General features: G+C 59.8%; 53 protein-coding genes and 1 pseudogene (1 of these 54 only partly in view). 24 read left to right on the top strand and 30 right to left on the bottom strand.

Annotated features, from left to right (window positions below; genetic code table 11):
- Positions 1–702, top strand: the 3' portion of a protein-coding gene (locus tag BZL43_RS18500) for a hypothetical protein (RefSeq protein ID WP_143517876.1). Its footprint begins 18 nt before the window's first position; only the last 702 of its 720 coding nucleotides appear in the window; its start codon lies off the left edge, out of view; its stop codon occupies positions 700–702.
- On the top strand, positions 699–1,139 hold the full coding sequence (locus BZL43_RS18495; RefSeq protein ID WP_095633631.1) for a hypothetical protein: 441 nt from the start codon (positions 699–701) through the stop codon (positions 1,137–1,139). The genes BZL43_RS18500 and BZL43_RS18495 overlap by 4 nt, the downstream gene beginning before the upstream one ends.
- 52 nt (positions 1,140–1,191) lie before the next feature.
- Here the strand turns inward: BZL43_RS18495 and BZL43_RS18490 are convergent, their stop codons facing one another.
- The gene (locus BZL43_RS18490; RefSeq protein ID WP_095633630.1) at positions 1,192–1,572 is read right to left on the bottom strand and encodes a DUF6124 family protein; all 381 of its coding nucleotides are present in this window, start codon (positions 1,570–1,572) and stop codon (positions 1,192–1,194) included.
- Positions 1,573–2,160: 588 nt separating this feature from the next.
- Between BZL43_RS18490 and BZL43_RS18485 the strand changes: the two genes are divergently transcribed.
- Complete coding sequence (locus tag BZL43_RS18485; protein ID WP_095633629.1) at positions 2,161–2,538, top strand: SCP2 sterol-binding domain-containing protein; 378 nt, start codon at positions 2,161–2,163, stop codon at positions 2,536–2,538.
- Between the two features lie 262 nt (positions 2,539–2,800).
- On the opposite strand, the gene BZL43_RS18480 is transcribed toward BZL43_RS18485, so the two are convergent.
- The 6 genes from BZL43_RS18480 to exbB all read right to left on the bottom strand — a co-directional run bounded on the left by BZL43_RS18480 (position 2,801) and on the right by exbB (position 9,713).
- Positions 2,801–4,201 (bottom strand): aminoacyl-tRNA deacylase and HDOD domain-containing protein, encoded by a 1,401-nt coding sequence (locus BZL43_RS18480; RefSeq protein ID WP_095633628.1) that lies wholly within the window; start codon positions 4,199–4,201, stop codon positions 2,801–2,803.
- A 78-nt stretch (positions 4,202–4,279) separates the two neighbouring features.
- Entirely contained in the window at positions 4,280–6,355 is a 2,076-nt protein-coding gene (recG, locus tag BZL43_RS18475; RefSeq protein ID WP_095633627.1) for an ATP-dependent DNA helicase RecG, read from the bottom strand.
- A 9-nt stretch (positions 6,356–6,364) separates the two neighbouring features.
- Entirely contained in the window at positions 6,365–7,294 is a 930-nt protein-coding gene (locus BZL43_RS18470; RefSeq protein ID WP_008073417.1) for a hydrogen peroxide-inducible genes activator, read from the bottom strand.
- Between the two features lie 284 nt (positions 7,295–7,578).
- Positions 7,579–8,325: an energy transducer TonB gene (locus tag BZL43_RS18465; RefSeq protein ID WP_095633626.1), complete on the bottom strand. Its 747-nt coding sequence runs from the start codon at positions 8,323–8,325 to the stop codon at positions 7,579–7,581.
- Positions 8,322–8,750: a TonB system transport protein ExbD gene (gene exbD / locus BZL43_RS18460; protein WP_007894651.1), complete on the bottom strand. Its 429-nt coding sequence runs from the start codon at positions 8,748–8,750 to the stop codon at positions 8,322–8,324. Before exbD ends, BZL43_RS18465 begins: the two co-directional genes overlap by 4 nt.
- 6 nt (positions 8,751–8,756) lie before the next feature.
- On the bottom strand, positions 8,757–9,713 hold the full coding sequence (exbB, locus tag BZL43_RS18455; RefSeq protein ID WP_095633625.1) for a tonB-system energizer ExbB: 957 nt from the start codon (positions 9,711–9,713) through the stop codon (positions 8,757–8,759).
- A 190-nt stretch (positions 9,714–9,903) separates the two neighbouring features.
- Here exbB and BZL43_RS18450 point away from each other — a divergent pair, with 190 nt between their 5' ends.
- Entirely contained in the window at positions 9,904–10,761 is an 858-nt protein-coding gene (locus tag BZL43_RS18450) for an SDR family oxidoreductase (RefSeq protein WP_095633624.1), read from the top strand.
- 140 nt (positions 10,762–10,901) lie between these two features.
- Here BZL43_RS18450 and BZL43_RS18445 read toward each other — a convergent pair whose 3' ends face one another.
- The 6 genes from BZL43_RS18445 to BZL43_RS18420 form a co-directional block, all read right to left on the bottom strand.
- On the bottom strand, positions 10,902–11,642 hold the full coding sequence (locus tag BZL43_RS18445; RefSeq protein ID WP_095633623.1) for a hypothetical protein: 741 nt from the start codon (positions 11,640–11,642) through the stop codon (positions 10,902–10,904).
- A 57-nt stretch (positions 11,643–11,699) separates the two neighbouring features.
- A complete protein-coding gene (locus BZL43_RS18440; RefSeq protein ID WP_095633622.1) occupies positions 11,700–12,080 on the bottom strand; it encodes a RidA family protein in 381 nt (126 codons plus the stop codon).
- Positions 12,081–12,104: 24 nt separating this feature from the next.
- Positions 12,105–14,210: a bifunctional GTP diphosphokinase/guanosine-3',5'-bis pyrophosphate 3'-pyrophosphohydrolase gene (gene spoT, locus BZL43_RS18435; protein WP_007894658.1), complete on the bottom strand. Its 2,106-nt coding sequence runs from the start codon at positions 14,208–14,210 to the stop codon at positions 12,105–12,107.
- A 57-nt stretch (positions 14,211–14,267) separates the two neighbouring features.
- Positions 14,268–14,531, bottom strand: coding sequence for a DNA-directed RNA polymerase subunit omega (rpoZ, locus tag BZL43_RS18430; RefSeq protein ID WP_003177259.1), 264 nt, complete (start codon positions 14,529–14,531; stop codon positions 14,268–14,270).
- A gap of 167 nt (positions 14,532–14,698) precedes the next feature.
- A complete protein-coding gene (gene gmk, locus BZL43_RS18425; RefSeq protein ID WP_095633621.1) occupies positions 14,699–15,319 on the bottom strand; it encodes a guanylate kinase in 621 nt (206 codons plus the stop codon).
- A 12-nt stretch (positions 15,320–15,331) separates the two neighbouring features.
- On the bottom strand, positions 15,332–16,195 hold the full coding sequence (locus tag BZL43_RS18420) for a YicC/YloC family endoribonuclease (protein ID WP_095633620.1): 864 nt from the start codon (positions 16,193–16,195) through the stop codon (positions 15,332–15,334).
- 269 nt (positions 16,196–16,464) lie between these two features.
- Here BZL43_RS18420 and rph point away from each other — a divergent pair, with 269 nt between their 5' ends.
- Entirely contained in the window at positions 16,465–17,187 is a 723-nt protein-coding gene (rph, locus tag BZL43_RS18415; protein WP_095633619.1) for a ribonuclease PH, read from the top strand.
- 29 nt (positions 17,188–17,216) lie between these two features.
- Positions 17,217–17,585 (top strand): DUF4870 domain-containing protein, encoded by a 369-nt coding sequence (locus BZL43_RS18410; RefSeq protein ID WP_008073410.1) that lies wholly within the window; start codon positions 17,217–17,219, stop codon positions 17,583–17,585.
- Positions 17,586–17,753: 168 nt separating this feature from the next.
- Here the strand turns inward: BZL43_RS18410 and BZL43_RS18405 are convergent, their stop codons facing one another.
- Complete coding sequence (locus BZL43_RS18405; protein WP_007934608.1) at positions 17,754–18,533, bottom strand: exodeoxyribonuclease III; 780 nt, start codon at positions 18,531–18,533, stop codon at positions 17,754–17,756.
- Positions 18,534–18,614: 81 nt separating this feature from the next.
- On the opposite strand from BZL43_RS18405, the gene pyrE reads away from it, so the two are divergent.
- Positions 18,615–19,259 carry an orotate phosphoribosyltransferase gene (gene pyrE / locus BZL43_RS18400; RefSeq protein WP_095633618.1) on the top strand — a complete coding sequence of 215 codons (645 nt, stop codon included), beginning with the start codon at positions 18,615–18,617 and terminating at the stop codon, positions 19,257–19,259.
- Between the two features lie 206 nt (positions 19,260–19,465).
- On the opposite strand, the gene BZL43_RS18395 is transcribed toward pyrE, so the two are convergent.
- The 6 genes and pseudogenes from BZL43_RS18395 to coaBC all read right to left on the bottom strand — a co-directional run bounded on the left by BZL43_RS18395 (position 19,466) and on the right by coaBC (position 24,187).
- Entirely contained in the window at positions 19,466–19,726 is a 261-nt protein-coding gene (locus BZL43_RS18395) for a hypothetical protein (RefSeq protein WP_095633617.1), read from the bottom strand.
- Between the two features lie 201 nt (positions 19,727–19,927).
- Positions 19,928–20,833, bottom strand: a complete 906-nt coding sequence (gene argB, locus BZL43_RS18390) for an acetylglutamate kinase (RefSeq protein WP_007894690.1) — start codon at positions 20,831–20,833, stop codon at positions 19,928–19,930.
- A 25-nt stretch (positions 20,834–20,858) separates the two neighbouring features.
- Positions 20,859–22,262 (bottom strand): annotated as a pseudogene (locus BZL43_RS18385) (phosphomannomutase/phosphoglucomutase); the annotation flags it as partial.
- Positions 22,253–22,453, bottom strand: a complete 201-nt coding sequence (locus tag BZL43_RS18380; RefSeq protein ID WP_095633615.1) for a hypothetical protein — start codon at positions 22,451–22,453, stop codon at positions 22,253–22,255. The pseudogene BZL43_RS18385 and the gene BZL43_RS18380, both read right to left, overlap by 10 nt.
- A gap of 64 nt (positions 22,454–22,517) precedes the next feature.
- Positions 22,518–22,973: a dUTP diphosphatase gene (gene dut / locus BZL43_RS18375; protein ID WP_007894692.1), complete on the bottom strand. Its 456-nt coding sequence runs from the start codon at positions 22,971–22,973 to the stop codon at positions 22,518–22,520.
- Between the two features lie 5 nt (positions 22,974–22,978).
- Positions 22,979–24,187, bottom strand: a complete 1,209-nt coding sequence (coaBC, locus tag BZL43_RS18370) for a bifunctional phosphopantothenoylcysteine decarboxylase/phosphopantothenate--cysteine ligase CoaBC (RefSeq protein ID WP_095633614.1) — start codon at positions 24,185–24,187, stop codon at positions 22,979–22,981.
- Between the two features lie 135 nt (positions 24,188–24,322).
- Here coaBC and radC point away from each other — a divergent pair, with 135 nt between their 5' ends.
- A complete protein-coding gene (gene radC / locus BZL43_RS18365) occupies positions 24,323–24,997 on the top strand; it encodes a DNA repair protein RadC (protein ID WP_095633613.1) in 675 nt (224 codons plus the stop codon).
- A 78-nt stretch (positions 24,998–25,075) separates the two neighbouring features.
- Here radC and BZL43_RS18360 read toward each other — a convergent pair whose 3' ends face one another.
- Positions 25,076–26,665, bottom strand: coding sequence for an ABC transporter substrate-binding protein (locus BZL43_RS18360; RefSeq protein WP_095633612.1), 1,590 nt, complete (start codon positions 26,663–26,665; stop codon positions 25,076–25,078).
- Positions 26,666–27,112: 447 nt separating this feature from the next.
- On the opposite strand from BZL43_RS18360, the gene rpmB reads away from it, so the two are divergent.
- Together rpmB and rpmG are read left to right on the top strand one after the other, a co-directional pair.
- A complete protein-coding gene (gene rpmB, locus BZL43_RS18355) occupies positions 27,113–27,346 on the top strand; it encodes a 50S ribosomal protein L28 (RefSeq protein WP_007894701.1) in 234 nt (77 codons plus the stop codon).
- Between the two features lie 11 nt (positions 27,347–27,357).
- Positions 27,358–27,513 (top strand): 50S ribosomal protein L33, encoded by a 156-nt coding sequence (gene rpmG / locus BZL43_RS18350; RefSeq protein WP_007894709.1) that lies wholly within the window; start codon positions 27,358–27,360, stop codon positions 27,511–27,513.
- 186 nt (positions 27,514–27,699) lie between these two features.
- Here rpmG and BZL43_RS18345 read toward each other — a convergent pair whose 3' ends face one another.
- Positions 27,700–28,062: a cupin domain-containing protein gene (locus BZL43_RS18345; protein ID WP_095633611.1), complete on the bottom strand. Its 363-nt coding sequence runs from the start codon at positions 28,060–28,062 to the stop codon at positions 27,700–27,702.
- A gap of 229 nt (positions 28,063–28,291) precedes the next feature.
- On the opposite strand from BZL43_RS18345, the gene BZL43_RS18340 reads away from it, so the two are divergent.
- Positions 28,292–29,785: an aldehyde dehydrogenase gene (locus BZL43_RS18340; protein WP_095633610.1), complete on the top strand. Its 1,494-nt coding sequence runs from the start codon at positions 28,292–28,294 to the stop codon at positions 29,783–29,785.
- Positions 29,786–29,967: 182 nt separating this feature from the next.
- Positions 29,968–31,113 (top strand): MFS transporter, encoded by a 1,146-nt coding sequence (locus tag BZL43_RS18335; protein WP_095633609.1) that lies wholly within the window; start codon positions 29,968–29,970, stop codon positions 31,111–31,113.
- 18 nt (positions 31,114–31,131) lie between these two features.
- Here BZL43_RS18335 and BZL43_RS18330 read toward each other — a convergent pair whose 3' ends face one another.
- The gene (locus BZL43_RS18330; protein WP_095633608.1) at positions 31,132–32,712 is read right to left on the bottom strand and encodes a phospholipase D family protein; all 1,581 of its coding nucleotides are present in this window, start codon (positions 32,710–32,712) and stop codon (positions 31,132–31,134) included.
- 56 nt (positions 32,713–32,768) lie between these two features.
- Entirely contained in the window at positions 32,769–34,190 is a 1,422-nt protein-coding gene (locus BZL43_RS18325; protein WP_095633607.1) for a PLP-dependent aminotransferase family protein, read from the bottom strand.
- Between the two features lie 179 nt (positions 34,191–34,369).
- Here BZL43_RS18325 and BZL43_RS18320 point away from each other — a divergent pair, with 179 nt between their 5' ends.
- Positions 34,370–34,615: a DUF1127 domain-containing protein gene (locus BZL43_RS18320; RefSeq protein ID WP_095633606.1), complete on the top strand. Its 246-nt coding sequence runs from the start codon at positions 34,370–34,372 to the stop codon at positions 34,613–34,615.
- Between the two features lie 118 nt (positions 34,616–34,733).
- Here BZL43_RS18320 and BZL43_RS18315 read toward each other — a convergent pair whose 3' ends face one another.
- Positions 34,734–36,047, bottom strand: a complete 1,314-nt coding sequence (locus BZL43_RS18315; protein WP_095633605.1) for an FAD-binding oxidoreductase — start codon at positions 36,045–36,047, stop codon at positions 34,734–34,736.
- Positions 36,048–36,194: 147 nt separating this feature from the next.
- On the opposite strand from BZL43_RS18315, the gene BZL43_RS18310 reads away from it, so the two are divergent.
- Positions 36,195–36,548: a YkgJ family cysteine cluster protein gene (locus tag BZL43_RS18310; RefSeq protein WP_095633604.1), complete on the top strand. Its 354-nt coding sequence runs from the start codon at positions 36,195–36,197 to the stop codon at positions 36,546–36,548.
- 67 nt (positions 36,549–36,615) lie between these two features.
- Here BZL43_RS18310 and BZL43_RS18305 read toward each other — a convergent pair whose 3' ends face one another.
- A complete protein-coding gene (locus tag BZL43_RS18305; RefSeq protein ID WP_003206849.1) occupies positions 36,616–37,104 on the bottom strand; it encodes an Lrp/AsnC ligand binding domain-containing protein in 489 nt (162 codons plus the stop codon).
- 156 nt (positions 37,105–37,260) lie between these two features.
- Between BZL43_RS18305 and dadA the strand changes: the two genes are divergently transcribed.
- The 6 genes from dadA (at position 37,261) to BZL43_RS18275 (ending at position 43,391) form a co-directional block, all read left to right on the top strand.
- Positions 37,261–38,565 carry a D-amino acid dehydrogenase gene (gene dadA, locus BZL43_RS18300; protein WP_095633655.1) on the top strand — a complete coding sequence of 435 codons (1,305 nt, stop codon included), beginning with the start codon at positions 37,261–37,263 and terminating at the stop codon, positions 38,563–38,565.
- Positions 38,537–38,890, top strand: coding sequence for a RidA family protein (locus BZL43_RS18295; RefSeq protein WP_095633603.1), 354 nt, complete (start codon positions 38,537–38,539; stop codon positions 38,888–38,890). Before dadA ends, BZL43_RS18295 begins: the two co-directional genes overlap by 29 nt.
- 97 nt (positions 38,891–38,987) lie before the next feature.
- Positions 38,988–40,061 carry an alanine racemase gene (alr, locus tag BZL43_RS18290; RefSeq protein ID WP_095633602.1) on the top strand — a complete coding sequence of 358 codons (1,074 nt, stop codon included), beginning with the start codon at positions 38,988–38,990 and terminating at the stop codon, positions 40,059–40,061.
- 129 nt (positions 40,062–40,190) lie between these two features.
- A complete protein-coding gene (locus tag BZL43_RS18285) occupies positions 40,191–40,739 on the top strand; it encodes a cupin domain-containing protein (protein WP_018927504.1) in 549 nt (182 codons plus the stop codon).
- A 182-nt stretch (positions 40,740–40,921) separates the two neighbouring features.
- The gene (locus BZL43_RS18280; RefSeq protein WP_095633601.1) at positions 40,922–41,335 is read left to right on the top strand and encodes a cytochrome c5 family protein; all 414 of its coding nucleotides are present in this window, start codon (positions 40,922–40,924) and stop codon (positions 41,333–41,335) included.
- Positions 41,336–41,468: 133 nt separating this feature from the next.
- Complete coding sequence (locus tag BZL43_RS18275; RefSeq protein ID WP_095633600.1) at positions 41,469–43,391, top strand: acetyl-CoA hydrolase/transferase C-terminal domain-containing protein; 1,923 nt, start codon at positions 41,469–41,471, stop codon at positions 43,389–43,391.
- 126 nt (positions 43,392–43,517) lie between these two features.
- On the opposite strand, the gene BZL43_RS18270 is transcribed toward BZL43_RS18275, so the two are convergent.
- Both BZL43_RS18270 and rep read right to left on the bottom strand, forming a co-directional pair.
- Positions 43,518–44,090 carry a xanthine phosphoribosyltransferase gene (locus BZL43_RS18270; RefSeq protein WP_095633599.1) on the bottom strand — a complete coding sequence of 191 codons (573 nt, stop codon included), beginning with the start codon at positions 44,088–44,090 and terminating at the stop codon, positions 43,518–43,520.
- Between the two features lie 69 nt (positions 44,091–44,159).
- Complete coding sequence (gene rep / locus BZL43_RS18265) at positions 44,160–46,169, bottom strand: DNA helicase Rep (protein WP_095633598.1); 2,010 nt, start codon at positions 46,167–46,169, stop codon at positions 44,160–44,162.
- A 237-nt stretch (positions 46,170–46,406) separates the two neighbouring features.
- Here rep and BZL43_RS18260 point away from each other — a divergent pair, with 237 nt between their 5' ends.
- Positions 46,407–48,071: a bifunctional diguanylate cyclase/phosphodiesterase gene (locus BZL43_RS18260; protein WP_095633597.1), complete on the top strand. Its 1,665-nt coding sequence runs from the start codon at positions 46,407–46,409 to the stop codon at positions 48,069–48,071.
- 103 nt (positions 48,072–48,174) lie between these two features.
- Here the strand turns inward: BZL43_RS18260 and BZL43_RS18255 are convergent, their stop codons facing one another.
- Positions 48,175–49,572 (bottom strand): NorM family multidrug efflux MATE transporter, encoded by a 1,398-nt coding sequence (locus BZL43_RS18255; protein ID WP_095633654.1) that lies wholly within the window; start codon positions 49,570–49,572, stop codon positions 48,175–48,177.
- A 156-nt stretch (positions 49,573–49,728) separates the two neighbouring features.
- Here BZL43_RS18255 and BZL43_RS18250 point away from each other — a divergent pair, with 156 nt between their 5' ends.
- From BZL43_RS18250 to BZL43_RS18235, 3 genes are all read left to right on the top strand, one after another.
- Positions 49,729–50,649, top strand: coding sequence for a LysR substrate-binding domain-containing protein (locus tag BZL43_RS18250; RefSeq protein ID WP_095633596.1), 921 nt, complete (start codon positions 49,729–49,731; stop codon positions 50,647–50,649).
- A gap of 184 nt (positions 50,650–50,833) precedes the next feature.
- Positions 50,834–52,810, top strand: a complete 1,977-nt coding sequence (locus BZL43_RS18240; protein ID WP_095633595.1) for a methyl-accepting chemotaxis protein — start codon at positions 50,834–50,836, stop codon at positions 52,808–52,810.
- 252 nt (positions 52,811–53,062) lie between these two features.
- On the top strand, positions 53,063–54,277 hold the full coding sequence (locus BZL43_RS18235; protein ID WP_095633594.1) for an aldose 1-epimerase family protein: 1,215 nt from the start codon (positions 53,063–53,065) through the stop codon (positions 54,275–54,277).
- Between the two features lie 6 nt (positions 54,278–54,283).
- Here the strand turns inward: BZL43_RS18235 and BZL43_RS18230 are convergent, their stop codons facing one another.
- Complete coding sequence (locus tag BZL43_RS18230) at positions 54,284–55,777, bottom strand: YifB family Mg chelatase-like AAA ATPase (RefSeq protein ID WP_095633593.1); 1,494 nt, start codon at positions 55,775–55,777, stop codon at positions 54,284–54,286.
- Between the last annotated feature and the right edge of the window lie 239 nt (positions 55,778–56,016).

Genomic DNA, 56,016 nt, shown 5'->3' with positions numbered 1-56,016 from the left:
TTGGTAATGCTTTTGTGTCCCTTGGCTGTAGCCGCTGAACCGATCTTTCAGTCTCTGCAGTCATGTGAGCAGGGCGTTAGTACTGCGAGTCATTGCTCGGTGGTGCTGGACAGTAACGGTTACCTGGTGGATGCCGATTCCGGTAAAAAGTTGTCCGATACAGCGGAGTCAATGGGAGCTATGAATTCGTTTGAGCTCTACCGAGACGGCGGTCGATACATATTGGCCAACGAGAATTTCTCCCGCGCTAAAACACGTCGCTGGGTGGTGTTTGGCTATGACGCTGGAAGGGTTGTTCTGGATAGGATCTATATCTTCTCGTTAGACATTTCCGAGCAGTCAGGGCCTTATTGGCACGGTTACGATTGCCGGTCCGACTCCAAGCCATTCACCCGCCCAAGCGACGAGTCCTTCAGCGAGTCAGCCATGCAGGCGCTATGTGGTGAGGTTGAAGGTGAAGTCGTACTGGTACAGGAAGATTCTCCTGTATCCGCGCCCGCCAAATCGTTGGCCGTCAGTGTTCCTGTGTACAGCGCCCGAAATCGCAATGGTGCGGCGACCTACGTATTCGTTGGAAGCGAAGAGCCAGATTTGTCGGCGATGGCTTGTCAGTCCAATTGCTCACCTATCACAGCGGCACGACCTCGCTTATTGCGTGGTGAGAATGCGTTTTCAGTTACCCATGAGCCGCTAAAGGAATGATCGGTTTGAAATCTTTGTCTGTGTGTTTTATTGCATTGTTGCTCCTCTGTCCGATGTCGGCTCACAGCGAAGTCACAACTGAGGTCTATTGCTTTCGCTCGCAGGAAGGCAAGGACATCAATTTTGAGTTCAGAAGCTATTACGACTCAGTTTCCAAATGGAGCGGCGCAAGCGTCAAGTACAGTAAATCGAAGGAGGCTATTTCTCTTGTTTACAAGGACTCCGAAGAAGAAGTGCTAGATCCGAATCGACCTTCTCAGTTCACAACAAGATGGATTGAAGTGTCCGAAGGTCAGGTCACTGGAGATTATGGAATGGTCAGGCAAGGTGCTCTGATTTACGCCATGGTCTATACGAACCACAAATCCGGTAAGAGATATATATTCGAGCACGATAGCAACATGGACTCGCCACCCGAGACAGGCTGCCAGTGGTGAGTAAGGGACCGAAAAAGGGGACTTAAGTCCCCTTTTTTTATTCGCGGTTCCGCTACACCTTCGCCCGATACTCCGCCGGATTCGGCGAATCAATGTGATCGAGCGCTCGCTCCACCAACAACCGGACCCCATCCGCCAATCTGCTGAGCGCCAAGGCTAAGGAGCGCCGTGTACCGTCCACGTCGTCGGCCAGGTTGGCGGCGATGGCGCTGATGGACAGCAGGTCTTCCGAGGCGTTGGCCAGGAGGGCTTCGGTGTCGATGTCGGGGGAGACGGTGAAGAGCTTGCCTTTGCGCTTGGGTTTTTCGTTGGGTGGAGGGGCGAAATGGTGGTTGAGGGCGCGTTCGGCGGCTTCGTGGAGTTTTCTGGAATCGAAGGATTCGTAGGGGGATGTGGCTTCGTTTTCAGGAGGATTCGGTGTTGGCTTGATCATTAAGTGTTACTCCATGATTTAAAGGAGCTGACACCATTTCGCGTGCACTTCGAAAGAGGTGGCAGCTGTGCATAGGTGTGCAAGACCGGTGGAGTCACCCGGCAGACCCGGAGGTCTCCCATACACAGCTGCCATAACGATTCGCGAGCATAGGAAAACGCTCGATGAATTGCCATAACCGAATGTGTACTCCACCGGACTTGCACGTCCGAGTCACCGATTTTGCGGTGACGAACAGAGGTTATCGATGAGGGACCAAGCTGCCTAGTTCATGGACAGCCCGGCGTTTTGAAGGAAATGTCCGATAAGTTTGAGGGCATCAAGATCAGAAGATCGCAGCCTTCGGCAGCTCCTACAGAATGTGTTTCTTCAGGTGTAGGGCGGGTGTTGGGTGTGACGCGGAGCGTCATGGGATGCGTTCCTACGCGGGAGCGTGGGAACGATCAGGGTTGAGGCGGTAAAGCGTGACTTGGCGGTCATCATGCTGGAAAAGCGGTTCATCTTCTTCTAACGCAAGCCGAGAGTGGCGTTCTGGCTTGAAGCCGCTACACTGCGCCGGCCGTTCACTTTTCTCTTGAGGCTGTGCGCATGAAATTTCGTTTTCTTCTGTGGATGCTGGGTTTGTTGATGGGTAAGGCCAGTCGGACTAATCCTGCGTTTCAGCAGCAGTTGGGTGACAAGGCATTGGTGTTTCAGCTACAGACCCTGGACGGGAAGGTGGCGCGGCATTTCGTGGTGAAGGATCAGCGCATTACCAGCAAGTCCGGCGTGTATGCCGAGCCTGCGTTTGCGATTGCCTTTAAAGACTCGGCGTATGGTTTCGCCACGATGCAGGCGAAGAACAAGCAGTTGGCGTTTATGAACGGGATTCAGGACAAGTCGATTCAGATCAAGGGCAACCCGGCGTTGGTGATGTGGTTTCAGGGGTTGACCAAGTATTTGAAGCCTAGGAAGGCTAAGGTCTGACGCAGGTCTTTGGTCAAAGGGCTTTTGTGGCGAGGGAGCTTGCTCCCGCTGGGCTGCGAAGCGGCCCTAAAGCCTGAGACTTCGGTTGTATCTGACACGCTGCGGCGGCTGGGTTTGCGACTGCTGCGCAGTCGAGCGGGAGCAAGCTCCCTCGCCACAGTGGGTGGTGATTCAGGTGGACCGAGTTGGATTCATCGCGGGCAAGCCCGCTCCCACAGGGATCGCCTAGATCCTGTGGGAGCGTGGCTTGCCCGCGATGCTTTTAGGCCTGGCTGAATTGCGAAGCCAGTTCGCGCAGCAGCACTTCTGCTTCCAGAACCTTGCTGACCACGTCGTTGGCTTTGTCGCGGGTCAGGCCGACGCGCTCCAGCAGGACGTCGGGGATGTCTTCATCCGGCCCAGACCCAATCCCGCGACTACGCAGCAGGCGTACGGCCAGGCAGACGAGGTTCGGGTATTCGGCGTAGTCGCCGTCGTAGCTTGGGTCGTGCTGGAAGCGCAGGGCGGTGGCCAGTTCGTCGGGCATGTCCCAGAAGCGCATCAGCCATGCGCCGATCTGTTCGCGGCTGATGCCCAGCAGGTGTTGTTCCACATAGCTGTGGCACAGGTGCGGGTTGACTTCCAGGTGGCGGCAGATCAGCGAGAAATGCGGCGGGAACACATGGGCCAGCAGCAAGTAACCGAAGTTGTGCAGCAGGCCGGCGAGGTAGGTCAGGCCGGCTTCCGGGCGCTGGGCGCGGGGCATGGCGCGGGTCAGGCCTTCGATGACGGCGGCGGTGTAGATCGATTGCTGCCAGTACGGCGTGGTGTGTTGAGGATGGTCTTTGGGCAGGCTCAGGGTTTTGCCCAGGGCCAGGCCCAACGCCAGGTTGATCACCAGGTCGAAACCCAGCACCCGGACGATGGCGTCTTCCACTGAACGAATCTTGCCCGGCGAGGCGTAGTACGGTGACGCTGCCCAGCTGACGACCTGTGCGGCCAGGGCCGGGTCGGTTTCCACCACGCCGGTGATGTCGTCGATAGTGGCGTTGGGGTCGACGCGCAGTTTGATGATTTTCTGCGCGGTTTCGGCCAGCGGCGGAATCTCGATGGTTTCTTCCAGCCGCTGCTGGATGCGCCGCGCGGTGAACGCTTGCACGGCCTGGGTGATTTCCTCGCGGTCGTCGTCGGGGCGGTCGAGGTTGGGGCGGATGTGGTTCACGGCTTCGCCGAAATTGCCGGCGCTGGCCTTGGTGAGCATGGTTTTGAAAGCGTCGCTGGAGATTTCCAGCAGTACGCCCGGCTCGCCCGAGTTGATCAGCAACGTCGGTTCACGCAGCAGGCTTTCTTCATACAGGCACGGCGAACTGGTGAGCGCCGGCAGGCCGGGCAGCAGGCTCAGGCTGTGTTTGCCGAGCATTTTTACCAGGCGGTCGGTGGATACGGCGGTCAACCGGCGGCCGGTGAGTTCGGCGAGGCGGTTGAGGTCCAGCAGTTGGCTCTGGGGGAACAGCACCATGAGCGCGCCGACGGCATCGTTCAGCAGAACCGCTTGCACTTTACGCGCGGCGTTCAGGCCATGATGGTCGAGGACTTCTTCGTAGGCGATGCCCAGCTTGCCGAGCAGCAGCCGAATAACAGACGGAGCGTGCGGGGTTTCGGGGGCGAGGGCAGCTTCTGTCATGGTCTGTATCCGTTTGCAAACAATTGCAGGAGTATAACCAGCTTGTTTAACGCCAGGGTCCAGAAACTGCGACAGTGCTCACACTTGGCCGTATTGCTGCCCGTGGCGTAGCCAGCGGTCGAGCAACGGGCTGACGTGATCGGGCCAACGTTCCAGCAGCGCCTGAGCGGCGTCGCGTACGGCAGGCAGTAAATCGGCGTCGCGCATCAGGTCGGCGACCTTGAATTGCAGCAGGCCGGTCTGGCGGGTGCCGAGCATTTCGCCGGGGCCTCGCAGTTCGAGGTCTTTTTCGGCGATGACAAAACCGTCGTTGGTTTCGCGCATGATGCCCAGGCGCTGACGGCCGATCTGCGACAGCGGCGGATGGTAAAGCAGCACGCAATGACTGACGGCGCTGCCCCGGCCGACACGGCCGCGCAATTGGTGCAGTTGCGCGAGGCCGAGGCGTTCGGGGTTTTCGATGATCATCAGGCTCGCGTTGGGCACGTCGACGCCGACTTCGATGACGGTGGTGGCGACCAGCAGTTGCAAGTTGCCGATTTTGAACTCGGCCATCACCGCGGCCTTCTCGGCAGGCTTCATGCGGCCGTGGATCAAACCGACTTTCAACTCGCCAAGGGCGGCGGTGAGGTCTTCAAAAGTGGTTTCGGCGGCCTGGCAGGTCAGCTCTTCCGACTCTTCGATCAGTGTGCACACCCAATAAGCCTGACGCCCTTCGGCACAGGCGCCGCGCACGCGCTCGATCACTTCGACGCGACGGGTGTCGGTGACCAGCACCGTGTTTACGGGCGTACGGCCGGGCGGCAGTTCGTCGAGGATCGAGGTGTCGAGGTCGGCGTAGGCGCTCATGGCCAGTGTCCGGGGGATTGGCGTGGCGGTCATGATCAGCTGGTGCGGACACATCCGCCCGCCGACGCCTTTCTGCCGCAATGCCAGACGCTGCTGCACGCCGAAGCGGTGTTGTTCGTCGATGATCGCCAGCGCCAGGTTCTTGAATTGCACCTCGTCCTGAAACAGCGCATGGGTGCCGACCACCATTGGCGTGCCGTTGGCTATTTGCTCCAGCGCGGCGACGCGGTTTTTGCCTTTGAGCTTGCCAGCCAGCCACGCGACTTCAATGCCCAGCGGTTCGAGCCAGCGCTTGAAGGTAATGAAATGCTGCTCGGCGAGAATTTCTGTGGGCGCCATCAGTGCGACTTGGTAACCGGCTTCCAGCGCCTGCAACGCGGCGAGGGCAGCGACCACGGTTTTGCCGGCGCCGACGTCGCCCTGAATCAGCCGTAGCATCGGCTCGTGCTGACTGAGGTCGTAAGCGATTTCGTTGCCGACCCGTTGCTGGGCGCCGGTCGGTGTGAAACCGAGGTTGGCCAAATACTGAGCAGGCAGCTTCGTGGCTTTTGGCATCGCCGGCGCGCGCAGGGCACGCATGCTTTCGCGCAGGCGCTGCTGGGACAGTTGATGGGTCAGCAGTTCTTCGAACGCCAAGCGGTGTTGGGCCCAGTGATGACCGAGGGCGAGTTCGTCGACATCGGCATCGGCGGGCGGGTGATGCAGGTAACGGATCGCATCGGCCAGCGGCGCCAGTTGATAGTCCCGAGCCAGTTCGGTCGGCAGCCAGTCGGGCAGGCTGCTGGGGCCGAGCAAGGTCAGGGTTTGCATGCACAACTGGCGCAAACGCTGTTGGGTCAGGCCTTCGGTGAGCGGGTAGACCGGGGTCAGGGTTTCATCCACCGGCGGCGGCTCGTCGCCAGTGATGGCGCGGTATTCCGGGTGGTAGATCTCCAGTCCCGAGGCGCCGGGCCGCGCTTCGCCATAGCAGCGAATGCGCGTGCCGCGTTTGAGGCCTTCTTTCTGGGCGTTGCTGAAATGGTAGAAGCGCAGGCTAAGCCCGCCGGTGCCGTCCTGCAGGCGGACAACCAGGCTGCGGCGTCGGCCCATGACCACGTCGGCACCGCTGACGGTGCCTTCGATCACGGCATCTTGCCCAGGTCGCAAATGGCCGATCGGGACCACGCGGGTGCGGTCCTGATAACGCAGCGGCAGGTGGAACAGCACGTCCTGGAGGTTTTCCAGGCCGACCTTGGCCAGTTTCTCGGCCATGGCTTCGCCGACACCCTTGAGTGCCGTCACCGACACTTGCGACAACTCGGTCATGGCTGTGACTTAACCGGCCACCACCGGTGCTGGCGGCTTGGCCACCGAGCACAGGCGAATGGAGTCGGCGAGAATTTCTATCGCCTTCGGCCGCGGAAAGCTCGCACGCCAGGCGATGGCCACGGTGCGAAACGGCACGGGCGCGCTCAATGGGCGCACTTCGATCACGCCGGGAGCGTAGTGGTGACTGTCCACCGCCGACAGCGGCAGGATCGAAATGCCCAGGCCGGAGGCGACCATGTGGCGAATGGTTTCCAGCGAGCTGGATTCCACCGTGGTGTGTTTGGCGCCATCGTTGCCTTTGGTCAAGGTCGGGCAGGCTTCCAGCACTTGATCGCGGAAGCAGTGGCCTTCGCCTAGCAGCAGCAGGCTCTTGTCGTTGAGCAGGGCCGCGTCGATGGACTCTTTTTGCGTCCACGCATGCTGGGCCGGCATCAGCACGTAGAATGGCTCGTCGTAGAGCTGCAAGGTCAGCACGTCGGCTTCGTTGAACGGCAGGGCGATGATGATCGCGTCGAGCTCGCCATTGCGCAGTTTGTCGCGCAGCACGTGGGTGAAGTTTTCTTCGATGTACAACGGCATCTGCGGGGCGACCCGGTGCAGTTGTGGAATCAGGTGCGGGAACAGGTACGGGCCGACAGTGTAGATTGCGCCGACTTTCAGGGGCGCGGTCAGCTGGTTCTTGCCGGCCTGGGCCAATTCGCGGATGCCCTGGGCCTGCTCCAGGACTTTCTGCGCCTGGGCGACAATGCCTTCGCCGACCGGGGTCAGGCGCACGGCGCTCTTGCTGCGCTCGAAAATCAGCACACCGAGTTCGTCTTCGAGCTTTTTCACGCCCACCGACAGGGTTGGCTGGCTGACGTGGCAACGCTCGGCCGCGTGGCCGAAGTGCTGCTCTTGGGCGAGGGTTACGATGTAGCGTAATTCTGTGAGAGTCATAGCAAGCGTCCATGAAGTTGCGAGCCAAGCATACCGGCTGCAATCGATAGACGCACGTTATCAGACTGAGTGTGCTGAGTGACACTGGGCAATGCGGATTTGCCGTTGCCAGATATGCAAAAGGCACCTTTCGGTGCCTTTTTAGCAATCGCGGATCTTTCTGAAAAGGGATGTGCTTGTGGGAGCGGGCTTGCCCGCGATGAGGCCATCACATCCAACCTCTTAGTTGGCTGTTACATCGCTATCGTGGACAAGCCCGCTCCCACAGGGTCTTGTATTGCGTTTTAGCGTCGGCGTTCCAGCGAGTAAACAAACGGTGCAACGATTTCGATGGAGCCGTTATTCAGCATGTCAGCCGGTGGCTTGGGCAGCGGTTGGGCGCGGCGGATCATTTCCAGGGTAGCCCGGTCCAGATCGGCGTTGCCGGAGCGGCTCACCAGTTCGAACGACAACACGTTGCCTTCAGCATCCACCACGAAGCGCAGACGGTTCAAACCTTCCTTGCCCCGCGCCTGTGCACTGGCCGGGTACTTTTTGTACTTGGCCAAGTGCGCGAGCAGGGTGCCTTGCCAGCTGGCTTTGGCCGCTTGCTGCGCCGGTGATGGACCAGGCGCTGGCTGAGCGGATTTCTCCGTCGGTGCCTGGGTCGGTTGCGCATCGCTCGGTTTTTCCTCGGAAGGCTTCTCCTTCGGCGGCTCCGGCTTTTTCTCCACAGGCTTGGGCGGTTGAGGCTTGGGCTTGGGTTTGACCTGTTTCGGCACGGCGATTTCGGCCTTCGGTGCTTCAGCCAGTTTCGGCAGCGGCAATTCTTCCACCGGGGCCGGTGGCTGTGGCGGCGTGATCACTTTCGGCGGTGCGGGCGGTGGCGGGGCCGGAACCGGCGCCAGCTCGACCATCATCGCTTGCGGCGGCAGCTGGATCGGCGGGCGCGACGTCCAGTTCAGCGCCAGCGCAATGGCCAGCGCATGAACGCCCAGCACCACGGCCAGGCTCCCGCTGTAACGCGTCAGCTTTTGGCGCGTGTTGATCATTTCTTGGCTGCCGTCTCGAGTCCGACCAGGCCGACCTTCAGGTAGCCGGCGGCGCGCAGGGCGTCCATCACGCTCATCAGGTCGCCGTAGTCCACGCCTTTGTCGGCCTGGAAGAAGATCGTCGTGTCTTTCTTGCCTTGGGTCTTGGCGTCGAGTGTGGCGCCCAGGGTTTCGGCCTTCACCTCATCTTCGCCAAGGAACAGGCGCTGGTCAGCCTTCACGCTGAGAAACACCGGTTTCTCTGGCCGCGGCGCCGGTTTGGCGGTGGAGGCGGGCAGGTCGACCTTGATGTCTACGGTGGCCAACGGCGCGGCCACCATGAAGATGATCAACAGCACCAGCATCACGTCGATGAACGGCGTGACGTTGATTTCGTGGTTCTCGGCCAGATCGTCGTCTGCGCCTTCTTTCAAATGCAGGCCCATGGCCGATTACCCCACTTTCACCATGTGCGGTTGCGAGCTGCGCTGCTCGGTCGGCAGGTGGTCGAGATCACGGCTGACCAGGAGCAGTACTTCTGCCGAGGCGTCGGACACTTGTGCCTTGTAACCGGCGATGGAGCGGGCGAAGACGTTGTAGATGACCACCGCAGGAATCGCGGCAACCAGGCCCAGCGCAGTTGCTAGCAGGGCTTCGGCGATGCCGGGCGCCACGACGGCGAGGTTGGTGGTCTGGGTTTTGGCGATGCCGATGAAGCTGTTCATGATGCCCCACACGGTACCGAACAGACCGACGAACGGCGCGGTGGAACCGATGGTGGCGAGGACGCCGGTGCCGCTGCTCATGTTGCGACCGCAGGCAGCGACGAGGCGCTCCAGACGAAAGCTCACGCGTTCCTTGATGCCTTCTTTCTCGCGGCTGTTGGCCGACAGGCGCATTTCTTCCAGTGCATCATGGACCAGCAGGTGGGCGAGGGTGCCTTCCTTGCCTGCCGTTGCGCTGGCTTCTTTAAGGGTGGTGGCTTTTTTCAGGTGGGTGATTTCAGTGCGCAGACGACGCTTGGCGCCCATCAGCTCGAAGCCCTTGGCGATCCAGATGGTCCAGGTGATGATCGAGGCAATGGCCAGGCCGATCATCACGATTTTCACAATGATGTCGGCGTTCTGGTACATGCCCCATGGCGACAAGTCATGGGCCATGCCCAGCGTGTTGTCGGCTTCGAGGACTTCCGGCATGTCAGTGGCGTCCACGGCCTGGACCGGATCGGTCGCGGCAGGTGCCACAGCAGGCGCGGCGGGTGTTTGAGCGGCAGCAGGCTGGGTGGCCGGCGCTTGTGCATCGGCGAAGGCGGCGGTCGGTGCCAGCATCAGGCTGAGCAGCAGGGCGGCAACCGCGCTCCAGGCGCGAGGTCGTTTGGTTGGCGAAGCGGGGAATTGATTGGGTGTCATGCTGGCCGGACCTGAAAGGAAAAAAACGGTAAATGTTCTTCCAGGCCTCGTGAGGCCGAGAACAAAAGTGGTGGGCATTATTGCAAGTAATTCTTGTTAACAAAAGTAATAGAGTATCTTTTTTTCCTTCATTGCTAGCCCCAGGTCCCTTGCCGGCGCTAGTCTGTGACTTTCCGATGGGAGTTTTCTGATGTCCGCGCCTTCTGTTTTGATCGCCGGCTGCGGTGATGTCGGCAGTCGTCTGGCTACGCAATTGCTGGCTTGCGGGTGGGAGGTTCACGGCTTGCGGCGTGATGTCTCACGTCTGCCACAGGGCGTGATCGGCGTTGCCGGCGACTTGTTCAATAAAGACTGCCCGGCGACCTGGCCAATCGGTGCGGTGGATTACCTGGTGTATTGCGCGGCGGCCACCGATCACGATGAGGCCGGATACCGCGCCGCTTATGTGCAGGGTTTGCAGCACGTGCTGGAATGGCTGGGTGACTATGGGCAAGTACCCGATCGACTGCTGTTCGTTTCCAGCAGCAGTGTTTACGGCCAGCAGAACGGTGAGTGGATCGATGAGACTTCGCCGACGGTGGCGGGCGGCTATTCGGGTCGTTTGATGCTCGAAGCCGAGCAGGTGGCGCTCGATAGCGGCATCCCGGCCAGCATCGTGCGCCTGACCGGCATATATGGTCCGGGCCGCGAGTGGCTGCTGACCCAGGTCCGTCGCGGCTATCGCGTGGCCATCGATCCTCCGTTATATGCCAACCGCATTCACGTCGATGACGCGGCGGGGTTGCTGGCATTCCTGCTTGATGCGGATCGGCGTGGGGTGGCGCTGGATGATTGTTACATCGGCGTCGATGATGCGCCCGCGCCATTGGCTGAAGTAGTGGGTTGGTTGCGTGAGTATCTGGGCGTGACCGAATGGGCCGAGGATGCGAGTGTGCGTCGTGCCGGCAGCAAGCGCTGCAGCAATGTTCGGGCGAAGGCGTTGGGCTGGAAGCCGAAATATCCGAGTTTCCGCGAAGGGTACGCCGCGATCCTCGAAGGCCGCTGCTGAAATCCAGTTACACACACAACAACTGTGGGAGCGGGCTTGCCCGCGATGAGGCCATAACATTCAACATCCAGGTTGACTGTTACACCGCCATCGCGGGCAAGCCCGCTCCCACAGGGTTATCTGTTGGCTTCAGATTCGGTTTACTGTTTCTCCAGCAACCACTTGCGATCACCCTGGGTGAACTGCGGCATCTCGTCCGCCAGTGCGGTATTCACGGTCTGGAAAATCTCCAGTTCGTTGCCCTTGCGCGCAAAGATCCAGGTGTTGCCCTGGCCGTTAACCTGCAGCCAGATATTGTCGTTGCCGCCGCTCATTGATGCGCAATCGCCCGCCAGGCACAGGGCATAACGATCGGCACCGGGCAGGCCGGCGACCTGGCCATCGGCCTGGAATTTCACGGTGTTGCCTTCGCCGGGGCCGCTGACGATTTTCCAGCTGCCGCCCATGTAAGCCGAATACAGTGCCCGCTCGAAACTCGCGCCAATCGGTGCGCCTTCGGGTACCGGGACCGATGCACGGTCGAAGACTTGCTCCGGCTCGTTGTCGTTGGCGGCCTGGCTCAGTTGCTTGCCGTCACGCTTCAGCTCGCTGGCGGAGCTGCCATAAAAGTCGACTTTCCAGGCGCCGGACTCCTCGCCCAGCAACTTGCCTTCGACGTTTTCAAAACCATTGGTGTAGCGGGCCTGACCGGCTCGGGTGTTGATGTCCCACTCCAGGTTCGGACCATAGGCCTGGAGCGCTTCGCGCAGGGGGCCGCCCTTGGATGCAGCATCGATCGCCGACTGATTGATCCAGGTGCCGCTGATATCACGATCGGCAGGATCGCTGGCACAACCGCCCAAGAGAAGGGCGACCAGCGAGAGAGCTAGCGCTTGGCGCATGGTGGAATCCTTTCAAAGCAAGATCGGCGCAGCCTTTAACGGACTGCGCCGGACACATTACTCGATGACCAGAATGGCATCCATTTCAACCTGCGAACCCTTTGGCAGGGCGGCTACGCCGATGGCGGCGCGGGCTGGGTAAGGTTGCTCGAAGTACTTGCCCATGATCTCGTTGACCTTGGCGAAGTGGCTCAGGTCGGTGAGGAAGATGTTCAGTTTGACGATGTCCTTGAACGAACCACCGGCCGCTTCAGCCACGGCTTTGAGGTTCTCGAACACCTGGACGGTCTGGGCCTCGAAGCCTTCAACCAGTTCCATGGTTTTTGGGTCCAGAGGAATCTGACCCGACATGTAAACGGTGTTACCAGCCTTGATCGCCTGGGAATAAGTACCGATGGCGGCCGGGGCCTTGTCGCTGTTGATAACGGTCTTGGTCATGTATGACTCCTTGTAAGGGATGGGCTACGCGCGCATGCGGGTGATGCGGATGACCCCGGTCAGGGCGCGCAGTTTCTTGATCACGCGGGCCAGGTGCACGCGGTCGTGCACGCTGACCACCAGTTGGACCACGCTGATACGACCGTCGCGTTCGTCCATGCTGATTTTTTCGATATTGCCGTCGGCCGCGTTGACGCTGCTGGCCAGCAGGGCGATCAGGCCGCGCTGGTGTTCCAGTTCGACGCGCAGCTCGACATTGAATTCGCCGGTGACATCCTTGGCCCACGAGAGCTGGATGCATTTTTCCGGGTTGTGACGGATCTCGCTGATGTTACGGCAATTGTCCAGGTGCACCACCATGCCTTTGCCCGCGGACAGATGGCCGACAATCGGGTCGCCCGGAATCGGCGTGCAGCACTTGGCGTAACTGAGCACCAGACCTTCGGTGCCACGAATCGCCAGCGGGCCTTCCGGGCTCGGCAGTTGTTCACCTTCGCCAAGCAGGCGACGGGCGACCACGTAAGCCATGCGATTGCCCAGGCCAATGTCTTCGAGCAGGTCTTCGATCAGTTCGAGGCGGTATTCGTGGAGCATCAACTGCACGCGTTCGGCCGGGATTTTTTCCAGGGAACTGTCGAAACCGTTGAGTACCTTATTCAGCAGGCGTTCGCCGAGGCTGATCGACTCGGAACGGCGCTGCAGTTTCAACGCATGACGGATGTGGGTTCGCGCCTTGCCAGTAACCACAAAATTAAGCCATGCCGGATTCGGCCGCGCGCCGGGGGCGCTGACGATCTCGACCGTGGAGCCGCTTTGCAGCGGTTCGGACAGCGGTGCGAGACGACGATTGATCCGGCAGGCAATGCAGCTGTTGCCCACGTCGGTGTGCACTGCATAAGCGAAGTCGACCGCCGTGGAGCCTTTGGGCAGCTCCATGATTCGGCCTTTGGGCGTGAATACGTAGACCTCGTCCGGGAACAGGTCGATCTTCACGCTCTCGATGAATTCCAGCGAGTTGCCGGCCCGTTGCTGCATTTCCAGCACGCCTTTGACCCACTGGCGGGCACGGGCGTGAGTGCCTTTGGGCTGCTCGTCGCCGCTGGATTTGTACAGCCAATGGGCGGCGATGCCGTTGTTGGCCATCTCTTCCATTTCGCGGGTGCGGATCTGGATTTCGATCGGTACGCCATGCATGCCGAACAGCGTGGTGTGCAGCGACTGGTAGCCGTTGGCCTTGGGGATCGCGATGTAATCCTTGAAGCGCCCCGGCAACGGTTTGTACAAATTGTGCACGGCACCCAGCACGCGGTAGCAGGTATCGACCTTGTCGACGATGATCCGGAACGCGTACACGTCCATGATTTCGTTGAAGGCCCGACGCTTGCCGCGCATTTTCTTGTAGATGCCGTAGAGGTGTTTCTGACGACCGCTGACCTCGCCCTGGATGCCATCGATGGCCAGGCAGTGGCTGAGGGACTCTTCGATCTTGTTGACGATTTCCTTGCGGTTGCCCCGGGCGCGTTTGACCGCCTGGTTGATCCGCGCGGAACGCATCGGGTGCATGGCCTTGAAACCGAGATCTTCGAATTCTATGCGAATGGCGTGCATGCCCAGCCGGTTGGCGATGGGCGCATAGATTTCCAGGGTTTCCTTGGCGATCCGCCGGCGCTTTTCGCCGGACAGTACTTCCAGGGTGCGCATGTTGTGCAGGCGGTCGGCCAGCTTGACCAGGATCACGCGAATATCGCGCGCCATGGCCATGGCCATTTTCTGAAAGTTTTCGGCCTGGGCTTCGGCCTTGGTCTCGAAGTTCATCTGGGTCAGTTTGCTGACCCCGTCGACCAGTTCGGCCACGGTTTCGCCGAACTGCGCTTGCAGCGCTTCCTTGGCAATACCGGTGTCTTCGATCACGTCATGCAGCATGGCCGCCATCAGGCTCTGATGGTCCATGTGCATGTCGGCAAGAATATTCGCCACTGCAAGAGGATGCGTGACGTACGCCTCACCGCTACGGCGGCGTTGGCCATCGTGGGCTTGTTCGGCGTAGAAGTACGCTCGGCGGACCAGATTGACCTGGTCCTTGCCGAGGTAGGTCGATAAGCGATCGGCGAGGGCGTCTATGCTCGGCATGATGATTCCTGCCGTTCGTTGTGACTCCGCGCCGTGCTACGTCGACCGGGCATGGCCTTATACTGCCTCGTTGGACTCGTCCTCGAACGCTGCGAACAGCGGTTCGTCTTCGACGATTTCAGCGTTGGCGATGAACTCGTAGCTCATCAGGCCTTCAGCGATTTCACGCAGTGCTACAACAGTAGGCTTGTCGTTTTCCCACTGAACCAGGGGCTCTTTGCCGCCGGTGGCCAGTTGACGGGCACGCTTGGTAGAGAGCATGACCAGCTCAAAGCGGTTTTCCACGTGTTCTAGGCAGTCTTCAACGGTTACGCGGGCCATGGTATTCCTCGGAGCGAATGCAATATGCGCGCTGCCCGGTTGGGCGAGCGGACTCAACAGTTTAAAAAATCACCAGCGATTAGGGAAGCGCTGATTTTTTGACCAGGCCCTTCAACGCGCTATAAGTGCCAATGTAAAGCCCTTGCAGCGCTTTTGGGAAGGGCTGTTTAGTCGAGCAGTTCAGCCAATAATTTACCGTGGCGCTGCTGCTGACGCTTTTGATGCAGTTGATTGGCGCGGAAAATCGCCTGCAAATCGCGCAGCGCGTGGGCGAAATCGTCGTTGATGATCAGGTAGTCGTAGTCGACGTAGTGGCTCATTTCGCTGACAGCTTCACGCATCCGGCCTTCGATGACCTCGTTGCTGTCCTGGCCGCGATTGTTCAGGCGCTGACGCAAGGCTTCCAGGGACGGCGGCAGAATGAAGATCGAACGGGCCTGGGGCATCAACTTGCGCACTTGTTCTGCGCCCTGCCAGTCGATTTCCAGAATCAGGTCGTGGCCTTCATCCAGGGTCTGCTGCAGGTGGCTTTGTGAGGTGCCATAGAGATTGCCGAACACTTCGGCGCGCTCGAGGAAGTCCCCGTGCTCGATCATCTTCACGAACTCGCTGCGTTCGACGAAGTGGTAGTTCACGCCGTTCACTTCACCGGGGCGCATGGCGCGGGTGGTGTGGGAGACCGAGACACGGATGTCCTGGTCAGCGTCGGTCAGGGCTTTGACCAGACTGCTCTTGCCCGCGCCCGAAGGGGCGGAAATGATGTACAGGGTGCCGGTGCTGTGGGTCATGTCGGGTTTGCCTTACTCAATATTCTGCACTTGTTCGCGCATCTGCTCGATCAACACTTTGAGGTTGACCGCTGCCTGGGTGCTGCGCGGGTCGAAGGCTTTGGAGCCCAGTGTGTTGGCTTCGCGGTTGAGTTCCTGCATCAGGAAGTCCAGGCGCCGGCCGGCAGCGCCGCCGGACTTGAGCACCCGGCGAACTTCAATGATGTGAGTGCTCAGGCGATCCAGTTCTTCGGCGACGTCGCTCTTTTGCGCGAGCATGACCATTTCCTGCTCCAGTCGCTGCGGGTCGAGGTCGGCCTTCATGTCGGTGAAGCGGTCGAGGACTTTCTGGCGCTGGGTGGCGAGCATCAGCGGCACCAGCTCACGCAGGATCACCACATCCCCTTCAATAGAGGTCAGGCGTTCGTCGATCAATCGCGCCAGCTCAGTGCCTTCGCGCTCGCGTCCGGCCTTGAGCTCTTTCAGGCCCTGATGAAACAGCGCCAGGGCTTCGGCATTCAGCGCTTGCGGGTCGGCGGCGTCGGCCACCAATACGCCGGGCCAGGCCAGGACTTCCAGCGGGTTCAGCGCAGCGGGGTTCTTGATCAGACTGGCGACTGTCTCGGCGGCAGCGACCAGTTGCGCAGCGCGTTCACGGTCCACTTGCAGCGGTTTGCCGGTACTTTCTTCGGTAAAGCGCAGGGTGCATTCGAGCTTGCCCCGGGACAGTCCCTGGCGCAGGGCTTCGCGGACTGCGCCTTCGAGGTCACGGAAAGATTCCGGCAGGCGCAGGTGGGGTTCCAGGTAGCGGCTGTTGACCGAGCGCAATTCCCAGCTCAGGGTGCCCTGGGCGCCGGCTTTTTCGACGCGGGCGAAGGCGGTCATGCTGTGCACCATGGAAGTACCTCGCAATGCAGGTCGGCGCATAACCCATGGTTTCGCGGACCCGCTATCTGTGAATTAAAGCCGACAGGCAGCAAAGGCGCAGGATTGTAGCGCAGTGGGGCGGATGCGCCCAAACACACGCTGTGACAAAGAGCTGCAGGCCGTCGGCTAAGCTCTATTCAGGGGCTTCAATCGTCGGGCGTTTTTTTTAGAAGTGCCCAGCGGCGGCCCACGGCTCTATAATGCTCGGCAGTTTTCCGTCCTCCGTACAGGTAATCCCTATGAAACGTCCAAGTGGTCGCGCTGCCGATCAGCTCCGCTCGATCCGCATTACCCGCAACTACACCAAACACGCCGAGGGATCTGTACTGGTCGAGTTCGGTGATACCAAAGTCATCTGCACCGTCAGTGTCGAGAACGGCGTGCCGCGTTTCCTCAAAGGCCAGGGCCAAGGCTGGTTGACTGCCGAATACGGAATGCTGCCGCGCGCCACCGGCGAGCGTAACCAGCGCGAAGCGAGCCGCGGCAAGCAAGGCGGCCGTACGCTGGAGATCCAGCGTTTGATCGGCCGCTCCCTGCGCGCTGCGCTGGACATGTCCAAACTGGGCGACGTCACCCTGTATGTCGACTGCGACGTAATCCAGGCTGACGGCGGCACCCGCACCGCGTCCATCACCGGTGCGATGGTTGCACTGATCGACGCCCTGAAAGTGATCAAGAAACGCGGCGGCCTCAAAGGTGGCGACCCGCTCAAGCAAATGATCGCTGCCGTTTCGGTGGGCATGTACCAGGGCGAGCCTGTACTTGACCTCGACTACCTGGAAGATTCCGCTGCCGAAACTGACCTCAATGTGGTGATGACCAGCACTGGCGGCTTTATCGAAGTTCAAGGCACTGCCGAAGGCGCGCCGTTCCAGCCGGAAGAATTGAACGCAATGCTGGCACTGGCGAAAAAAGGCATGATCGAGATCTTCGAACTGCAGAAGGCTGCACTGGCCGACTGATCGGACCCGCTCCACGCAAGGAGGACGCCATGAGTGACGAGCAACTGCCGCTACCCACACCGAGCCGAGAGGTTCGTCAGTGGGCGATGTTTTGTCACCTGTCCGCCTTGCTGGGGATCTGGCTGCCGTTCGGTACGCTGATCGGGCCGCTGATTCTCTGGCAGATGAAGCGCGAGTCCGACCCGTTCATCGATGCACAAGGCAAGGAGGCGTTGAACTTTCAGATCACCGTTGCCATTGCTTCCGCCATCTGCTTCCTGCTGATGGTGGTGATCGTCGGGTTCTTCCTGTTTGGTCTGGTCGCGATTGGTGCGCTGGTGCTGACGATCATTGCGGGCGTGAAAGCCAATGAAGGGTTCCCTTACCGGTATCCATTCACCTGGCGCCTGATCAAGTAAACGCCGCAATCCTCTGTAGGAGCGAGGCTTGCCCGCGAAGAGGCCAGCACATCCAGCATATATACTGGCTGTTAAATCGCTTTCGCGGGCAAGCCTCGCTCCTACAGGAATCAAGCGCACAAAAAAGCCGACAGTGAAGTCGGCTTTTTTGCATCTGCGAAAAGACGCTTAGATTGTCAGCGTCCAGTCGTAGTCCACGATCAGCGGTGCGTGCTGCGAGAACCGTGGCTGACGTGGCAGGCGTGCGCTGCGTACAAAGCGGCGCAGGCCCGGGGTCAGCAACTGGTAGTCGAAACGCCAGCCCAGATTGAGCATCTCGGCCTGTTCGTTGTCCGGCCACCAGCTGTACTGGTCGCCTTCACGGCTGACTTCACGCAGGGCATCGACATAACCCATGTTGCCGACAATCTCGTCCATCCAGGCACGTTCAGGTGCCAGGAAGCCCGGAGATTGCTGGCTGTCGCGCCAGTTCTTGATATCCAGCTTCTGTTGCGCCACGTACAGCGAGCCACAATAAATGTACTCGCGACGTTTGCGTCGCTGTTTATCCAGATAACGGGCGAAGTCGTCCATTAGCTTGAACTTCTGGTTCAAATCTTCATCGCCGTTCTGCCCCGAAGGGAGCAGCAAGGTCGCGATGCTGACCTTGTCGAAATCGGCTTGCAGGTAACGCCCGTAGCGGTCGGCTGTCTCGAAGCCGAGACCGCTGATGACTGCCTTCGGTTGCAACCGCGAGTACAAAGCTACGCCACCTTGGGCGGGAACTTCGGCTTCGCAGGCATAAAGGAAGTAGCCATCCAGTTGGAAGGCTGGATCGTCCAGTTCAAAGGCGGAGGCGCGGGTGTCCTGCAGGCAGATGACGTCAGCATTCTGTGCTTGCAGCCAACTGAGCAAACCACGCTCGACTGCAGCCTGAATACCATTGACGTTCACACTGATGATCCGCATAAGTGGCCCCAAAAATCGCGTGCGGGTATGATACACGGCGTCTACCTAATTAGCTAAATCCGTGGTATTTGGGGTTTTTTCATGCAAGCGTATCAGCGCGACTTCATTCGTTTTGCCATTGATCGTGGCGTTTTGCGCTTCGGTGAGTTCACCCTGAAGTCCGGACGCACCAGTCCTTACTTCTTCAATGCCGGCCTGTTCAACTCGGGTTCTGCCCTGGCGCAGCTGGGCCGTTTCTATGCGGCAGCCATCGTCGAGAGCGGAATTTCGTTCGACGTGCTGTTTGGCCCGGCCTACAAAGGCATCCCATTGGCGGCGACTACCGCCGTCGCGTTGGCCGAACATCATGGCCGTGATCTGCCATGGTGCTTCAACCGCAAGGAAGCCAAGGCCCACGGCGAAGGCGGCAGTCTGGTCGGCGCGCCATTGACCGGCGATGTGCTGATCATCGACGACGTGATCACCGCAGGCACCGCTATTCGGGAAGTGATGCAGATCATTGCCTCCCAGGAGGGCGCCAAGGCTGCCGGCGTGCTGATCGCCCTCAACCGTCAGGAACGAGGCAACGGCGAGTTGTCGGCCATCCAGGAAGTGGAGCGTGACTTCGGTATCCCGGTGATCAGCATTGTTTCGCTGAATCAGGTGCTCGAGTTCCTGGCAGATGACCCGCAGCTCAAGCAACACCTGCCAGCAGTTGAAGCCTACCGCGCCCAATTTGGCGTGTAATCGCATCTTTTGTGGGCGGCAAGCGCTCGCCCACAGGGATGACAGGCAAAAAAAGACCCCGCTCAGCCAGTCTGAGCGGGGTCTTTTGTTGTCAGTGCAATCTTCGCCATTTCCCTCTCAGTTGAATGCCGATTCCTTTTGTTTCGGGCCAAAGTGCCTGGACGTCGATCGTTGACAGCTCTGCGTGGTGGCTTGGTCCTCCAGAATTATTCTTTGCCGGTGGTGCTGAGCGTCTCGGCCTTTTTGATCCCGGCGGGTTTATCCGTTTTTTGCGGGTACGGATCAGCAACGGCATCGCCCTGGCCGGTCAGGATTTTCCAGCCATGACGGGTGTGTGCGGTTTTGCGGATCTGCGGGCAGGGCGGCATCGAGGTCTTGGCTTGATTCGAGTATTCATGGTCGCAATCGACGCAGGCATAGGTGCCAGGTGAAACATCGCTGCCGTATGGAACATAGTCTTTTTGCATGAGTAGATCTCCTGTGGCTCAGGGAAGATCCTATGCAGATTGGTTACTTCGCGATGTCAGACGTTTCGCTTAGTCAGGTCGGGCATTTCCTGCGCGCATAAAAAAGATCGCAGACTTCGTCAGCTCCTACAGGGTTTTCGTACATCCGAAAATCCACTGTCGTAGGAGTTGCCGAAGGCTGCGATCTTTTTAAGGTTTGAATCAGTGACGCTTGCGATTGCTGATCAAGGTGCCCACACCGGTATCGGTGAAGATTTCCAGCAGAATCGCGTTTGGCACCCGGCCATCGATGATCAACGAACTGCCCACACCGCCTTGTACTGCTTCCAGCGCGCAACGGATCTTCGGCAGCATGCCGCCGTAGATAGTGCCGTCGGCAATCAGGTCATCGACTTGTTGGGTCGTCAGGCCGGTCAGAACCGTGCCCGACTTGTCCATCAGGCCGGCGATGTTGGTCAGCAGCATCAGCTTTTCAGCTTTCAGCGCTTCGGCCACTTTACCGGCCACCAGGTCAGCGTTGATGTTGTACGACTCGCCGTTGGCGCCGACACCGATTGGCGCGATCACCGGAATGAAGTCGCCTTTGACCAGCAGGTTCAACAGGTCGGTGTTGATTCCGACCACTTCACCGACGTGGCCGATGTCGATGATCTCCGGCTGGGTCATTTCCGGTGTCTGACGGGTGACAGTGAGCTTTTTCGCGCGAATCAGCTCGGCATCTTTACCGGTCAGGCCAATGGCGCTGCCGCCATGACGGTTGATCAGGTTGACGATGTCTTTGTTGACCTGGCCGCCTAGGACCATTTCCACCACGTCCATGGTTTGCGCGTCAGTCACGCGCATACCATCGATGAAGTGGCTCTCGATCGACAGGCGCTTGAGCAGGTCGCCGATTTGCGGACCGCCACCATGTACTACCACCGGATTGATGCCCACGGCTTTCATCAGCACGATATCGCGGGCGAAGCCGGTTTTCAGCTCCTCGCTTTCCATCGCGTTGCCGCCGTATTTGATCACCAGCGTCTTGCCGACATAGCGGCGAATGTAAGGCAGCGCTTCGGACAGGACCTTGGCGGTGTTGGCGGCGGCTTCGCGTTCGAGGGTCATTCAGGGCTCCGGGTGCATCAATAGATCAAAACGGTAATTGGAGATCAGGTGCAACGCGCTTCAGCTGGGCGTGGAACACATCCTTGATGCGCTGCAGTTCAGCCTCGTCATCGGCCTCGAAGCGCAGCACCAGCACCGGTGTGGTGTTGGAGGCGCGAACCAGGCCCCAGCCTTTGGCGTAGTCGACTCGCACGCCGTCAATGGTGGTCAGGTCGGCGCCTTCGCCCCACTGCGCATCGTGCAGAGCATCAATGATGCTGAATTTGCTCTCTTCGGTCACATGGATATTGATCTCTGGCGTAGAAATATCGTTCGGGAAGGTGGCGAACAGCTCTTCCGCGGTGGATTTTTCCTTGCTGAGGATCTCCAGCAGCCGTGCAGCGGCATAAATGCCATCATCGAAACCGAACCAGCGCTCCTTGAAGAAGATGTGCCCGCTCATTTCGCCTGCCAACAGGGCGCCGGACTGTTTCATTTTCTTTTTGATCAGCGAGTGACCGGTTTTCCACATCAGCGGCCGACCGCCATATTCCTTGATCAGCGGGATCAGGCGGCGGGTGCATTTGACGTCGAAGATGATTTCCGCATTCGGGTTGCGCGCCACGACGTCGCGGGCGAACAGCATCAACAGGCGATCAGGGAAGACAATGCTGCCGGTGTTGGTCACGACGCCCACACGGTCGCCGTCGCCATCGAAAGCCAGGCCCAGGTCGGCGTTGGTTTCCTTGACCTTGGCGATCAGGTCGACGAGGTTTTCAGGTTTGCCCGGGTCCGGGTGGTGGTTCGGGAAATTGCCGTCGACTTCGCAGAACAGCGGGATGACTTCGCAGTTCAGGGCTTCGATCAGCTGCGGGGCGATTACACCGGCCGCGCCGTTACCGCAATCGACCACCACTTTCAGGCGGCGTGCGAGTTTGATGTCCTGGACGATTTCCGTGTTGTAACGGTCGAGGATCTCGACCTGGGTGATGCTGCCCTTGCCGCTGCTCAGATTGTTGGTCTTGAGGCGTTCGTGCAGGGCCTGGATCTGTTCATTGGCCAGCGTGTCGCCAGCAATGACGATCTTGAAGCCGTTGTAGTTCGACGGGTTGTGGCTGCCGGTGAGCATCACGCCGGATTTGCCGGCCAATACGTTGGCGGCATAGTACAGCGCGGGGGTTGGCACCAGGCCGACGTCGCTGACGTGGCAGCCGCTGTCGGCCAGGCCCTGGATCAGTTGTTCCACCAGCTCCGGGCCGGACAGGCGACCGTCACGGCCGACGGATACGTTGGGTTCGTTCTGGGCCAGGCTCTGGGAGCCGATGGCGCGACCAAGCCAATAAGCGGTTTCAGCGTTCAAGAATTCCGGGACGGTGCCACGAATGTCGTAGGCGCGGAAAATGCTGTCGGGGAACGTGGGTGCGACTTGGGCTTGGGTGCTCATTTCTGGAAATGCTCCATCTCTAAAGTGGTTGGACAAGCCTGCGAAAAGCGCGTGGGCTGGCTCAAACTGAAGGGTATGACGGCGTTTTCGGCAGAGAGTTCGTGGTGCGAAAAGGCCATGCCATCAGCATTGGCAAGCAATTGGCCGGCCAATGCCTTGATTTCCAGTGGTAAACCTTCCAGATGACGTCTTTGCAATTTTCATCCTTAAAATGCAGAGGGCATTCAGGCCGGGCAGGGTTCCCGGCCTGAATGCCGATGGTCAATGGCTGCCCGAGTGTCCGAAACCGCCGGTGCCGCGCTGGGTTTCGACAAATTCTTCGACCATTTCAAAATGCGCTTGAACGACCGGTACCAGCACCAATTGTGCCAGGCGTTCGCCTACCACCATGTTGAAATCGGTCTGGCCACGGTTCCAGCACGACACCATCAGCGGGCCCTGGTAATCGGAGTCGATCAGGCCGACCAGATTGCCCAGCACGATACCGTGCTTATGGCCAAGGCCGGAGCGCGGCAGGATCAGCGCGGCCAAACCTGGATCGCCAATGTAGACAGACAAGCCTGTCGGAATCAGCAGGGTTTCGCCGGGCTTGATAACGGTGTCTTTTTCCAGCATGGCGCGCAGGTCGAGGCCGGCGGAGCCTGGCGTGGCGTACTGCGGCAGCGGGAATTCAGTACCGATGCGAGGATCGAGGATCTTGGCTTGCAAAGCGTGCATGTAAATTAAACCTGGTTCAGACGTTCGGCGATAAAGGTGATCAGCTGGCGAGCGATTTTGCTCTTGCTGGTCTGGGCGAAGAGTGTGGCGTGCAGCTCACGGTCGATCACGCTGCAGGCGTTTTCTTCGCTGTTGAAGCCAATACTCGGGTTCGCGACGTCATTGGCGACGATCAGATCGAGGTTCTTGTCTTTCAACTTGCGGGCAGCGTAATCGAGCAAATGTTCGGTTTCGGCGGCGAAACCGACACTGAACGGGCGGTCAGGACGGGTGGCGATGGTGGCCAGGATGTCCGGGTTGCGCACCATCTGTAGCAACAAGCCGTCGCCGTTCGTAGGATCTTTCTTGAGTTTCTGTGGGGCGACGACTTCCGGGCGGTAGTCCGCGACCGCAGCCGAGGCGATGAACAGGTCGCAAGGTATCGACGCTTCACAGGCGGCGAGCATGTCGCGGGCACTGACCACGTCGATACGCGTGACGCGATCCGGGGTCGGCAGGTGCACGGGACCGGTGATCAAGGTTACACGGGCGCCGGCTTCTACCGCGGCTTCGGCCAGGGCAAAGCCCATTTTGCCGGAGCTGTGGTTGGTGATGTAGCGCACCGGGTCGATGTTTTCCTGGGTCGGGCCGGCGGTGATCAACACGTGCTTGCCGGTCAGCGCCTGGCGCTGGAAGCACTCAGCCGCGCACTGGGCGAGGTCGGTGGCTTCGAGCATGCGGCCCATGCCGACGTCGCCGCAGGCCTGGCTGCCAGAGGCCGGACCGAAGACTTTGAAGTTGCGGCTTTCGAGGGTTTGCAGATTGGCTTGGGTTGCTGGGTCGCGCCACATGGCCTGGTTCATCGCCGGAGCAACGGCCACCACCGCGTCGGTGGCCAGCACCAGCGTGGTCAGCAGGTCGTCGGCGATGCCCTGGGCCAGCCGGGCAATCAGGTCCGCGGTGGCGGGGGCGATCAGTACCAGATCGGCCCATTTGGCCAGCTCGATGTGGCCCATCGCGGCTTCGGCCGCAGGGTCCAGCAAATCGAGATGGACCGGATGCCCGGACAAGGCCTGCATGGTCAGCGGGGTAATGAATTCGCTGCCGCCACGGGTCATGACCACGCGTACTTCGGCGCCCTGGTCGATCAGGCGGCGAACCAGCTCGGCGCTCTTGTAGGCAGCAATACCGCCGCCGACGCCCAGAACGATGCGTTTCCGATACAGCCGCTGCATAGGTCTGCCTTTCATTTCGTTGATGACTGCGTTGCGATACCCCCTCCCCAGGAGTGAAATCGCCCGCAAAAAAGATGGGCTACGATATCACAGCGACCGCTACGGAACAGCGGCGCCCACAGACATGGAGGTGTTATGAGCATTCGCGATTGGCCGGCGGCCGAGCGGCCGCGGGAGAGGTTACTGGAATTAGGCCCGACGAGTCTTTCCGACGCCGAACTGTTGGCGATTTTTTTGCGTACCGGTGTATCCGGCAAGAGTGCGGTAGACCTGGCACGACACTTGTTGAGTCAGTTTGGCGGCCTGCGCTCGCTACTGGAGGCTGATCAAAAAACATTCAGCAAACAATTAGGGCTCGGACCCGCGAAATTCGCTCAATTGCAGGCCGTCCAGGAAATGGGCAGACGGCATTTGGCTGAACGCTCGCGCTACAAGTCGGCGCTGGAAAATCCGCAGGTTGTCCGTGATTACCTGAAGTCGATGCTCCGTCATGAGCTCCACGAGGTGTTTGGCTGCCTGTTTCTGGATTCCAAACACCGGGTATTAGCATTCGAAGCGCTGTTCCGCGGCTCCATCGACAACACCAGCGTCTATCCACGGCAGGTGGTCAAACGCGCCCTGGCCCATAACGCCGCGGCGCTGATCCTGTGCCACAACCATCCGTCGGGTAATCCCGACCCCAGTCAGGCAGACCGAATGCTGACCAAGCGCCTGCAAGAGGCGCTGGACCTGATCGATGTGCGGGTGCTCGATCATTTCATCGTCGGTGACGGCGATCCGCTGTCCATGGCCGAGTATGGGTGGATGTAAGGGAAGCAGCGGTAAGCTTCGAGTTTCAAGCGGCAAGCCAGAGCAGTGCGCGGAATGCTTGAGCTTGCCGCTTGTAGCTTATGGCTTGAAGCTGATTTTTGAATAGTCCTGCCGGCCGAACGGGCTGACCTGATAACCCTCGACATTCTTGCGCGTCAACGCAAACGCAGTCGGATGCGCCAGTGGCAGCCACAATGCCTGCTGCTGGATCTGCGCCTGGGCCTGTTCGTAGAGCTTTGTGCGGACACCTTGTTCGCCGGTGGTCTTGCCGGCGCTGATCAGTTTGTCCAGGTCGTGATTACAGTAGCGGGCGAAGTTGGTGCCGGACTTGACCCCCGCGCAGGAAAACTGCGGCGTGAGGAAGTTATCCGGGTCGCCGTTATCACCAGCCCAGCCCATGAACAGCAGATCGTGTTCGCCGGCCTTGGCGCGGCGAATCAGCTCGCCCCATTCGATCACACGAATCTCGGCCTGGATGCCGATTTCCGCCAGATCGGACTGCAGCAATTGCGCGCCGAGACTCGGATTGGGGTTGAGCAGGCTGCCGGATGGGCGGGTCCAGATGGTGGTCTGGAAACCATTCTTGAGCCCGGCCTTGGCCATCAACGCGCGCGCCTTTTCGACGTCATGTGAGTAGCCCGGCAAGCCTTTGGCGTAGCTCCAGGTATTGGGCGGATAGGGGCCGTTGGCGGGTTCGGCGGTGTCTTCGAACACGGCCTTGACGTAATTGGCCTTATCGAACGCGAGATTGATCGCCTGGCGTACTTCAGGTTTGTCCAGCGGTGGATGCTGGCTGTTGATGCCGACGAATGCGGTCATGAAAGCGTCAGTCTTTTCGACTTTCAGGGTTGGCTCTTTCAGCGCGGCCTGTACGTCCAGAGGCTTGGGCGACAGGGCGATCTGGCACTCGTTGCGGCGCAACTTCTGCAAGCGCACGTTGGCATCCGGGGTGATGGCGAAAATCAGCGGGTCCACCGAAGGTTTGCCACGGAAATAATCCGGGTTGGCCTTGTAACGAATCGACGCGTCTTTCTGGAAGCGCGTGAAGATGAACGGGCCACTGCCGATCGGCTGGCTGTTGAGTTTCTCCGGGGTGCCGGCTTTCAGCAGTTTGTCCGCGTACTCGGCCGAATAGATCGAGGCGAAACCCATGCTCAGGGTGGGCAGGAAAGTCGAGTCCGGGTGGTCGAGGGTGAAGCGGATGGTCAGCGGGTCCAATGCGTCAATCTTCTTGATCAGCGCGGGTAACTGCATCGACTGAGCGTGCGGGAAGCCGCTCTGGGCAACTTTGTGCCATGGGTTCGCCGGGTCGAGCATGCGGTCGAAGCTGAACTTCACATCTTCGGCGGTCAGTTCACGTGTCGGGCTGAAGTATTCGGTGCGGTGAAATTTCACTTGCGGGTGCAGTTTGAAAACGTAAGTCAGGCCGTCGGGCGTGACTTCCCAGCTGTCCGCCAGGCTGGCGACCACTTTGCCGCTGGCCGTGTCGAAGTCCACCAGGCGGTCCATCAGTACGTCTGCCGAGGCGTTGGTGGTGGTCAGCGAATTGTATTGCACCACATCGAACCCTTCCGGGCTGGCTTCGGTGCAGACGCTCAGGGCGGCAGCCATAGCCTGTGGGCTCAGTAGAAGCGGTGCGAGCAGCAGCGGTAGGGCAGCGAGGCGCATGGTCGGATTCCTTTACAGATCGAAGGCCCATCTGCAAGTGCAGTCTGGAAAAGGCTTACCCTAGTGGGCTCTTTTGCAAATGACTATCCCCTTTTTCGTTTTAAGGGGAGTATGGACGATTGTTTTTGGTGAGTGATGGTTGAGGAAAACCTGGAATTGGCCGATTGGCCGATGCTCTGCGACGAGCGGTCATTTTCGGGCGCAGCCTTTGTCCAAGGCACTCGGCGCCCGAAAAACCGGGTTTTTATCAATTCAATGTGCACCGGTTGTTGTTGCTCTCTAGTCTTTCTGGTATAAAGCAGCGCTCTTTTCTAGGGGCCCGGTTCCTTCGTTTGTAGGTGTAGCCGGTAAGACCCTTAAAGAAACGCGGCGCCTGGCGCCAAATGACTGAGAGATTAAGCGGCCAACCCATGCCGGGTTGGGCATGTGGTTTTAGAGGGCTGAGGCATGTCGAGAGTCTGTCAAGTTACCGGTAAGGGTCCGGTGACTGGGAATAACATTTCCCACGCAAACAACAAAACCCGTCGTCGTTTCCTGCCGAACCTGCAGCATCACCGCTTCTGGGTTGAAGAAGAGAAACGTTTCGTGCGTCTGCGCGTATCTGCCAAAGGCATGCGTATCATCGACAAGCGTGGCATCACTGTCGTGCTGGCCGAAATCCGCAAAGCTGGCAAGATCTAAGGGAGCTAATCATGCGTGAATTGATTCGTTTGATTTCGAGCGCCGGTACTGGTCACTTCTACACTACCGACAAGAACAAGCGCACTACGCCGGACAAAATCGAGATCAAGAAATTTGATCCGGTTGTTCGCAAGCACGTGATCTACAAAGAAGGCAAAATCAAGTAATTGATTTTTCTCTCTTACGAAAAAGGCCCGTATCGCGAGATACGGGCCTTTTTTGTTGCCTGTGGGTTGGTGTTGTCTGGCAGGGCCTCATCGCGGGCAAGCCCGCTCCCACAGGTTTTATGATCGACACAGATCCCTGTGGAGCGGGCTTGCCCGCGATGAAGCCGGCCCAAGCAACACAAATCTTCAGGCCTTCTGTTCAAACACCACATAAATCTTGCGGCAAGGCTCCAGCACCTCCCAGCTGCCTTTGAACCCGGCCGGGATTACGAAACGATCGCCCACACGCAGGGTCTTGGCGTTGCCATCGTTGTCGCGCAGCACTGAAACCCCCTGAACGATTTCGCAATATTCGTGCTCGGTGTAGTTCACTAGCCATTGGCCGACTTCGCCTTCCCAAACACCCGCATTCATCTGGCCGCACGGGCTGTTGTAATGGTTGTACACCGCTTGCTCAGGGTCGCCCTTGAGGATTTTTGCCGGGTCGGGCCGATAACGATCGGGCTTTGGGTTGGCCTGGCTGAAATCGACGATATCCTGAATGCTCATGCTGGTATTCCCCCATGATTGCGCTGGAAAGTTGAAAGTCTATGTTTATTAAAATGAACATCGCAAGGCCGTTTGCCGGCTTTGTGTCAAATATATTGAAACTTCACCGGCCGCTGGTTTAGGGTAACGGTTGCCTTGAGCCGAAAAAGCAGGCTGGCCGGGCAGAATTCCTGACAGCGCCCGCGCAGAATGCGGGGGCACTCGTATTCAATAAGAGGAGGACACTCGAATGACCACCCTGACTCGTGCCGACTGGGAACAACGGGCTCGCGATCTGAAGATCGAAGGCCGCGCCTACATCAATGGTGAATACACCGATGCAGTCTCTGGTGAGACTTTCGAGTGCATCAGCCCCGTCGATGGCCGTCTGCTGGGCAAGATTGCCAGCTGTGACGCCGCCGACGCCCAGCGTGCCGTTGACAACGCTCGCGCCACTTTCAATTCCGGCGTCTGGTCGCGCCTGGCGCCAACCAAACGCAAAGCCACCATGATTCGTTTTGCCGGCCTGCTCAAACAGCACGCCGAAGAGCTGGCCCTGCTCGAAACCCTGGACATGGGCAAGCCCATCAGCGATTCCCTGTACATCGACGTTCCCGGCGCGGCGCAAGCCCTGAGCTGGAGCGGCGAAGCCATCGACAAGATCTATGACGAAGTCGCTGCCACCCCGCACGATCAGTTGGGTCTGGTGACTCGCGAGCCAGTCGGCGTGGTTGGAGCGATCGTGCCCTGGAACTTCCCGTTGATGATGGCCTGCTGGAAACTCGGCCCGGCGCTGTCCACCGGTAACTCGGTAATCCTCAAGCCTTCGGAAAAATCGCCGCTGACGGCGATTCGCATCGCGGCGCTGGCGGTTGAGGCCGGTATCCCGAAAGGTGTGCTGAACGTGTTGCCGGGCTACGGTCACACCGTCGGCAAGGCCCTGGCCCTGCACAACGACGTCGACACGCTGGTGTTCACCGGTTCGACCAAGATCGCCAAGCAACTGTTGATCTACTCCGGCGAATCGAACATGAAGCGCGTTTGGCTGGAAGCTGGCGGCAAGAGCCCGAACATCGTGTTTGCCGATGCGCCGGACCTGCAAGCCGCCGCCGAAGCCGCCGCCGGTGCCATCGCCTTCAACCAGGGCGAGGTCTGCACCGCCGGTTCGCGCCTGCTGGTCGAGCGTTCGATCAAGGACAAATTCCTGCCGCTGGTGATCGAGGCCCTGAAAACCTGGAAACCTGGCAATCCGCTGGACCCGGCTACCAATGTCGGTGCGCTGGTGGATACCCAGCAAATGAACACTGTGTTGGCTTACATCGAATCCGGTCACACCGATGGTGCGAAACTGGTGGCGGGCGGCAAGCGCATTCTTCAGGAAACCGGTGGTACTTACGTCGAGCCAACGATTTTCGATGGCGTGAGCAACGCGATGAAAATTGCTCAGGAAGAAATCTTCGGTCCGGTGTTGTCGGTCATCACCTTCGACAGCGCTGAAGAAGCCATCCAGATCGCCAACGACACGCCTTACGGTCTGGCTGCTGCAGTCTGGACCGCCGACATCTCCAAGGCTCATCTGACCGCCAAGGCTTTGCGTGCCGGTAGCGTGTGGGTCAATCAATACGATGGTGGCGACATGACCGCGCCGTTCGGTGGTTTCAAACAGTCGGGCAACGGTCGCGACAAATCACTGCATGCGTTCGACAAGTACACCGAGCTGAAGGCGACCTGGATCAAGTTGTAAGCCCGTTAGGGAGCCCGCGAATAAATCGGGCGCCTGAACGACGCGATCCCCTGTGGGAGCGGGCTTGCCCGCGATAGCGCTGACAGCCAACCTCTATGTTGAATGTTAAGACGCCATCGCGGGCAAGCCCGCTCCCACAGTTTTTTGCGCTGTACATAAGAATATCCACAGGAGCGTGGAACATGCGTTGGGCGACGTATTTCGCCGTTTTGGCGTCTGTCTTGAGTGTCGGCCTGGCCTTGGGTGTCAGCATGCCGTTGGTGTCGCTGCGTCTGGAAGGCTGGGGTTACGGCTCGTTTGCGATCGGCGTGATGGCAGCGATGCCGGCCATTGGCGTACTGCTGGGAGCGAAGATCTCCAGCCACCTTGCGGCCCGTCTTGGCACCGCCAATCTGATGTGCCTGTGCCTGTGGGCCGGAGCGGTGTCCATCGGGTTATTGGCCGTGTGGCCAAGCTACCCGGTCTGGCTGGTGTTGCGGTTGATGATCGGGGTGATCCTGACGCTTGTCTTCATCCTCGGTGAAAGCTGGATCAACCAACTGGTGGTCGAGCAATGGCGCGGTCGACTGGTGGCGTTGTATGGCAGCAGTTACGCGTTGAGCCAACTGGCCGGGCCGTTACTGTTGGGGGCGCTGGGCACCGAGCATGATTATGGTTTTTGGGTCGGCGTCGGTTTGCTGATGACATCACCGCTCCTGTTGTGGGGCCGCAGCGGCGCCCCCACCAGCGAAGCCTGCAGCGTGACCTTGGGTAACCTGTTGGCGTTCTGCCGCGGCTTGCCGGCGATTGCCTGGGCGGTGTCGCTGTTCGCAGCGTTCGAAGCGATGATCTTGACCTTGTTGCCGGTCTATTGCCTGCGTCAGGGCTTCACCACGGAAATCGCCTTGGCCATGGTCAGCACAGTGGTGGTGGGGGATGCCTTGTTGCAATTGCCGATTGGCGCGCTGGCCGATCGCTTGTCACGGCGTATGTTGTTCACCGGTTGTGCGCTGCTTTTGCTGCTGTCGAGCCTGGCCATTCCACTATTGATCGACACGCTACTGATCTGGCCGCTATGGGTATTGTTTGGCGCCAGTGCCGGCGGTTTGTTCACCTTGTCGCTGATTTTGATTGGCGAGCGTTATCGCGACGATGCCTTGGTGCGCGCCAATGCTCATATCGCACAGCTATGGGGAATTGGTTGCCTGATCGGGCCCTTGGCGGCCGGTGCCGGGAGTCAGTGGATCAGCGGGCATGCCTTGCCGTTGCTAATGGCGGCGGGCGCGTTGGGGCTGGTGATTCTGGTCTCGCGGCAAGGGGCGTTTGGTGTGGTTGCCGAATCGGCCTGAACGCTGCGCAAAGTCGCTCTACAACATCCGCTCCAGGCCAACCATGCTGCTGAGCCATGAATTGAAGTGTCGCCACCAACCCCCCGGTTCTTTGGTCAATGTGCGCTGCTTGCCGTCATCTTCGGTGACCCAGACGATCTGCCCCTTTTCCAGCCGGGCTTGATAGCTGAGGGCGGGTGCCATGCCCTCCAGTGCCAGTTCCCGCACCCGCCCGGCGAGCTGCGGGTTGTCTACCAGGACCCCGACTTCGGTGTTCCAAAGTACCGAGCGCGGGTCGAAATTGAACGAGCCGATAAAGGCTTTCTGTCGGTCGAAAATCATCGCCTTGCTGTGCAGGCTGGAGTCGGAGCGGTAGGAGCTGCTGCCACTGTGAAACAGGCTCGGTCCGCTACCGCCGTTGTCTCCATTGTCGCCGGGCTGACGGCGTAATTCGAACAGCTGCACGCCATGCTCCAGCAAGGCTTTGCGATAAGGTGCGTAACCACCGTGCGCGGCCGGTACGTCGGTGGCTTCCAGCGAGTTGGTCAGCACACTGATCGATACGCCGGCATCGGCGCGATCGGTCAGGTAAACCAGCCCCGGTTGGCCGGGTACGAGGTAGGCCGAGACCATGATCAGCTCTTTGCTGACCCCATTGAGCTCGGGCGCCAACTGGGTGGTCAACAACAAGTGCGGGTCAGGTTCGCCGTCGGACAGCACCTTGCTTGGTGCGTCCCACAATGCCTGGTTCCAGGCCCAGATCAGCTCCCGACGCCAGGCATCCAGACGCGGCTGAGTGGTATAGGCCATCAATTGCTGATAAAGCGCGTGATCCTGTTTGCGTGTTTCCTCCAGGGATTCGTCCAGTCGGGTCCGGGTATTTCTCAGATCCCTGGCTGTCGGCCTGGTCGAAAGGAACTGCTCGATCGGCTTGCTCAGGGCGCTGTTCCAGTATTGGTCGAAGCTGTGTCCCAACTGCTCTGCAACCGGGCCGACACTGAGCATGTCGATGTCGGTGAAATTGAGGTTAGGCTCGGCATCGAAATACTCGTCCCCCAGGTTACGCCCGCCAACGATCGCTGCGCTGTTGTCCGCCACCCACAGTTTGTTGTGCATGCGCCGGTGTTGCTGCGACAGGTTTAAGAACCGGCCCATGGCTCGCGTAACGCCGGTGCTGCGGCCCAGGTGCAGCGGGTTGAACACGCGGATCTGAATCTTCGGGTGTGCGGCGAGGGTCGCGATGATTCGGTCCAGGCCATCGCTGGTGGTGTCGTCGAGCAGAATCCGCACTCGCACGCCGCGGTCGGCGGCCTTGAGCAATTCGCTCACCAGTATTCGTGTACTGATGCCGTCATTGACGATGTAGTACTGCAGATCGAGGCTGCTTTGAGCCATGCGAATAAGCTCGGCGCGGGCGGTGAAGGCCTCGGCGCTATCGGAGAGCAAGCGAAAGCCCGATTGGCCCTTGTAGGGAGCTGCCTGGGCCTGGATCGAGCGGCCGAACGCCGAATCGGTCGCGGGGAGGGCCTGACTTGGTTCGCGGGGGACATTGAGTGTTGTACAACCACCGAGGAGCGAGGCGAGTAACAGAAGAGCAAGCAGGGGCTGTCTGATTCTCACGGAGCGTATTCCGGATGGTGGCGGTTAGCATATGGACGCCGCATCCCGAAGAAAGGTCAGTGGGTTTGCGCCAAGAGTTTGATGGCTGTCGCTCCGACCTTGCGCACGGCTTCTTCGATCTGCGGAGTTGTTTTGGCAGCGTAGTTCATCCGCAGACAATTGCGGTATTTGCCCGAGGCGGAAAAGATACTGCCGACCGCAATCTGCACGCCTTGATCATGCAGTGCCCGATTGAGTTTCAGGGTGTCGAAGCCCTCCGGCAATTCGACCCACAGCATGAAGCTGCCTTGCGGACGGCTGGCCCGGGTACCAGCGGGGAAATAGCGGGTCACCCAGTCGATCATCGCGTCGCGGTTGCGCTGGTATTGCGTGCGCATCCGCCGTAAATGCGGTTCGAAATGCCCGGCCTTGAGGAACTCGGCAATCGCAATCTGCGGTTGCGGCGCGGTGGACCCGGTGCTGATGTACTTCATGTGCAGCACCCGTTCCAGATATCGGCCCGGTGCAACCCAACCAATGCGCAGGCCAGGTGCCAAGGTCTTGGAAAAGGAACTGCAGAGCAGGACGCGGCCGTCTTCGTCGAAGGATTTGATCGTGCGTGGGCGAGGGTAGGTGTAGGCCAGTTCGCCATACACATCGTCCTCGATAATCGCTACGTCGAAACGCTGCGCGAGCGTCAACAGCGCACGCTTGCGCGCCTCCGGCATGATGTAGCCCAATGGGTTGTTGCAGTTGGGGGTCAACTGTATGGCTTTGATCGGCCATTGCTCCAACGCCAGTTCCAACGCATCGAGGCTGATGCCGGTGAGCGGGTCGGTGGGGATTTCCAGGGCTTTCATGCCCAGGCCTTTGAGTGTCTGCATGGCGCCGTGAAAGCTCGGCGAATCCACGGCGACGATATCACCCGGCTCGCAAATGGCACGGATGCTGGTGGACAGCGCTTCGTGGCAACCGGTCGTGATCACCAGATCGTTGGCGCTCAACTGGCAGCCGGAGTCGAGCATCAGGCGAGCGATCTGCTCGCGTAATTCAAGGGTGCCGTAGATGTTGTCGTAATACAGACCTGGCATGTCCTGCCGACGGCTGATTCGCGCCAGGCTGCGCAGCAGCGGTTTCATGGTCGGCGTAGTGATGTCCGGCATGCCGCGACCCAGTTGCACGACGTCCTTGCGCGGTACGGCGCGGATCAATTCCAGCACTTGATCCCACTGCGAGATATCCACCGGCCGTTGGGCCGGCCGGCCAACCGCTGGCAGCTCCGGCAGCTCGCGACTCACCGGTACGAAATAACCGGACTTGGGTTTGGGCATCGCCAGACCGATATCTTCCAGCATTCGATAGGCCTGCTGCACCGTGCTCAGGCTGACCCCGTGTTCGACACTCAGCGCTCGCACCGAGGGCAACCGGTCGCCGGGGCGATAGAAGCCCTGTTCGATACGCGTACCGAGCAATTCGGCGAGGTTGACGTAAAGGGTCATGGCGCAGTCTCGGTGTGGGTGATTCGGTTAACCAGTACAGATGGGGCAAAAATGTGTGATTCAGACGCTGAAACGGAAAATCTGTATGGAGTTAATACACTACCGTTGAATCTGTAATGCTTTTCGCCGCCCGCGCATCATGAAAGCTCTGGCTACCCAAGTAAACAGGAGCAATGAAAATGAACGGCTTGAGCGATGTGCGGCTGACGTTACACAGTCAGGAACTGGCGGCAGGGCAAAAAAACGGCGCACGCGAGGCGGTCACGCGCAACGCGCCGTCCGGCCTGGGTCGGTGGGGCCTGTTCTGGCATCGTTTGCACACGCGCAAGGCGTTGCTGACGCTGACGCCGGAGCAGCTCAGAGATGTCGGATTGAGCCGGGAGCAGGCGCGGGAGGAGGGGCTTAAACCTTTTTGGCAGATCTGAATATCGCGGCGGTCTATAGATCCATTCGCGGGCAAGCCTCGCTCCTACAAGGTTCGCGCATGACTCTGTAGGAGCGAGGCTTGCCCGCGAAGGCGTCGACACAGACGCCGAAAATCTTTCAGACCAACTCCTTCATCCGATGCCACAACATCCCCAACGCCAACAACGGCGAACGCAAATGCTTGCCGCCCGGGAAGGTGATATGCGGCACTTTGGCGAACATATCGAACCCTCCACTGTGCTGACCGCTGATGGCTTCCGCCAACAACTTGCCCGCCAGATGCGTGGCATTCAACCCATGACCGGAATAGGCCTGGGCGTAATACACATTCGGCTGCTCCTTGAGCCGGCCGATCTGCGGCAGGCGATTGGCGCCGATGCCGATCATCCCGCCCCATTGATAGTCGATGTTCACCCCGGCCAGTTGCGGAAATACCGCCAGCATCTTCGGTCGCATGTACGCGGCGATGTCTTTCGGGTCGCGCCCTGAATAATGGCAGGCGCCGCCGAACAGCAAGCGTCGATCCGCCGAGAGTCGGTAATAGTCCAGCGCCACCCGTTGATCGCAGACCGCCATGTTTTGCGGTAACAAGGCGTGAGCCTGTTCCGCACTCAAGGGTTCGGTGGCGATGATGTAGCTGCCGGCGGGCAGCACCTTGCCACCGAGTTGCGGGTTCAGATCGTTGAGGTAGGCGTTGCAACCCAGCACCAGGGTCTTCGCGCGAACCGTGCCTCGGGCGGTATGGATCTTGACCTCGGGGCCGTAATCGATGCGGGTCACCGCCGATTGTTCGAACAGCTTCACACCCAATTGCCCGGCGGCGACCGCTTCGCCCAGTGCCAGGTTCAAAGGGTGCAGATGCCCGGAGCCCATGTCGATCAAACCGCCGACGTAGCGATCGGACCCCACCACACTGTGCATTTCGTGAGCTTGCAGCAGACGGGTTGCGTAACGGTAACCGAGGCTGTGCAGCTCGCTGGCGTCTTCGGCGAAACCTTCCAGGTCTTGAGGCTTGTTGGCGAGGTCGCAGTAGCCCCAGGTCAGGTCGCAAGGGATCTGAAAGCGCTCGATCCGCTGTCGGACGATTTCCACCGCTTCCAGACCCATCAGTTTCATCTGACGCACACCGTCGACGCCGATCACGTTGGCGAACTGATCGAGGCCATGCCCGACGCCTCGAATCAACTGCCCGCCATTGCGTCCGCTGGCGCCCCAACCGATCTTGTGCGCTTCCAGCAGCACCACGCTGAACCCGCGTTCGGCCAATTCAATCGCTGTGTTCAGCCCGGAGAACCCGCCGCCCACCACGCACACGTCTGCAACCCGCTCACCTTCGAGTACCGCAAGCTCGGGCTGCGGCAGGCTGCTGGCGGCGTAATAGGAAGCCGCGTGTTGATGGCGTAAGGCAGGTTGCTGAACGGGGGCGTTCATGTGCGTCATCCTGGGGCATGTGTTTGAAAAAGTTGACGGAGCATAAGCCGGCGCTTCGGACGCGGGCAACACCGGTCGGTTGGTGCTGTCTGGATCGGGGCTTTTGCGTCAGAATCCTGGTCTATTTCGTATTCGGTCACCGCTTCGATGAGTTGCAACAGTCAGAAAATTCGCACGCTGCGCCAACAGATTCCCTCTTTCGAGTGCGTGCCCGGCTGCCATGACTGCTGTGGGCCGGTGACCACCTCGCCCGAAGAAATGTCCCGCCTGCCGCGCAAGACCCGGGCCGAGCAGGATGCGGCGATGGATGAACTCAACTGCGTCCACCTGGGCCCCAACGGCTGCACGGTGTATGACGAACGACCGCTGATCTGTCGGCTGTTCGGTACCACCCAGACATTGCCATGCCCCAATGGCCGGCGGCCGGTGGAGCTGATCCATCCGCGGGTCGAGAAGCAGATTCATGAGTACATGGCTTCTACCCGACAGGTGTTGGTTTGATCGTTCCCACGCTCTGCGTGGGAATGCCTCATCGGACGCTCTGCGTTCGGCTCTGATCGGTGCAGGCTCAATCCGGAATCGGCAGATTCAGGCTCTCTTTCACTTCTTCCATCACGATATAGCTCTTGGATTCGCGCACATGCGGCAGTTTGAGCAGGATGTCGCCCAGCAGTTTGCGGTAGGAAGCCATCTCGGAAATCCGCGCTTTCACCAGGTAATCGAAATCCCCTGACACCAAATGGCATTCCAGCACGTGGGGCAGTTTCAGCACCGCGCGTCGGAACTCTTCGAAAGTATCGCCGGATTTGTAGTCAAGGCTGATCTCCACGAACACCAGCAGGCTACCCTTCAGGTGCTGCGGATTCAGGCGGGCGTTGTAGCCCATGATGATCCCTTCGCGCTCCAGTCGCCGTACCCGCTCGGTGCAGGGCGTCGTAGAGAGGCCGACCTTTTCCCCCAGCTCGGTGAAGGAGATACGCCCGTCCGCTTGCAGGATCCGCAGGATGTTGCGGTCGATCTTGTCCAGCTCACGTTTGGTCTGAGTGTTGGTCCGCATAGGGGATGCGCCTCCGTGAAAAGGGTTTTTGCCGAGAATTGTCGCCAAATATAGGCACTTATATAGTGAAAAGCACTGGCTAATCTTTTTTAAACTGCCCACATCTTCGGTCTGCACAACAAACGTCAGCGGTAAGCCGCGATGAGGGATATGAAAATGCGCGTTCTGGTCTTGGGTAGCGGCGTCATCGGTACCGCCAGTGCCTATTATCTGGCACGGGCTGGCTTTGAAGTGACGGTTGTTGATCGTCAACCAGCGCCGGCCATGGAAACCAGTTTCGCCAACGCCGGGCAGGTTTCGCCGGGTTATGCCTCGCCGTGGGCCGCGCCGGGCGTGCCGCTCAAAGCCATCAAGTGGCTGTTGCAGCGTCACGCGCCATTGGCGATCAAGGCCACTGCCGACATCAATCAATACCTGTGGATGGCGCAGATGCTGCGCAACTGTACCGCCAGCCGTTATGCGGTGAACAAGGAGCGCATGGTGCGCCTGTCCGAGTACAGCCGCGACTGCCTCGACGAATTGCGCGCCGAAACCGGCATTGCCTACGAAGGCCGCACCCTGGGTACTACCCAACTGTTCCGCACCCAGGCCCAGCTTGATGGCGCCGCCAAAGACATCGCCGTGCTGAAAGAGTCCGGCGTGCCATTCGAATTGCTCGACCGCGCCGGCATTGCCCGGGTAGAACCGGCCCTGGCCAGTGTCACCGATATTCTCGCCGGGGCCTTGCGTCTGCCGAATGACCAGACTGGCGACTGCCAGATCTTCACCACCCGCCTGGCCGAGATGGCCACAAAACTGGGTGTGGAATTCCGTTTCGGCCAGGACATCCAGCGCCTCGACTTCGCCGGTGATCGCATCAACGGCGTGTGGATCGACGGCAAGCTGGAAACCGCCGACCGCTACGTGCTGGCGCTGGGCAGCTACTCGCCACAATTGCTCAAACCGCTGGGCATCCGGGCGCCGGTATACCCGCTCAAGGGTTACTCGTTGACCGTTCCGATCATCAACCCGGCGATGGCCCCGACGTCGACCATTCTCGATGAGACCTACAAGGTTGCGATCACCCGTTTCGACAACCGCATCCGCGTTGGCGGCATGGCGGAAATCGCCGGTTTTGACCTGTCGTTGAACCCGCGTCGGCGCGAAACCCTGGAGATGATCGTCAACGACCTTTATCCTCAGGGCGGCGATCTGGCCCAGGCGAGTTTCTGGACCGGCCTGCGTCCGACTACTCCGGACGGCACGCCGATTGTCGGCGCCACGCCGTTCAAAAACCTGTTTCTGAATACGGGCCACGGCACGCTCGGCTGGACCATGGCCTGTGGTTCCGGTCGTTTGCTGGCTGACCTGATGGCGAAGAAGACGCCGCAGATCAGCGCCGAAGGCCTCGACATTTCCCGTTATGGCAACAAACTCAAGGAGTCCGCAAAACATGTCAATCCAGCGCCAGCTCACCAATGAGCGCATGAGCCAGATCGTGGTCCACAACAGTACCGTGTATCTGGCAGGGCAGGTCGGCGATGACATGAACGCCGGGATTGAACAGCAAACCCGTGAAACCCTCGCCAACATCGAGCGTTTGCTGGACCTGGCCGGGACCGACAAGAGCCGTTTGCTGTCGGTGACGATTTACCTGAAAGACATCGACGCGCACTTCGCAGGCATGAATTCGGTGTGGGACCAGTGGCTGCCAAAAGGCGTCGCACCGGCCCGCGCGACGGTTGAATCGAAGCTGTGCGAACCGCAAATCCTGGTCGAGCTGTCGGTTGTCGCCGCGCTGCCATAACGCTCAGCCAGAAAGATCCCTCTCCCGGCGCTGTTGGCGGTTCACGCTGTCAGCCAGCGCCGGTTTTTTTCAAATGACCGACTAGAAGTCTGCCGCCATGCGTCCAGCCCGTGCCCTGATCGACCTTCAAGCCCTGCGCCACAACTACCAGCTCGCCCGCGAAGTGACCGGGGCCAAGGCCCTCGCGGTGATCAAGGCCGACGCCTACGGCCATGGCGCGGTGCGCTGCGCCCAGGCGCTGGAAGCCGAGGCGGACGGGTTTGCCGTGGCGTGCATCGAAGAAGCTCTGGAGCTGCGCGCCGCCGGTATTCGTGCACCCGTTTTGCTGCTGGAAGGTTTTTTCGAAGCTGATGAACTGCCGCTGATCGTCGAGCATGATTTCTGGTGCGTGGTGCATTCGCTGTGGCAGCTCGAGGCCATCGAAAAAGCCGTGCTGAGCAAACCGATCACAGTCTGGCTCAAACTCGACTCGGGCATGCATCGCGTTGGCCTGCACCCGGCGGATTATCAGGCGGCCTATCAACGGCTGCTGGCCAGCGGCAAAGTGGCGAAGATCGTGCTGATGAGTCACTTCGCCCGCGCCGATGAGTTGCAATGCCAGAGCTGCGCCGAGCAGGTTGCGGTGTTCGAGGCGGCGCGTCGGGGTTTGTCGGCTGAAATCAGCCTGTGTAATTCGCCGGCGGTGCTCGGTTGGCCGCAGGTTCCCAGCGATTGGGTGCGCCCGGGCATCATGCTTTATGGCGCGACCCCGTTCGAAGAGACCAATGCCGTGGCGGCCCGCCTGCAACCGGTGATGACCCTGGAATCGAAAGTGATTAGCGTGCGCGAACTGCCTGCTGGCGAGCCAATTGGCTACGGCGCGAAATTTGTCACCGCCAAGCCGATGCGCGTAGGTGTGGTGGCAATGGGTTATGCCGACGGTTATCCGCGTCAGGCCCCGAGCGGTACGCCGGTGTTGGTGGCCGGGCAGCGTAGTCAGTTACTGGGTCGGGTATCAATGGACATGCTTTGCGTCGATCTGACCGATGTGCCGCAAGCCGGCCTCGGTTCGCCCGTCGAGTTGTGGGGCAAAAATATTCTCGCCAGTGACGTCGCGATGGCTGCGGGCACGATTCCTTACCAGATCTTCTGCAACCTGCATCGGGTGCCGCGCCTCTATTCCGGGGCCTGACGAATCACATGCCCGACCGAAAGTCGCTTCGCCAAACAGGATTCAGGCCCAAGTGTTGTAAATACTGAACGCTGTCGCCATGATAACGCTCAATATTTCTGCAAACCTGAACCCCTGGAGGCTCCAGCATTGGACGTCGGTGAACGACTGCAATCGATCCGTAAGCTCAAAGGTCTTTCCCAGCGTGAGCTCGCCAAACGCGCGGGTGTTACCAACAGCACCATTTCGATGATCGAGAAGAACAGCGTCAGCCCCTCGATCAGTTCGCTGAGGAAGGTCCTGGGCGGGATTCCCATGTCCATGGTCGAGTTCTTTTCCGAAGAAATCCTGCAGGAAAAACCGACTCAGATCGTCTACAAGGCTCACGAGCTGATCGATATTTCCGATGGGGCAGTGACCATGAAACTGGTCGGTCGGGCTCATCCGAGCCGGGCCATTGCATTCCTCAACGAAATCTACCCGCCAGGCGCCGACACGGGCGAGGAGATGCTCACCCACGAGGGCGAGGAAACCGGAATTCTGGTGGAAGGGCGGCTGGAACTGGTGGTCGGGCTCGAAACATTTGTGCTCGAAGCCGGCGACAGCTACTACTTTGAAAGTACCAAGCCACACCGTTTCCGTAATCCGTTCGATGCCCCGGCGCGACTAATCAGCGCAGCCACCCCGGCAAATTTCTAAGAGAAGCGGCGTCCTGCCCGGATTGCGCAGACGCCCTTGCTGTATTTCCTTCCCACGATAAGACCCCTTCGACTTTGGGGTTGTTTCAGTGTGACGGGCTTACCGCTATACTTGCGCCCGCCTGCGAACCGTGGCCGTGGGCGTGACTAGCCACCATTGAGGGTGTACGCGTGAACCTAATTATGAAAATGCTGGCCGCACCAGCAACCGTATTGGCCCTTTGGGCAGTCAGCGCACAAGCTGCGACCAACGACGATATCGCTAAACGTCTTGAACCCGTTGGCCAAGTCTGTGTGCAGGGCAAAGAGTGCAAGGGGATGGAAGTCGCTGCGTCTGCGGGGGGCGGTGATGCCAAGACCCCTGACTCAGTGATTGCAAAACATTGCAACGCATGCCACGGCAGCGGCCTGTTGGGCGCGCCGAAAATCGGTGACGCTGCAGCCTGGGGCGAGCGCGCCAAGAAACAAGGTGGCCTCGACGGCTTGCTGGCCAAAGCAATTTCCGGTGTCAACGCGATGCCACCAAAGGGCACCTGCGCCGATTGCTCTGATGCTGATCTCAAGGGCGCCATCCAGAAGATGTCCGGTTTGAAATAAGCCAGTCTTCAAACAAAAAGCCGCTTTCGAGCGGCTTTTTTTGTACGTGCGATTTTCCGCTGAGGCTATGCTTTGCGGCAAATCCCCGGCAAGCTCGGTCCAACCCCAATTCATGGAACGGCGGGAGGATCAGATGGTGCGTTTGTGTTCTATCGAACAGGCGGTCGATGATGTTCTGGCGCGGTTGCCGGCGCATATCCACATGGGATTGCCGCTGGGGCTGGGCAAGCCCAACCATTTCGTCAACGCGCTGTATCAACGGATCGCGCAATTGCCCGAGCGGCAGCTGACGGTTTACACCGCCCTGTGCCTCGGACGCCCGCCATTGGGCGATGGCTTGCAAAAGCGCTTCCTCGAACCTTTCATCGAGCGAGTATTCGGCGATTATCCGGAGCTGGATTTTCTCGCCGACCTGCATCGCGACAGCCTGCCGGCCAACATTCACGTCCATCAATTCTTCCTGCAGCCAGGCAGCCTGCTAAACAGCGCATCGGCCCAGCAGGATTACGTCAGCAGCAATTACAGCCACGCAGCCCGGGACATCAATGCCGCTGGCTTGAACCTGGTGGCGCAATTGGTCGCCAGCCACAGCGAGCATCCCGATCGCCTGAGCCTGAGCTGCAACCCGGACATCACCCTCGACTTGTTTCCGATGATCGCCAAGCGTCGGGCGGCGGGGGAGACGATCCTGCTGGTGGGGCAGGTACACAACGATTTGCCGTACATGCCTGGCGATGCGGAAATCGGCATCGACACCTTCGACCTGCTGATCGACGCGAAAGACAGCACCACGCTGTTTTCCACGCCGAACATGCCGGTGGGTTTCCAGGATCATTTCATCGGGTTGCACGCCAGCACGCTGGTGCGCGATGGCGGTACCTTGCAGATTGGCATTGGGGCCATGGGGGATGCTTTAACGGCAGCGTTGCTGGCGCGGCAGGCTGACAGTGATGGTTACAAGGCGTTGCTGGCGGATCTGAATCTCAGCCAGTGGGCACAGTTGATTGAGCGCGAAGGAGGTATCGAACCGTTCGCCAAGGGCCTGTACGGGTGCAGCGAAATGTTCGTCAACGGCTTGCTGGTGTTGGCGGACGCCGGGATCGTGCGGCGCAAAGTCTACCCGGACGTGGCGACCCAGCAGCAGGCGAATGCCGGGACGCTGGACGAGGCCGCGCAGGCTGACGGCATCTCGGTGCATGGCGGGTTTTTCCTCGGGCCGCGCAGTTTCTACGAGCGCTTGCGCGCGTTGCCGCAGAATAAGCGACTCGAGTTCAACATGACCCGCATCAGCTACATCAATGAGCTCTACGGTCAGGAAGAACTCAAACGCTTGCAGCGCCTCGATGCGCGCTTCATCAACACCGTCTTCACCATGACCTTGCTTGGCGCCGGCGTGGCCGATCAACTTGAAGACGGGCGGGTACTGAGCGGAGTCGGCGGGCAATACAACTTCGTCGTCCAGGGCCATGCGCTGGAAGGCGCGCGTTCGATCCTGCTGCTGCGCAGTTGGCGCGAGTCGGGCGGTGACGTCAGTTCGAATATCGTCTGGGAATACGGCCATTGCACAATCCCGCGGCATCTGCGGGACATCGTCGTCACCGAATACGGCATCGCTGATTTACGGGGCAAGACCGACGCTGCAGTGATCGAGGCGTTGCTGAACATCAGCGACTCACGTTTCCAGCCTGGCCTGATCGAGCAGGCGCAGAGCGTTGGCAAATTGCCGAAGCATTTTCGCCTCGATCCGCGCTTCGCCGACAACAGCCCGCAGCGTTTGCAGGCCATTCAGGCTCGGCATTCGAATCTGTTTCCGGAATATCCGCTGGGCTGCGATTTCACCGCCGAGGAACGGGACTTATTGCGGGCACTGAACTGGTTGAAGAGCAAGTTCAAGCTCTCGGAGATTCTGGAACTGGGCAAGGCTGCGCTGGATGCGCCGCAGCCTTCGGAATTTGCGGTGCATCTGGAAAGGATGCAGCTGACCAATCCGGAGGGGTTGAAAGAGGATTTGTTTCAGCGGCTGTTGCTCACCGGCCTGAAGGCCACCGCGCATTAACCGCCGCCACAAAAACCTGTGGGAGCGGGCTTGCCCGCGATGGCGGTGGAACAGCCAACATCAATGTTGAATGTTATGACCTCATCGCGGGCAAGCCCGCTCCCACAGGTTCGGTGATGCGGCGGTTTATTCGATAAAGGTTACAACGCCATCCTTCAGCGACTGCACCCGCGCCAACGATTCCACGCGATAACCCTGGGCGTCCAGTTCCGCACGGCCGCCCTGGAATGACTTCTCGATCACGATACCCAAACCGGCCACGGTCGCGCCGGCCTGTTTGATGATCGAGATCAGCGCTTGCGAGGCCTTACCGTTGGCCAGGAAGTCGTCAATGATCAGCACGCGGTCGCTGCTGGTCAGGTGGCGCGGGGAGATCGCCACGGTGCTTTCGGTTTGCTTGGTGAACGAATAAACGGTCGCCGACAGCAGGTTTTCAGTCAGGGTCAGGGACTGATGCTTGCGCGCGAAAATCACCGGTACGCCGAGGTTCAGGCCGGTCATGATTGCCGGGGCAATGCCCGAGGCTTCGATCGTGACGATCTTGGTGATGCCAGAATCCTTGAACAGCATGGCGAATTCGTCGCCGATCAGCTTCATCAGGGCCGGGTCGATCTGGTGGTTCAGAAAGGCGTCGACTTTCAGAACCTGGTCGGAAAGCACGATGCCTTCTTCGCGAATTTTCTTGTGCAGTGCTTCCATGAAGCTTTCCTCTACTGACGCCGTGTGCGCCTGGCGTTTAAAAAGTGTGCGGTTAAAAAGTGCTCAATTCTAGCGCTTTAACATTGCACGTATATCTGCCAATGCGGTATTTCCGCGCACGGCTTTGACTTCGGTCGGGGTGTCGTCATTGCCTTCCCAGGCCAGATCGTCCGGCGGCAGTTCATCGAGGAAACGGCTGGGTGCGCAGTCGATGATCTCGCCGTATTGCTTGCGCTTGGCGGCGAAGGTGAACGCCAGCGTCTGACGCGCCCGGGTAATCCCGACGTAGGCCAGGCGGCGCTCTTCTTCGATGGTGTCGGCTTCGATACTGGAACGGTGCGGGAGGATTTCCTCTTCCATGCCCATGATGAACACGTAAGGGAACTCCAGGCCCTTGGAGGCGTGCAAGGTCATCATCTGCACGCCTTCGGCGCCGTCTTCCTCTTCCTGCTGACGCTCCAGCATGTCGCGCAGAACGAGTTTGCCAATGGCGTCCTCGACGGTCATCTCGCCTTCTTCGTCTTTCTCCAGGGTGTTTTTCAGCGCCTCGATCAGGAACCAGACGTTACCCATGCGGTAATCGGCGGCCTTGTCGCTGGAGCTGTTGGTGCGCAGCCAGTTCTCGTAGTCGATGTCCATGACCATGCTGCGCAGGGCGGAGATCGGGTCGTCGCCGGCGCACTGCTCGCGGACCTTGTCCATGAAGCGCTTGAAGCGCGACAGGCGATCGGTGAAGCGCGTGTCCAGATGCTCGCCCAAACCGATTTCGTCGGTGGCGGCGTACATCGAGATTTTTCGCTCGGTGGCGTAGTTGCCCAGCTTCTCCAGTGTGGTCGAACCGATCTCCCGGCGTGGGACGTTGATCACTCGCAGGAAGGCGTTGTCGTCATCCGGGTTCACGATCAGGCGGAAGTAGGCCATCAGGTCTTTCACTTCCTGACGTCCGAAAAAGCTGTTGCCGCCAGACAGGCGGTACGGAATCTGGTGGTGCTGCAGCTTCAGCTCGATCAGCTTGGCCTGGTAGTTGCCGCGATACAGGATCGCGAAATCGCTGTACGGCCGATCCGTGCGCAGGTGCAGGGTGAGCAGTTCCACGGCCACGCGCTCGGCTTCTGCGTCTTCGTTGCGGCAACGGATCACACGGATTTCGTCGCCGTGGCCCATCTCGCTCCACAGCTGCTTTTCGAATTCGTGCGGGTTATTGGAGATCAGCACGTTGGCGCAGCGCAGGATGCGGCTGGTGGAACGGTAATTTTGCTCGAGCATGACTACTTTCAGGGACGGATAGTCGTCCTTGAGCAGCATCAGGTTTTCCGGGCGGGCGCCTCGCCAGGCGTAGATCGACTGATCGTCGTCGCCCACCACAGTGAATTGGTTACGCTTGCCGATCAGCAGTTTCACCAGCAAATACTGGCTGGCGTTGGTGTCCTGATATTCGTCCACCAGCAGGTAGCGGACCTTGTTCTGCCATTTTTCCAGGATATCGTCGTGTTCCTGGAACAGTTTTACCGGCAGCAGGATCAGGTCGTCGAAGTCCACCGCGTTGAACGCCTTGAGCGTACGCTGGTAATGGGTGTAGACGATGGCGGCGGTCTGCTCTTTGGGATTGCGGGCGTTTTCCAGGGCTTCGGGTGGCAGGATCAGGTCGTTTTTCCACGAGCCGATCATGTTCTTGATCTCGTCGACGCCGTCGTCGCCCGAGTATTCCTTCTGCATGATGTCGGTCATCAGGGCTTTGACGTCGGTCTCGTCGAAGATCGAGAAGCCCGGTTTATAGCCCAGCCGCACGTGTTCCTTGCGGATGATGTTCAGGCCCAGGTTGTGGAAGGTACAGACCGTCAGGCCGCGGCCTTCGCCGCCTTTGAGCAGGGTGCCGACCCGCTCCTTCATCTCGCGTGCGGCCTTGTTGGTGAAGGTCATGGCGACAATGTACTGGGCGCGGATGCCACAGTTCTGGATCAGGTGCGCAATTTTGCGGGTGATCACGCTGGTCTTGCCGGAGCCTGCGCCGGCGAGCACCAAAAGAGGGCCGCCGACGTAGCTCACGGCTTCTTGCTGCCGGGGATTGAGTCGGGACATACGAAATCAGGGAGTCATTAGCGAAATGGGCCGGCATTTTAACAGGCTCAGCGAATTGTGCTGCTCTCTCCGACTTGTGACGTAACACGCGATCTCTAATTGCCGGTTTTGATACTTTCACGCAGGATGCGTAGTGAATTTGCGTCTAATGTTCGTATTCAAGACGCATTTGGTCATTGGTTATCTGCGCGGCATAATGCCCGCCGCCTACATCTTTGCAGAGTCTAGGGAGCTAGCTTGTCTACGCCTGTCGAACCCTTGCGTTTGCTGTTACTGGCCGAAGAGCCAGCGTGGGCAGCGTTGTTGCGCGAGTGTCTGGCTCCGATGGGGAGTTCGGCTGTGCTGCTCAGCGCGCCGAACTGGGAGTCGGTCAGTAGCCTGTTCGATGACAACCGCAGCGCGGTGTTGTTGACGATTCCTGCTCTCCAGCCGGCCCCCGGCCGTTGCAACCTGCCGACGGTTTTGCTGCTCGAACACGAGCCGCTGGCGCCGCCCGACGGTGTGAGCGACTGGCTGGTGCGTAATCTGCTAGACCCGGGCATGTTGCGCCGCTGCCTGCGCCATGTGCGTGAGCGCGGCGTGTTGGAAAACACCTTGCAGCGTCTGGCCGAGCAGGACCCGTTGACGGGTATCGCCAACCGTCAAGGTTTCCAGACCTTGCTGGCGGCGCGTCTGGCCGACAACGATGGTCGGGGCCTGGCCCTCGGCCACCTCGACCTCGACAACTTTCGACACGCCAACGACGCCCTCGGCCATCAGGCCGGCGACCGGTTGATCCTGCAAGTGGTCTCGCGGCTGAAAAGCCAGCTGGAGGCCAGCGATCAACTGGCGCGGCTGGGTAGCGATGAATTTGCCCTGCTTATCGACACCCGCCGCGCCCCACAGCGCGCCGAATGGATGGCCGAACGCATTACCGAAGCGCTGTCCGAACCTTATTGGATTGACGGCGAAAGCCTGTTGATCGGTTCCAGCCTCGGCATCGCTCACGCACGAGCGCAGGCCGGCGCCGACCCGTTGATGTGGCACGCGCACATTGCCATGCAGCAGGCCAAGAGTACTCAGGGCTGCACGTTTCACGTCTTCAACGAACGGATCAATCGCAATGCCCGCAGCATCGCCGACCTCGAAAGCGAGCTGCGCCGGGCCTTGCGCCGCGATGAGCTGGAATTGCATTACCAGCCACGTCTGAACCTTGAGGATGGCCAGATTGTCGGTCTCGAAGCGTTGGTGCGCTGGCGTCATGGCGAACGCGGCTTGTTGCCTCCCAGCGAATTCGTGCCGCTGGCCGAGCAAAGCGGCTTGATCGTGCCGCTGGGTTACTGGGTGATTTCCCGGGCCCTGCGAGACATGCAAGCATTACGCGAACGAGGTCTGCCGGCGCTGCACATGGCAATCAACCTGTCGTTCCGGCAGTTCCAGGACAGCCAGTTGCTGTCGACCCTGAGCCGGCTGATTGCCGAGCGTGGCGTCGAGGCGCAATGGCTGGAATTCGAATTGACCGAAACTGCGGTGATGCGTCGCAGCGACCTGGTCAAGCAAACCATGGACGCCCTCGGGCGTTTGGGCGTGCGCTTCTCGCTGGACGACTTCGGCACCGGATTTTCTTCGTTCGTGCACCTCAACAGCCTGCCAATCGCCTTGTTGAAGGTCGACAAGAGCTTTGTCGGCGGCATGGAGGAACGGGAAGAGAACCGCAAACTGGTACACGCGATGATCAACCTGGCGCACAACCTCAACCTGGAAGTGGTCGCCGAAGGTGTGGAAACGCTGGAACAACTGGATTTGTTGCGCGGTTTTGGTTGTGATCAGGTGCAGGGATATCTGATCAGCAAGCCGTTGCCGTTGGCGGAACTGGTTGAGTATTTGAGCTTCGGTTCCAGTCAGCAGGTGGTGCTCGCTTAACGACGTACCGTAGGAGCGAGGCTTGCCCGCGAATGGCATCACGCGTTGTCTCGGATACACCGCGTGATGCCATTCGCGGGCAAGCCTCGCTCCTGCAGGGATCTCAATCAGGCTGAGCTATCTGGAAATCGCCCTGCGACGCCGGCTCACGCCGAATCATCCGCTTCATCTTCCACTCAAACGCCAGCGTCAGGCTCACCGCCGCACACGCCAGCCCCAGCGCCAGACCCCACCAGACCCCCGTTGGCCCCCAATTCAAATGGAAGGCCATCCACCAGGCGGCCGGTGCACCGATCAGCCAATAGCAGCCCAAACCCACCAGGAACGTGGTCTTGGCATCCTTGAGCCCACGGATGCAGCCCATGGCAATGGTTTGTGTGCCGTCGAACAGCTCGAACCACGCCGCCACCGCCAACAAGCTCACGGCCAGGTTGATGACTTCGCCGAACGCCGGATCGTTGTGGTCCAGGAACAAGCCGATCAACTGATGCGGCAGCAGCCAGAACACCATTGCAAAGCCGAGCATTGCCGCCGCACCAAAGGCGATCCCGACCCGTCCGGCCAGCCGCGCATCGAGCAATTGCCCGGCGCCGTAATGCTGGCCGATGCGCATGGTGATCGCATAGGAAAGCCCCGCCGGAATCATGAACGCCACCGAAACGATTTGCAGGGCGATCTGATGCGCCGCCAGTTGCGTGCTGCCCATGGTGCCCATGCACAGCGCGGCGAAGGCGAACAGGCCGACTTCCACCGCATAGGTGCCGCCAATCGGCAGGCCCAGGCGCCACAATTCCTTCAAGTATTGACGGTTGGGGCGCGACAGCCCCGGCAGCAATGGATACGCGTCGTAGGCCGGATGCCGACGAATGTGCAGCGCGAGCGCCAGCGCCATCAGGTTGGCAACGATCGCCGTGACCAGGCCGATGCCCACCAGACCCATTTTCGGCAGACCGAACATGCCGGTGATCAACGCATAGTTGAGCAGGAAGTTGGCCACGGTGCCGGCGAGGCTGATGACCATCACCGGGCTCGCCCGGCCGATGGCGCTGGTGAAACCGCGCAGCGCCATGAAGCTCAGGTAGCCGGGCAGTGCGAAGGGCAGGATCAACAGAAACTGGCCGGCAGCCTGGACGTTGGTTTCGGTCTGACCGAACAGCAGCAACACCGGTTTGAGGTTCCACAGCAGCAAACCCGCCACCAGCGCCATCAACCAGGCGAGCCACAACCCGGCCTTGGTCAGCCGCGCCGCGCCAAGGATGTCACCCGCGCCCTGGCGGATCGCCACCAAAGTGCCGACGGCAGCGATCACGCCGATGCAGAAAATCGATACGAACGAATACGTCGCCGCGCCCAGGCCGCCGCCGGCCAGTGCTTCGGGGCTCAGGCGCGCCATCATCAACGTGTCGGTGAGGACCATCAACATGTGCGCCAACTGCGAGGCAATCAACGGCCCCGCCAGCCGCAGGATGGCCCAGAGTTCACTACGCGCTGGATGCTGCATGATCATCACGCTCGATATCAGAGAGAACAGGAAACGTCGATTCTCGGCGCTCTGCGGGGTTTGCACAAAGGGATAAAAAGGATGGGTGGCATGATTAAAACTCATGCAGGGGAGTTTCTGATAAGTTGGTGCAATCGCGCTAAAGGAGCCTTCCTGATGTCCCGTCGTCTTCCTCCCTTGTATGCCCTTCGAGCATTCGAAGCCGCGGCGCGGCATAGTTCGTTTACCCGCGCGGCCGAAGAACTGTCGATCACCCAAAGTGCGGTCAGTCGGCACATTCGTACGCTCGAAGAGCATTTCGCCTGTCGGCTGTTTCATCGCAGCGGGCGCAACCTGCAACTGACCGAATCGGCGCGGCTGATCCTGCCCGGCATTCGCGAAGGCTTCACCGCCCTCGAGCGGGCCTGTAATACCTTGCGGGCCGAAGACGACATCCTGCGCATGAAAGCCCCGTCGACCCTGACCATGCGCTGGCTGTTGGCGCGGCTCAGTCGTTTTCGGCACCTGCGACCGGGCAACGAGGTGCAATTGACCAGCGCCTGGATGGACATCGATACGGTGGACTTCAACCATGAGCCCTTCGACTGCGCCGTCATCCTCAGCAACGGGCATTTTCCACTGGACTGGGAGGCAACTTTCCTGTTCCCCGAAGAGCTGATTCCGGTGGGCGCGCCGAATCTTCTGAAGGACCAACCGTGGGACGTTGCGCGCCTGGCCAGTACCGAGCTGCTGCACCCCACGCCAGACCGCCGTGACTGGCGCAACTGGCTGGAGCGCATGGGCCTGACCGATCAAATCTCGCTCAAGGGCGGGCAGGTGTTCGACACGCTGGAGCTTGGCATGATCGCTGCGGCCAGAGGTTACGGCGTGTCCATGGGCGATTTGCTCATGGTGGCGGAGGATGTCGCGCAGGGACGTCTGAGTTTGCCGTGGCCGACGGCCGTCGCCAGTGGTGAAAACTATTACCTGGTCTGGCCGAAAACCCGCCCCGGCGGCGAACGTTTGCGCCGCCTCAGCGATTTCCTGCAAGGCGAGGTCCGGGCCATGGAATTACCGGCTGTCGAGCGCCTGGGCTGAATCGATGGTGCCGCCGCAATGGCGGCCTTGGGCCATATCCTCGCTCATTACTCAAGTATTCAACTTTGCCGCCGAAAATCTGCTGATGGCACCGTCGTGCAGGTTCCATGTTTCCCCCACCATCAGAAATTTTGCCGAGTGTGCGATGGGATCAGATGATCCGGCCACTGGGTCAGGAGCTGTCATGTCTCAACCTCGTGCTCGGATTGCCTCACAGCTGGGTCTTGCGCTTGCCGTGATTCTGGCAATTGTCATCAGTGGCAGTACCGTGTTCGCCCTTCGCTCGCTGGACACCGCCAACCTTGCCACCCGCGAAGAGCATCTGGCCAGTGAGGCTCGCTTGCTGGCTGATCAGTTGAGCACCTTTCACGGCACCTTGCGTGAAAGCACCCAGCGCTTGGCCGGCCTGTTCGAGAAGCGCTTCAGTGCCGGTTTGAGCGTGCACCCGGATCAGCCGGTGACCGTGGCGGGTGTGCAGACCCCGGGCCTGCACCTGGGCAGTGAAGTGCTGAACAACAACTTCGCGGAAGTCGACGAGTTCAAGCAGATGACCGCAGGCGTTGCGACCGTGTTCGTGCGCAGCGGTGAAGAGTTCATTCGGGTCAGCACGAATGTCACCAAACAAGACGGCAGCCGAGCCATTGGCACACTGCTCGACCACGCAAACCCGGCTTACGCCCGTTTGATGGCGGGGCAGAGTTACGTGGGGCGAGCGTTGCTGTTCGAACGCTTCTACATGTCGCAGTACACCCCCGTACGCGACAGCGGAGGTAAGATCATTGCGGTGCTGTACGTAGGATTCGATTACACCGACGCGCAGAACGCACAGTTCTCCAACCTCAAACGCTTCCGCATCGGCCAGACCGGTTCCCTGGCGTTGCTGGATGAACAAGGCAAATGGCTGGTGCCAATTGCCGGTGTACAGGCGCCGGATCAGGCGGTGCCAAGCATCGTCGGTCTGGCCAAGACGCCGGGCAAAGGCGACTTCTGGAACGACACGTCGCAAGATTTTTACAGTGTTGCCGTGCCGTTCGAAGGCGGGCCGTGGTCGGTGGTGGCGAGCATGCCGAAAAGCGAAATCCGCGCCGTCACCTGGAGCGTGGGTATTCAATTGGCGATCGGCAGCTTGCTGGCGATGTTGCTGGCGGTTGGTTCGGCGGTCTGGTTGCTGCGCAGCAAACTGGCGCCACTGGGGGATCTGGTACGCCAGGCCGAAGCCTTGGGCGCCGGTGATTTGAGTGTTCGCCTGAACGTGTCGAGCAATGACGAAATCGGTCAACTGGCCCGCGCCTTCAACCAGATGAGCCAGGCCCTGTCGACCATGGTCGAGCACATCCGTAAGGCCTCGGCAGAGGTCAACAGCCGTGCCCAGGCGTTATCCGGGTTGTCCGGTGGCGCCTATGAAGGGATGGAGCAGCAGTCCGGCGAAATCACCAGCATGGCCGGTGCCGTGGAAGAATTCAGCGCCACTTCGTTGAATATCGCCGACAACATGGGCAACACCCAGCGTCTGGCGCAGGAAAACGCACAGCAAACCCAGATCGGTCGTACGTCGATGGACGAAGCGTCTTCTTCCCTGGAGCAAATCGCCGGTGCATTGAACAGCACCGCGACGGTAATCAATACCTTGGGCCAGCGTTCCCAGGAAATCGGTGGCATTGTCGGGGTAATTACCTCGATCGCCGAGCAAACCAACCTGCTGGCGCTCAACGCCGCCATCGAAGCCGCCCGCGCTGGTGAGCAGGGCCGTGGGTTTGCGGTGGTGGCCGATGAGGTGCGTAACCTGGCCTCGCGCACCCGCCAGGCCACAGACGAAATTTCCGGGATGATCCAAAGCATCCAGCAGGAAACCGGCAACGCCATCAGCACCATGGAGCAGGGCAACGTGCTGATGCAAGAAGGCCTGTCACGCAACGCCAATGTCGCTTCGGCGCTGGCACGAATCGATGAACAAAGCCGCTCGGCCGGTCAGCAATTTGCCGCCATCACCACCGCGACCCAGGAACAAAGCAGCACCGCGACCTTGCTCAGCAGCAATCTGCAAAGCATCGCGTTGGCGAACAGTGAACAGCGCGAAGTGGTGTCGAACCTGGCTGTGACGGCCAAAGAGTTGGAGAAGCTGGCGGCGGACTTGCGGCATGAGGTTGACCGGTTTCGTTGAGTAGCTGCCGAAATCGCCATCGCGAGCAGGCCCACAGTTGATCTCGGGTGTTCACAAACTCTGGGTTCAGCTTCGATCCAGTGTGGGCCTGCTGGCGATGGCATCGACTCAATCCCGATTTGCGAAATCTTCGGATCAATTCCTCTCTGGTCGTCTTCCTTGGCATTTAGCACCAGTGTCTCGATTTTTATGCTTGCTGAAACGTTTCTTCAAGTCTATAAAATTGGCACAACTCCAAGAAAGGCTGCCGCCATGACCCCGCTCAAATTGTTCGTTGCCCTCAGCGCACTGTCCGCTGCTTCCCAAGCCATGGCTTGGGATTACGTCCTGCTCGACACCGACAAAGCCGCCCAGAACTGGCAGATCACCAGCCAGCAACTCGGCGTAAAAACCGACAAACCCTTCAGCGTCACCCTGCGCACCTTGCACGGCGGTCGGCAAGAAGGCGTCAGCATCGTCGACATCGATAACGGCCCGATGAAACTCTCGGTGGTGCCGACTCGTGGCATGAACGTCTTGCAGGCCTCGGTCGGCAATGTGCGCATGGGCTGGGATTCGCCGGTCAAGGAAGTGGTCAATCCATCCTTCATCGAACTCAACGGCCGCGGTGGCCTGGGCTGGCTGGAGGGTTTCAACGAACTGGTCACCCGCTGCGGCTACGAATGGGTCGGCCACCCCGGTATCGATAACGGCGAACTGCTGACCCTGCACGGTCGCGCCGCCAATATCCCTGCCAATAAAGTCACCCTGCACATCGATGAAAAACCGCCGTACGCCATCACCCTGCGCGGTGAGCTGAAAGAACAGGCGTTCAAGAAAGTCGACTTCTCCGTCGCGACCGAACTGGTCACCGAACCCGGCAGCGTAGCGTTCGCCCTCAACGATACCCTGACCAACAATGGCGACTATCCGAAGGAATACCAGGCGCTGTATCACAGCAACTTCGGCGCGCCATTCCTGGAACAGGGCGCCCGCTTCGCCGCGCCAGTGAAACAGGTGTCGCCGTTCAACGACAAGGCCAAGGGCGATCTGCCGGATTGGCAAACCTACCGCGCACCGACCAAGGACTACGACGAAACGGTTTACAACGTGGTGCCGTATGCCGATGCCAAGGGCGATACGTTGACCGTGCTGCATGACAAGGCCGGCAGCCTGGGGGTTTCGGTCGGCTTCAATACTCAAACACTGCCCGTGTTCTCCCTGTGGAAAAACACCGATACCGAAGGCCAGGGCTATGTCACGGGGTTGGAGCCGGGGACGAGTTTTTCCTACAACCGCAGGTATCAACGGCCCCTGAACCTGGTGCCGACGATTGCGCCAAAGGAACAGAAGCAGTTCCGGATCAGCTACAGCTTGTTGGCGGACAAGGCGGCTGTGGATAAGGCGTTGAAGCGGGTGAGCGAGATTCAGGGTGGGCGGGAGACTGAGGTGCGGCAGACGCCGTTGGTTGATCTGACCAAGGGGTGATGCCGGCTAGAGTGTTGTTGGCCGATATTGCAGCGCTTCGGCCAAGTGTTCACGGGTGATGCCATCGACTTGCTGAAGGTCCGCCAAGGTGCGAGCGACCTTGAGCAGTCGATGGGCCGCTCGCAGCGACAAGGTCAGCCGCTCACACGCCGTTTCCAGCCAGGTTTCGTCAACTGTGGATAACTTGCAGTGTCTGCGCAGGCCCGGTAAATCGAGGAATGCATTGGCGCAGTCTTGGCGTTTTTGTTGGCGTTCTCTCGCATCGGCCACCAACTCGGCGGCGGTGGCAGTATCATCGCCGGGTTTTAACGCAGGATTCAGCGCTGTGGCTTCGCGAGCAACTGTCAGGTGCAGATCGATGCGGTCCAGCAGTGGCCCCGACAGTTTGTTGCGGTAACGCTGGACCATGTCCGGCGTACAACTGCATTTACCACTGGGCTCGCCAAGATATCCACAGGGGCAAGGGTTCATCGCCGCGACCAGTTGAAAGCGTGCCGGGAAGCGTACGCGGTCCTTGGCGCGGGAAATCACGATGTGGCCGGATTCCAGTGGCTCTCTCAATACCTCCAATACCTTGCGATCAAATTCCGGGAGCTCATCGAGGAACAGCACTCCGTGGTGGGCGAGGGTGATCTCGCCCGGTTGCGGTTTTGAGCCGCCGCCTACCAGCGCTGGGCCTGAAGCGGAGTGGTGCGGCTGTCGGAAGGGGCGCTGTGGCCAATGACTCAGGGGCACACAACTGGCGACGGATTGAATCGCCGCGACTTCCAGCGCCTCACTCTCGGCCAATGGCGGTAACAGCCCCGGCAGACGACTCGCCAACAACGTTTTCCCCGTCCCCGGCGGTCCGCTGAACAGCAGATTATGAGCACCCGCCGCCGCAATCAGCAACGCACGCTTGGCGGCAAGTTGCCCCTGCACTTCATTCAAGTCTGGATAGGGTTTGCTGGCGTAGAGCAAACCGTTGGACGCGTAGGGGGCGATGGGCGTGTGGCCATTGAAATGCGCGACCGCTTCCAGCAAATGATCCACCGCAATCACCTTCAACCCGGAAGCGAGGCAAGCCTCCTCGGCATTCGCTCGCGGCACCACCAGCGTGCGCCCGGCCTTGCGTGCTGCCAGTGCCGCGGGCAATACACCGCGAACCGCCCGCACCGCACCCGACAGGGCCAACTCTCCCAGGCACTCCACGTCATCCAGCGTCAATGTCGGCACTTGCACGCTGGCCGAGAGAATTCCCAAGGCAATCGCCAGATCGAATCGCCCGCCATCTTTCGGTAAATCGGCCGGGGCGAGATTCAAGGTGATGCGCCGTGCCGGAAATTGCAGGCCGGAATTGATGATCGCGCTGCGAACGCGGTCTTTGCTTTCCTTCACCGCCGCCTCGGGCAGCCCGACCATGGTCAGCGACGGCAAGCCGTTGGCCAGATGCACTTCTACGGTGACGGCGGGTGCTTCTACGCCGACCTGGGCGCGGCTGTGGACGATGGAGAGGGACATGGTCGTTCCTTGAGCTGACGAGGACCGCTTCCTGCGGTTTTTTGAAGGGTAGACGGGAGGAGGTGATTTAGCGTGATGGCGGAGGTGCCAAATTTTCTCTGGATGTTGCGAGTATCAATCGAGCCAATATATGAAAAAAGTGTATGCGTCCGGCCAAGTCATCTACCCAGCCCTTCAAGGCCAAGACATGGTGTGCACTTAAATTTAAGTGGGCACCAGTTCTAGCTTTTTAAGCGGGT

This window comes from Pseudomonas sp. PICF141 (assembly GCF_002286815.1).
Classification (GTDB): domain Bacteria; phylum Pseudomonadota; class Gammaproteobacteria; order Pseudomonadales; family Pseudomonadaceae; genus Aquipseudomonas.
The sequence above is the reverse complement of the archived record's forward strand: the minus strand, read 5'-3'. Positions and strand labels throughout refer to the sequence as shown.

Bases quoted from the DNA above. Each gene is read 5' to 3' on its own strand.
- BZL43_RS18495 (WP_095633631.1), top strand. From the start codon at position 699: ATGATCGGTTTGAAATCTTTGTCTGTGTGTTTTATTGCATTGTTGCTC.
- BZL43_RS18490 (WP_095633630.1), bottom strand. From the start codon at position 1,572: ATGATCAAGCCAACACCGAATCCTCCTGAAAACGAAGCCACATCCCCC.
- BZL43_RS18485 (WP_095633629.1), top strand. From the start codon at position 2,161: ATGAAATTTCGTTTTCTTCTGTGGATGCTGGGTTTGTTGATGGGTAAG.
- BZL43_RS18480 (WP_095633628.1), bottom strand. From the start codon at position 4,201: ATGACAGAAGCTGCCCTCGCCCCCGAAACCCCGCACGCTCCGTCTGTT.
- recG (WP_095633627.1), bottom strand. From the start codon at position 6,355: ATGACCGAGTTGTCGCAAGTGTCGGTGACGGCACTCAAGGGTGTCGGC.
- BZL43_RS18470 (WP_008073417.1), bottom strand. From the start codon at position 7,294: ATGACTCTCACAGAATTACGCTACATCGTAACCCTCGCCCAAGAGCAG.
- BZL43_RS18465 (WP_095633626.1), bottom strand. From the start codon at position 8,325: ATGATCAACACGCGCCAAAAGCTGACGCGTTACAGCGGGAGCCTGGCC.
- exbD (WP_007894651.1), bottom strand. From the start codon at position 8,750: ATGGGCCTGCATTTGAAAGAAGGCGCAGACGACGATCTGGCCGAGAAC.
- exbB (WP_095633625.1), bottom strand. From the start codon at position 9,713: ATGACACCCAATCAATTCCCCGCTTCGCCAACCAAACGACCTCGCGCC.
- BZL43_RS18450 (WP_095633624.1), top strand. From the start codon at position 9,904: ATGTCCGCGCCTTCTGTTTTGATCGCCGGCTGCGGTGATGTCGGCAGT.
- BZL43_RS18445 (WP_095633623.1), bottom strand. From the start codon at position 11,642: ATGCGCCAAGCGCTAGCTCTCTCGCTGGTCGCCCTTCTCTTGGGCGGT.
- BZL43_RS18440 (WP_095633622.1), bottom strand. From the start codon at position 12,080: ATGACCAAGACCGTTATCAACAGCGACAAGGCCCCGGCCGCCATCGGT.
- spoT (WP_007894658.1), bottom strand. From the start codon at position 14,210: ATGCCGAGCATAGACGCCCTCGCCGATCGCTTATCGACCTACCTCGGC.
- rpoZ (WP_003177259.1), bottom strand. From the start codon at position 14,531: ATGGCCCGCGTAACCGTTGAAGACTGCCTAGAACACGTGGAAAACCGC.
- gmk (WP_095633621.1), bottom strand. From the start codon at position 15,319: ATGACCCACAGCACCGGCACCCTGTACATCATTTCCGCCCCTTCGGGC.
- BZL43_RS18420 (WP_095633620.1), bottom strand. From the start codon at position 16,195: ATGGTGCACAGCATGACCGCCTTCGCCCGCGTCGAAAAAGCCGGCGCC.
- rph (WP_095633619.1), top strand. From the start codon at position 16,465: ATGAAACGTCCAAGTGGTCGCGCTGCCGATCAGCTCCGCTCGATCCGC.
- BZL43_RS18410 (WP_008073410.1), top strand. From the start codon at position 17,217: ATGAGTGACGAGCAACTGCCGCTACCCACACCGAGCCGAGAGGTTCGT.
- BZL43_RS18405 (WP_007934608.1), bottom strand. From the start codon at position 18,533: ATGCGGATCATCAGTGTGAACGTCAATGGTATTCAGGCTGCAGTCGAG.
- pyrE (WP_095633618.1), top strand. From the start codon at position 18,615: ATGCAAGCGTATCAGCGCGACTTCATTCGTTTTGCCATTGATCGTGGC.
- BZL43_RS18395 (WP_095633617.1), bottom strand. From the start codon at position 19,726: ATGCAAAAAGACTATGTTCCATACGGCAGCGATGTTTCACCTGGCACC.
- argB (WP_007894690.1), bottom strand. From the start codon at position 20,833: ATGACCCTCGAACGCGAAGCCGCCGCCAACACCGCCAAGGTCCTGTCC.
- dut (WP_007894692.1), bottom strand. From the start codon at position 22,973: ATGCACGCTTTGCAAGCCAAGATCCTCGATCCTCGCATCGGTACTGAA.
- coaBC (WP_095633614.1), bottom strand. From the start codon at position 24,187: ATGCAGCGGCTGTATCGGAAACGCATCGTTCTGGGCGTCGGCGGCGGT.
- radC (WP_095633613.1), top strand. From the start codon at position 24,323: ATGAGCATTCGCGATTGGCCGGCGGCCGAGCGGCCGCGGGAGAGGTTA.
- BZL43_RS18360 (WP_095633612.1), bottom strand. From the start codon at position 26,665: ATGCGCCTCGCTGCCCTACCGCTGCTGCTCGCACCGCTTCTACTGAGC.
- rpmB (WP_007894701.1), top strand. From the start codon at position 27,113: ATGTCGAGAGTCTGTCAAGTTACCGGTAAGGGTCCGGTGACTGGGAAT.
- rpmG (WP_007894709.1), top strand. From the start codon at position 27,358: ATGCGTGAATTGATTCGTTTGATTTCGAGCGCCGGTACTGGTCACTTC.
- BZL43_RS18345 (WP_095633611.1), bottom strand. From the start codon at position 28,062: ATGAGCATTCAGGATATCGTCGATTTCAGCCAGGCCAACCCAAAGCCC.
- BZL43_RS18340 (WP_095633610.1), top strand. From the start codon at position 28,292: ATGACCACCCTGACTCGTGCCGACTGGGAACAACGGGCTCGCGATCTG.
- BZL43_RS18335 (WP_095633609.1), top strand. From the start codon at position 29,968: ATGCGTTGGGCGACGTATTTCGCCGTTTTGGCGTCTGTCTTGAGTGTC.
- BZL43_RS18325 (WP_095633607.1), bottom strand. From the start codon at position 34,190: ATGACCCTTTACGTCAACCTCGCCGAATTGCTCGGTACGCGTATCGAA.
- BZL43_RS18320 (WP_095633606.1), top strand. From the start codon at position 34,370: ATGAACGGCTTGAGCGATGTGCGGCTGACGTTACACAGTCAGGAACTG.
- BZL43_RS18315 (WP_095633605.1), bottom strand. From the start codon at position 36,047: ATGAACGCCCCCGTTCAGCAACCTGCCTTACGCCATCAACACGCGGCT.
- BZL43_RS18310 (WP_095633604.1), top strand. From the start codon at position 36,195: ATGAGTTGCAACAGTCAGAAAATTCGCACGCTGCGCCAACAGATTCCC.
- BZL43_RS18305 (WP_003206849.1), bottom strand. From the start codon at position 37,104: ATGCGGACCAACACTCAGACCAAACGTGAGCTGGACAAGATCGACCGC.
- dadA (WP_095633655.1), top strand. From the start codon at position 37,261: ATGCGCGTTCTGGTCTTGGGTAGCGGCGTCATCGGTACCGCCAGTGCC.
- BZL43_RS18295 (WP_095633603.1), top strand. From the start codon at position 38,537: ATGTCAATCCAGCGCCAGCTCACCAATGAGCGCATGAGCCAGATCGTG.
- alr (WP_095633602.1), top strand. From the start codon at position 38,988: ATGCGTCCAGCCCGTGCCCTGATCGACCTTCAAGCCCTGCGCCACAAC.
- BZL43_RS18280 (WP_095633601.1), top strand. From the start codon at position 40,922: ATGAAAATGCTGGCCGCACCAGCAACCGTATTGGCCCTTTGGGCAGTC.
- BZL43_RS18275 (WP_095633600.1), top strand. From the start codon at position 41,469: ATGGTGCGTTTGTGTTCTATCGAACAGGCGGTCGATGATGTTCTGGCG.
- BZL43_RS18270 (WP_095633599.1), bottom strand. From the start codon at position 44,090: ATGGAAGCACTGCACAAGAAAATTCGCGAAGAAGGCATCGTGCTTTCC.
- rep (WP_095633598.1), bottom strand. From the start codon at position 46,169: ATGTCCCGACTCAATCCCCGGCAGCAAGAAGCCGTGAGCTACGTCGGC.
- BZL43_RS18255 (WP_095633654.1), bottom strand. From the start codon at position 49,572: ATGCAGCATCCAGCGCGTAGTGAACTCTGGGCCATCCTGCGGCTGGCG.
- BZL43_RS18250 (WP_095633596.1), top strand. From the start codon at position 49,729: ATGTCCCGTCGTCTTCCTCCCTTGTATGCCCTTCGAGCATTCGAAGCC.
- BZL43_RS18240 (WP_095633595.1), top strand. From the start codon at position 50,834: ATGTCTCAACCTCGTGCTCGGATTGCCTCACAGCTGGGTCTTGCGCTT.
- BZL43_RS18235 (WP_095633594.1), top strand. From the start codon at position 53,063: ATGACCCCGCTCAAATTGTTCGTTGCCCTCAGCGCACTGTCCGCTGCT.
- BZL43_RS18230 (WP_095633593.1), bottom strand. From the start codon at position 55,777: ATGTCCCTCTCCATCGTCCACAGCCGCGCCCAGGTCGGCGTAGAAGCA.